Here is a 44,131-nt window from a genome sequence, read left to right as displayed (position 1 = left end):
ACCACAGTCAGCCATGCGCGGATCGGATGCCGAAAGGTCAGGCCTTACGCTCGATCGGTGCGGAAAACGGGGCTAGGCGGGCAACACGGCCCAGGGCTACGCTTTCACGCGTGGCCAAGGAGTTCTCCCACCTGGACGGGTCGCTCCGGGACTTCATCGCCCGGCAGGCCATGTTCTTCGTCGCCACCGCGCCCTCCGCGGGGGGCCGAATCAATCTGTCCCCCAAGGGTTATCACGACACCTTCGCCGTGCTCGACGACCACACCGTCGCCTACCTCGACCTGTTCGGCAGCGGCGCGGAGACCATCGCACACCTGCGGGACAACGGCCGGATCACGATCATGTTCTGCTCGTTCACCCGCACGCCGCGGATCCTGCGGCTGTTCGGGACCGGGCGGGTGGTACGCCCCGACGACGCCGAGTTCGACGGCCTGAGCGCGCATTTCGGCGATCGGCACGCCGGCGTCCGGGCCGCGGTCGTCATCGACGTCGAGCAGATCGCCGACGCGTGCGGATTCGCGGTGCCCTATTACGAACTCGTCGACGAACGGCCCGTGCTGGACGCGCATCACGCCAAGGCTACCGACGCGAAGTTCGCGAGTCTGCTGGACCGCAACCGGCACAGCATCGACGGCCTGCCCGCGCTGGACCCCGACCACCCGCTGCCGCCCCGCCGGTAGCGCGAGCAGACGCAAAATCCCCCGCACGCGCGGCGTGTCGGGGGATTTTGCGTCTGCTCGCGGAAAAGGTTAGATGGCGGCCTTGAGCTCGTCGACCTTGTTGAGCTGCTCCCAGGGCAGTTCGATGTCGGTGCGACCGAAGTGGCCGTACGCGGCGGTCTGCGCGTAGATCGGGCGCAGCAGGTCCAGGTCGCGGACGATCGCACCCGGCCGCAGGTCGAACACCTCGCCGATGGCCTTCTCGATCTTGACGGGGTCGACGGTCTCGGAGCCGAAGGTCTCGACGAACAGGCCCACCGGCGCGGCCTTGCCGATGGCGTAGGCCACCTGCACCTCGACCCGCTCCGCCAGGCCGGCGCCCACGATGTTCTTGGCGACCCAGCGCATCGCGTACGCCGCCGACCGGTCCACCTTGGACGGGTCCTTGCCCGAGAAGGCGCCGCCGCCGTGGCGGGCCCAGCCGCCGTAGGTGTCGACGATGATCTTGCGGCCGGTGAGCCCCGCGTCGCCCATCGGGCCGCCGAGCACGAACTTGCCGGTCGGGTTGATCAGCAGCCGCGTCGACGACGTGTCCAGCGTGTCGTGCGCCAGGTCGTTGAGCACGGTGTTGAGCACCTTCTCCCGCAGGTCGGGAGTGAGGGTGTTCTCCAGGTCGACGTCGGCGGCGTGCTGCGTGGACATGACCACGGTGTCCAGGCGGACCGGGACGTTGCCCTCGTAGCCGATGGTGACCTGCGTCTTGCCGTCGGGCCGCAGGTAGGGCAGCACACCGCTCTTGCGGACCTCGGTCAGCCGCCGCGACAGCCGGTGCGCCAGCGCGATGGGCAGCGGCATCATCTCCGGGGTCTCGTTGATCGCGTAGCCGAACATCAGGCCCTGGTCGCCGGCGCCCTGGGCGTCCAGCGGGTCCGCCGCACCCTCCACCCGCGCCTCGTGGGCGGTGTCGACCCCCTGGGCGATGTCGGGCGACTGCGCGCCGATCGCGATGTTGACCCCGCAGGTGAGCCCGTCGAAGCCCTTGTCCGACGAGTCGTAGCCGATCTCCAGGATCCGCTCGCGCACGGTGTTGGCGATGCCGGCGAACGCCTCCTTGGCCGTCGTCGTCACCTCGCCCACCACGTGCACCTGCCCGGTGGTGACCAGCGTCTCGACGGCCACCCGCGAGCGGGGGTCCGCGGCCAGCAGCGAGTCGAGGACCGAGTCGCTGATCGCGTCGCAGATCTTGTCCGGATGTCCCTCGGTCACCGACTCACTGGTGAACAGCCGACCCTTTTCGCTCACTATGCTCAATCCCTTCCCATTAATTAGTTAACCAAGTTATATCGTCCGGCCCGTGCCGCGGTCCGGGTGGGCGTTGCCCATCGCGGCCCACCCAACCGAAGCCCGGGGCCCGGCGCCGTTATCCGGCCTCGCCGCGCAGGAACGTGACAATCCCGTCAACGATACGACTCGCCATCAACGTCTTGGAGCCGTGTTCCAGCGCCGACTCGGTCCCGTCGGAGGCCAGCAACCAGCCGTCGTTGCTGTCCACCTCGAACGCCCTGCCCTCGCCGACGGCGTTGACGACCAACAGGTCACACCCCTTGCGCCGGAGCTTCGCCCGCGCGTGGAACAGCACGTCGCCGTTGGCGTCCCCGGTCTCGGCGGCAAACCCGACGATGGCCCGCATGTTGGGCAGCTCGCCGTGGGCGCGCGCCCGCACCGCGGCGGCCAGCACGTCGTCGTTGCGCACCAGCTCGATCGCCGGCGGCTCCTCGGCGCCCTTCTTGATCTTGGCCGCGGCGACCCGCGCGGGCCGGAAGTCGGCGACGGCCGCCGCCATCACCAGGACATCGGCCGCCGGGGCGTGCTTGGACACCGCGTTGCCGAGTTGCTCCGCCGAGCTGACGCGCACGACCTCGACGCCGGCGGGGTCGATGAGGCCCGCGGTGTGCCCGGCGACCAGGGTGACCTCGGCGCCGCGCTGCGCGGCGACCCGCGCGACGGCATAACCCTGTTTGCCGGAGCTGCGGTTGCCGATGAAACGCACGGGATCGATCGGTTCCCGGGTGCCGCCGGCCGTCACCAGCACCTTGTGGCCGGCCAGGTCGTAGGTCAGCGCGTCGTGCCGCTCCAGCAGCAACCGGGCCAAGGTGGTGATCTCCTCGGCCTCGGGCAGCCGGCCCGTGCCGCTGTCGGCGCCGGTGAGGCGTCCGGCCGCGGGTTCCAGCACGACGGCGCCGCGGCGGCGCAGGGTTGCCACGTTGTCGACGGTGGCCGGGTGCAGCCACATCTCGGTGTGCATCGCCGGGGCGAACAGCACCGGGCAGCGCGCGGTGAGCAGGGTCGCGGTCAGCAGGTCGTCGGCACGCCCGGCCGCCGCCCGCGCGAGCAGGTCCGCGGTCGCCGGCGCCACCACGACCAGGTCGGCCTGCTGCCCGATCTGGACGTGCGGCACGTCGGGGACGTCGGAGAAGACGCCGGTGTGCACGGGCTGGCCGGACAGGGCCTCGAAGGTCGCGGCGCCGACAAAGCGCAACGCGGCCTCGGTGGGGACGACCCGCACCGAGTGACCGGCTTCGGAGAGCTGACGAACGACGGTGCACGCCTTGTAGGCGGCGATGCCACCGGAGACGCCGACGACGACTCTTTTCGCGACCCGATCACGGTCGTCCACAGCGCGCCCGGCCCTGCCCTGTTACTCGCCCTCGGTGTGCTCGAGCAGGTCGGCGTGGATCTCGCGCAGCGCGATGGACAGCGGCTTCTCCTGCAGGCCGGGCTCGACGAGCGGGCCGACGTATTCGAGGATGCCCTCACCGAGTTGGTTGTAGTAGTCGTTGATCTGCCGGGCCCGCTTGGCCGCGTAGATGACCAGGGCGTACTTGCTCGAGACGCGGTCCAGCAACTCGTCGATGGGCGGGTTGGTGATGCCCAGCGGGGTGTCGTAGACGCGCTTACCACCTGCGGAGGGATCGAACTGGTCGCCGGCGGGGACGGCGGTCGGCGACGCGTCGGACTGCGGAATACTCACGTAAGAAAATCTCCTGGCGGCCTGGAGCGGTGCGAAAGCTCGATGTTGTGCGGCCAGGCGGCTCATGCCGGGCCCGGGGCGGTTCCCACCAGCAAGGATACCAATTCCGCACACGCAGATTCCAATTGGCTGTTCACCACCACCATGTCGAAGTCGTTTTGGGCCGCCAGTTCGACGCGCGCGGTGTCGAGACGGCGCCGCATCGCCTCGGGCGTCTCGGTGCCGCGGCCGGCCAGCCGGGCCCGCAGATCCTCCCAGCTCGGCGGCGCGAGAAACACGGTGGTGGCCTCGGGCATCGCCTTCTTGACCGCCCTGGCGCCGGCGAGGTCGACCTCGATGAGCACCGGGACACCGGCGGCGGCGGCCGCCCGCACCGGCCCCGCCGGGGTGCCCGACCGGTGCAGCCCGCCGTGGATCTCGGCCCATTCGAGCAGGTCCCCGTCATCGATCAGGCGCTGGAAGCGTTCCGGGCTGACGAAGCGGTAGTCGACGCCGTCGACCTCGCCCGGCCGCGGCGCCCGCGTCGTCGCCGAGACGCTGAAATACAGGTCCGGTATCCGCTCGCGCAGGCACCGGACCACAGTCGACTTACCGACCGCTGAGGGACCGGACAGCACGACCACGCGGCCCGCCGGCTTGCGGCGTCCCCCGTGCCCGGCGTCCGGCCCCTCGCCGGCGCCCACAGGCCCTCCGGCCTGCATCGTCGGCGCGGGCTAGGCGGAGCCGAACTTTTCCAGCAGGGCCTTGCGCTGCCGATCGCCGAGCCCACGCAGGCGGCGGGTCGGCGCGATCTCGAGCTCGGTCATGATTTCCTGCGCCTTGACCTTGCCCACCTTCGGCAGGGCCTCCAGCAACGCAGACACCTTCATCTTGCCCAGAACTTCATCGGTCTCGGCGTCCTTGAGCACCTGGGTCAGGTTGGTGCCGCCACGCTTGAGCCGATCCTTGAGTTCTGCGCGCGCTCGACGTGCGGCAGCCGCCTTCTCCAACGCGGCCGCGCGCTGCTCGTCGGTCAACTGGGGAAGGGCCACGATTCCTCCGTATCTGATCAATCAATCGCAATCGATCTGGTTTGTCTCTGCCGGTTACAACCAGCGCAGACGACCGTACTCAGGCTTCCTGACGAAATCTAACCCGCCCCCTCCCTTGAGGGGGTAAATGCCCAGCGTAAACCTGGCGCGGCAACCGTCGGGCGGGGTACCGAACGGGGTCGGCGGCAACGCGGGCACCGCGCCGGGCCGCCCCGGCGCGGGAGCCCCTTTCAGGCCATCTAGCAGGTCTTTTACCCGCTGCCGACGGGGCTCGCGCGGTGCGGTGGCCGGCCTCGCCGCCCGGCCGCGACCACCCGCGGCGGGCGGGCGCTCGAGCGCTGCGGCCAATGACGCATTCGGGCGGCGCGTCGCGCGTGTCGCGGGTGGGCCCCGCGCCGCCCGATCCGACGACGCGCTGCGGCTGAGGCGGCGCCGCGATCGGCTACCATCGAGCGGTGCCGAACCTGCGGATCCGCCAGGCGGCTGAGTTGCTGGGAGTCAGTGACGACACCGTGCGGCGCTGGATCAACCAGGGCGCGCTGACGGTCAGCCACGACGCGGCCGGCCGCAAGGTCATCGCCAGCGAGGACCTCGCCGAGTTCTCCCGCACCAACGCGCCGGCGCCGCCCCCGGACCCGCTCAGCATCGGCAGTTCGGCTCGCAACCGGTTCGTCGGGCTGGTCACCCGGGTCGTCAGCGACCGGGTGATGACGCAGGTGGACATGCAGTGCGGCCCGTTCACCGTGGTGTCGCTGATGAGCACCGAGGCCGCCCGGGAGCTGGCGCTGCGGCCCGGCACCGTCACCGTGGCCGTCGTCAAGGCCACCAACGTGATCGTCGAGACCGCCGACCCCGGCGCGGCGATCGCCTCCGACTGACGCGGCTACGGCGCCGACAGGTACGCGACGGCGTCCAGCATTCTGCGGGCGGCCGCCCGCAGGTCCGACACGCCCGGTCCGGCCCGCAGCACCTCCCGCGACACCGCGGGCAACAGCTGGCCGGGTGCGGCGCCGCCCAGCCCGGCGAGCGCCTCCGGGCGCCCGCCCTGCACCCCGACACCGGGCACCAGCACCGGGCCGCCCAGCGCGCTGACGTCGGGCGCCTCGAACACCGTCGCCCCCACCACCACGCCGACGGAGCCGGGCCCGTAGGACGCGCCGGCCCGGTTCAGCACCGCCGCCTGGTCGACGACCAGCTGGGCCACGGTGCGGCCGTCGAAGGTTGCGCGCTGCACCGTGGCGCCCTCCGGGTTCGACGTCGCCGCCAGGACGAACACGCCCCGGTCGTTGGCGGCGGCGGCCTCCAGCAGCGGCCGCAGCGAGCCGAACCCCAGATAGGGCGAGGCCGTCACCGCGTCGGCGGCCAACGGCGAATCCCCCGCCCAGGCGGCGGCGTAGGCCGCCATCGTCGTCCCGATGTCCCCGCGCTTGGCGTCGGCCAGCACCAGCACCCCGGCCGACCGCAACGCGGCGATGGTGCGCTCGAGCACCGCGTAGCCGGCCGCGCCGTAGGCCTCGAAGAACGCCACCTGCGGTTTGACGACGGCGAACCCGGCGAACGCCTCGACGCAGGTGTCACAGAACGCGGCCAGCCCGTCGGGGGTCGTCGGCAGGTCCCACGCCCGCAGCAGTTCCGGGTGCGGATCGATGCCCAGGCACAGCGGCCCGCGCTGTGCCTTCGCATCGGTGAGCCGAACGCCGAACCCGGTCACTGGTCGCTGCCCGGCCCGATCATGCTGTGCAGTTCCTGCAGGCAGCGCACCCCGATGTCGCCGCGGATGCCCGCTTCGATGCCCTGCACCGCCGCCGACGCCCCCTGCACCGTGGTGACGCAGGGGATGTTGACCCCGACCGCAACGGACCGGATCTCGTAGCCGTCGATGCGCGGGCCGGAGTTGCCGTAGGGCGTGTTGATCACCATGTCGACCTCGCCGGCCTTGATGGCGTCCACCGCCGAGACCTCCGGGCGGCCCGGTTGCGGCGGCTCGAAGTGCTTGCGCACCTCGTCGCAGGGAATGCCGTTGCGGCGCAACATCTCCGCGGTCCCCTCGGTGGCCAGGACACGGAATCCGAGGTCGGCCAGCCGCTTGACGGGGAACACCAGTGAGCGCTTGTCGCGGTTGGCGACCGAGACGAACACGGTGCCGCGGTCCGGCAGCGAACCGTAGGCGGCGGTCTGGCTCTTGGCGAAGGCGCTGCCGAAGTCGCGGTCGATGCCCATGACCTCGCCGGTCGACTTCATCTCCGGGCCCAGCAGCGAGTCGATCGCCGCTCCGTCGGCGCTGTGGAACCGGTGGAACGGCAGCACCGCCTCCTTGACCGCGATCGGGGCCGTCGGGGCCGCATGGCCGCCGTCCCCGGAAGCGGCCAGGATGCCCTCGCCGCGAAGCTGGGAGATCTTGGCGCCCAGCATGATCCGCGCGCAGGCCTTGGCGAGCGGGATCGCCGTGGCCTTGGACACGAAAGGAACGGTACGGCTCGCTCTCGGGTTGGCCTCCAGGACGTAGAGCACGTCGTCCTTGAGGGCGTACTGCACGTTGAGCAGACCGATCACGCCGACGCCGTGGGCGATGGCCTCGGTCGCGTGACGGACCTTCTCGATGTCGCTGCGGCCCAACGTGACCGGCGGCAGCGCGCACGCCGAGTCGCCGGAGTGGATGCCGGCCTCCTCGATGTGCTCCATGATGCCGCCGATGTAGACCTCGGTGCCGTCGCACAACGCGTCGACGTCGATCTCCACCGCGTCCTCGAGGAAGCGGTCGACGAGCACGGGATGCTCGGGCGAGAGCTCGGTGGCGCGGCCGATGTAGCTCTTGAGCGTCTCCTCGTCGTAGACGATCTCCATGCCGCGGCCGCCCAGCACATACGAGGGCCGCACCAGCACCGGATAGCCGATGTCCTCGGCGATCCGGCGCGCCTGCGCGAAGGTCGTGGCCATGCCGTAGCGGGGCGCGGGCAGGCCCGCGGTGGCCAGCAGGTCGCCGAACGCGCCGCGGTCCTCGGCCAGGTCGATGGCCCCCGGCGGGGTGCCGACGATGGGAACCCCGGCGTCGGCGAGGCGTTGCGCAAGCCCGAGGGGCGTCTGGCCGCCGAGCTGCACGATGACGCCCGCGACCCCGGGACCGTCGCCGGCCGAATCGGTTTCGGCGCGGAAGACCTCGAGGACGTCCTCGAACGTCAGGGGCTCGAAGTAGAGCCGGTCGGCGGTGTCGTAGTCGGTGGACACCGTCTCCGGGTTGCAGTTGACCATCACGGTCTCGAAACCCGCCTGGCTCAACGTGGTTGCCGCATGCACACAGCTGTAGTCGAATTCGATGCCCTGCCCGATCCGGTTCGGGCCGGAGCCCAGGATCAGCACCTTGGGCTTCTCCGTCTGCGGGGCCACCTCCGTCTCGGCGGCGGGGTCGAGCTCGTAGCTGCTGTAGTGGTAGGGCGTCTTGGCCTCGAACTCCGCGGCGCAGGTGTCGACCGTCTTGTACACCGGGTGGATGCCGAGGCGCTCGCGCAGCGAGCGCACCCCGTTCTCGCCGGCCAGTTCCGGTCGCAGCGCAGCGATCTGGCCGTCCGAGAGCCCGTTGTGCTTGCCGCGGCGCAGCAGCTCCGCGTCGAGCACCGGGGCCGCGGCCAGCTCGGCGCGCAGCTTGACCAGCTCGCCGATCTGCGCGACGAACCACGGGTCCACGCCGCTGGCCTCGGCGACCCGCTCCACCGAAGCGCCCAGCCGCAGCGCCCGTTCCAGGTCGTAGAGCCGCCCTTCGGTCGGGGTGCGCAGCCGGGTCAGCACCTCCTCGGCGTCGCCGTCGGGGTCCGGCTTGGTCCAGAACCCGGCACGGTCGGTCTCCAGCGACCGCATCACCTTACCCAGCGCCTCGACGAAGTTGCGTCCCAACGACATCGCCTCGCCGACGGATTGCATCGTGGTGGTCAGGGTGGGGTCGGCGCCGGGGAACTTCTCGAACGCGAACCGCGGGGCCTTGACCACGACGTAGTCCAGCGTGGGCTCGAAGGCGGCCGGGGTCTCCTTGGTGATGTCGTTGACGATCTCGTCGAGGGTGTAGCCGATGGCCAGCTTCGCGGCGATCTTGGCGATCGGGAAGCCGGTGGCCTTGGACGCCAGCGCACTCGACCGGGACACCCGGGGGTTCATCTCGACAACGATCAGCCGGCCGTCGGCCGGGTCGACCGCGAACTGGATGTTGCAGCCGCCGGTGTCGACGCCGACCTCGCGCAGGATCGCGATGGCCAGGTCACGCATGCGCTGGTATTCCCGGTCGGTCAGCGTCATGGCCGGCGCGACGGTGACCGAGTCGCCGGTGTGCACGCCCATCGGGTCGACGTTCTCGATGGAGCACACCACGACCACGTTGTCGTGGCCGTCGCGCATCAGCTCGAGCTCGAATTCCTTCCAGCCGTAGATGGATTCCTCGATCAGCACGTTGGCGCTGGGCGAGGCCGCCAGCCCGGCGCCCGCCATCCGCTCGATCTCCTCGGGGGAGTGCGCCATCCCCGACCCCAGCCCGCCCATGGTGAAGCTGGGCCGCACCACCACCGGAAGGCCCAGCTCGGCGACCGTCTCGTGGACCTCCTCAATTGTGAAACACACTCGGCTGCGGGCAGATTCACCGCCGACCTTGCCGACGATGTCCTTGAACATCTGCCGGTCCTCGCCGCGCTGGATCGCGTCGAAGTCGGCCCCGATGAGTTCGATGCCGTACCGCTCCAGCACCCCGTTCTCATGCAGGGCGACCGCGGTGTTGAGCGCGGTCTGCCCGCCCAGGGTGGCCAGCAGCGCGTCGATCCGGTTGCCGCGCTCGGCCTGCTGGGCGATCACCCGCTCGACGAAGGCCGGCGTGATGGGCTCGATATAGGTGAAGTCGGCGTATTCGGGGTCGGTCATGATGGTGGCCGGGTTGGAGTTGACCAGGCTCACCTGCAGGCCCTCGGCCCGCAGCACCCGGCAGGCCTGCGTGCCGGAGTAGTCGAACTCGCAGGCCTGTCCGATCACGATCGGCCCCGAGCCGATCACCAGCACGTGGTTGAGGTCGGTGCGACGCGGCACTAGAGCTTCCTTCCGGTCTCGGCGCGAGCGTGCGTACATGCACGCCAGATACGGCGTGTCGCCGTACCGACACGCGCGCTCGTGGTCATTGCCGGCCCTCCATCATGTCGATGAATTGGTCGAACAGGTACTCCGCGTCGTGGGGACCGGCGGCGGCCTCGGGGTGGTACTGCACCGAGAACGCCCGCCCACTGGCGAGTTTGACGCCCTCGACCACGCCGTCGTTGGCGCAGGTGTGGCTGACCGCCGCCGGGCCGAACGGCGTGTCGAAGGACTGGCCCGCCTCCCCTTCCAGCGCGAAGCCGTGGTTCTGGGCGGTGATCGCGACCCGGCCGGTGGCGTGGTCGATGACCGGGATGTTGATGCCCCGGTGACCGAACACCATCTTGTAGGTGGACAGTCCCAGCGCCCGCCCCAGGATCTGGTTGCCGAAACAGATGCCGAACAACGGGATTCCGGCGCCCAGCACCTCGCGGGTGAGCCCGACGACGTGGTCGGCGGTGGCCGGGTCACCGGGGCCGTTGGACAGGAAGACACCGTCGGGCGCGAGCTCGCGGATCTGCTCGAAGGTGACCGACGACGGCAGCACGTGGCTGCGGATGCCGCGGCGGGCGAAGTTGCGCGGCGTGTTGGTCTTGATCCCCAGGTCCAGCGCGGCCACCGTGAACCGGCGGGTCCCCTCCGCCTCCACCACATAGGCCTGCGGCGTGCTGACCTCGCCCGCCAGGTCGGCGCCCAGCATGGAGCGCTGGCCGACGACCCGCTCGAGCAGCTCGGCGGGTTCGGCCAGGGCGTCACCGGAGAACACCCCCGCCTTCATCGATCCGCGGCTGCGCAGCTGCCGCACCACCGCCCGGGTGTCGATGCCGGCGATCCCGACGACGTGCTGGCGGGCCAGCTCGTCCTCCAGGGTGCCGGTGGCCCGCCAGTTGGACGCGCGCGGCGACGGGTCGCGCACCGCGTACCCGGCCACCCAGATCTTGTCGCCGCGGCTCTCGGCGTCCTCGGTGTTCCAGCCGGTGTTGCCGATCTGCGGCGCGGTGGCCACCACGATCTGCCGGTGGTAGCTCGGATCGGTCAGTGTCTCCTGATAGCCGGACATGCCGGTGCAAAACACTGCCTCCCCCAGCGTTTGGCCGACCTCGCCGTACGGCGTCCCGGTGAAGACGCGGCCGTCCTCGAGTACCAGCAGGGCTTCAGTGGTCATCGGCGCCGCTCCTCCTCATTGCTCTCATTGCTGGATTGCTCTCATTGCTGGGTCTCCCGCAGCACGTCGTCGTATTCGTCACGATTGTCGGCGCGGAACCCGGTGTCGATCTCGGCGCCCGACGGCAGCCGCCACCGGATCGCCAGTATCCCGTTGCGGGCGCCGACCTTACCGGCCATGCCCCGCTCGGTGCGGACGGCCACGATCGACTCCTGGGGAATCCAAAGCGGGTTGGCGTGGCTGCGTTCCAGCAGGATTCCCTCCGGATAGCGAATCAGCACCGCCCTGCTGCGGTAGCCCAGATCGCCGACGGTGACCCGGTCGTTCCAGGCGGGTGACAGCGTGCAGCCGACATAGACGCCCCGGATGGTGCTGGTCGCCCCGCCCACCTCGGCGGGCATCCCGGGCAGGCTGCCGATCAGCTCGGCCTGCCGTTGGGCGCGGCGCCGCCAGCCGCGCATCATCAGCTGGATCAGCACCGCGATCACCACCACCAGCACGGCCGCGAAGATGAGCGACCCCACCAGCGTGCCGGAGTTCATGCGCGCCGCTCCTCCACGCCTTCCCCGATCGCACTGCCCTGTTCATCGTCGCCGTCGCGGTTCATGCCGGGCTCTTCCCGTCGCGGGCGGTGATCTTGCCACGCAGCAGGGTCGCGGTCACGGTGGCGGGCAGGGTCATCGACTCATACGGCGTGTTGGCCGACCGGCTGGCCAGGCGCGGCCCGGCGACCGTCCAGGTGGCGTCGGGGTCCACCACGGTCAGGTTCGCCGGCTCCCCCACCTCCAGCGGCCGGCCGTGATCGGGCAGGCCGGCGATGCGAGCCGGGTTCTCACTCATCACCCTGGCGACACCGCGCCAGCTCAGCAGCCCGGGCGCCACCATGGTCTGCACCACCACCGACAGCGCCGTCTGCAACCCCAGCATGCCGGGGAGCGCCGCGGAGAACTCGACGCATTTCTCGTGCTCGGCGTGGGGTGCGTGATCGGTGGCCACGCAGTCGATTACCCCGTCGGCGAGCGCTTGACGCAAAGCCAGCGCGTCGGAGGCCTCCCGCAGCGGCGGATTGACCCGGTTGACGCCGTCATAACTGCCCAGTCGGCTGTCGTCGAGCAGCAGGTGGTGGGGGGTGACCTCGGCGGTGATCGAAATACCTTGCTCCTTGGCCCATTTCAGGATCTCGACGGTACCCGCGGTGGAGGCGTGGCAGATGTGCACCCGGGCGCCGGCGTCGCGGGCCAGCAGCGCGTCGCGGGCCACGATCGATTCCTCGGCGGCCCTGGGCCATCCCGCCAGCCCCAGCCGCCCGGCCGTGGGCCCCTCGTGGGCGACCGCACCCGCGGTCAGTCGCGGCTCCTCGGCGTGCTGGGCGACCAGGGCCCCCAGGCCGGTGGCGTATTCCAGGGCGCGGCGCATCACCAGCGGGTCGTGCACGCAGACGCCGTCGTCGGAGAACATGCGCACCTGCGCGGCGCCGGCGGCCATCATGCCCATCTCGGTGAGCTGGACCCCGGCCAGGCCGACGGTGACGGCGCCGACGGGGTGCACGTCGACCAGGCCGACCTGCCGGCCGCGGTACCACACGTGGTCGGTGACCACCGGGCTGTCGGCGACCGGGTTGGTGTTGGCCATCGCGAACACCGCGGTATACCCGCCCAAAGCCGCTGCGGCCGAACCTGTTTCGATGTCCTCGGCGTATTCGCGGCCGGGCTCGCGCAGATGGGTGTGCAAGTCGACGAAGCCGGGCAGCAGCACGTGGCCCGTGGCGTCGATCACGTCCGCGTATTCGGGGATAGGCAGACCCGCACCGATCGCGGCGACCTGAGAATCCTCGACCAGGACGTCGACCCGGTCGCCTTCGCCGTAGAGCCGGACCCCGCGCAGCAGCACCGTCACGCCGTACCCTCTTCCCCGGCCGCTTCGGTGCCGACCAGCACATGGAACAGCACCGCCATCCGCACATGCACACCGTTGGAAACCTGTTGCAGGACAGCCGATTGCGTGGAGTCGGCCACCGACGAGGCGATCTCCATGCCGCGCACCATCGGTCCCGGGTGCAGCACCACGGCGTGGCCGGGCAGCATCGCCTGCCGGCGGTCGGACAGGCCGTAGCGCACCGAGTACTCGCGCACCGACGGGAAGAAGCCGCCGGTCATCCGCTCGGCCTGCACCCGCAGCATCAGCACCGCGTCCGCGGCGGGCAGCTCGGCGTCGAAGTCGTAGGAGACCGTCGCCGGCCAGCCGTCGACCCCGGCCGGCAGCAGCGTGGGCGGGGCGACCAGCACCACCTCGGCGCCCAGGGTGGCCAGCAGTGTGACGTTGGAGCGGGCGACGCGGCTGTGCAGGATGTCCCCGACGATCACGATGCGCCGGCCCTCGATGCCGCCGAGGCGCTGGCGCAGGGTCAGCGCGTCCAGCAGCGCCTGGGTGGGGTGCTCGTGGGTGCCGTCGCCGGCGTTGATCACCGACGGGCCGCCCTCCCGCAGGCCCGCGGACGAACTCCACTCGGCCAGCAGCTGCGCGGCACCGGAGGCGGGATGCCGGACGATCAGCGCGTCGGCGCCGGCCGCGCGCAGCGTCAGCGCGGTGTCGCGCAGCGACTCCCCCTTGCCCACCGAGGATCCGGCCGCGCTGACGTTGATCACGTCGGCGCTCATCCATTTGCCGGCGACCTCGAACGACACCCGGGTGCGGGTCGAGTTCTCGTAGAACATCGTGATCACGGTGCGGCCGCGCAGCGTCGGCAGCTTCTTGATCTCGCGGCCCACCAGAGCCTGTGCGAAGCGGTCGGCGTCGTCGAGGATCGCGGTGGCCTCGTCGCGACTCAGGTCGTCGGCGGCCAGCAGGTGCCTGGTCATCAGATGTCGTCCCGCGAGAGCACCACGCCGTCGCGGCCGTCGTGCTCGCCGAGCAGCACGTGGACGCTCTCGCTGCGTGACGTCGGTACGTTCTTGCCGACGTAGTCGGCGCGCAGCGGGAGTTCGCGGTGACCGCGGTCCACCAGCACCGCCAGTTGCACCGCGCGGGGCCGGCCCACGTCGCGCAGCGCGTCCAGGGCGGCCGCCACCGTGCGTCCCGAGAACAGCACGTCGTCGACCAGGATCACCAGCGCGTCGTCGACGCCGCCCGCCGGGATCGAGGTGGTTTCCAGCGCCCGGGGCGGCTTGTTCCTCAGGTCGTCGCGGTAGAGGGTGATGTCCAGGGCGCCGCGCGCGACGTCGACCCCGCTGTACTCGGCGATGTTGACGGCCAGGCGTTCGGCCAGGATGACGCCGCGGGTCGGGATCCCGAGCAGCACGACCCGCGGCGCGTCCGCGCCGTCGAGCGCCGTCTTTTCGATGATCTGATGTGCGATGCGGGAAATGGTTCGGCCCACGTCGGCCGCCGACATCAACTCGCGGCCGGTGGCGGCTTCATCCGCGGCACCCATGCGTGGCTTGACCTCCTTCTCCGCCTCGCGGGACGGATCGTTAAAGGATGTCGACTGTCCGGCAGCGTAGCATGGCCACGCCCTGCGCCGGATCAGGGCGATCCACGACGGACGGGGCAGATGGTGCGGCGGGTGTTGGGCTCGGAGCAGGCACCCGGGGTCGCGCTGTTGGTGGCGACGGTGGCCGCGCTCGTCTGGGCCAACTGCGCCGACCACAGCTACGGCAGCTGGTGGAGGATCGAATTCGGTTGGCCGCGTGCGGGTCTGCGCATGGATGCGCGGCACTGGGCCGACGACGCGTTGATGACGATCTTTTTCTTCGTCATCGGCCTTGAACTCAAGTACGAACTGGCTCGCGGATCCCTGGCGCGCCCGCGCCGCGCACTGGTGCCGGTGTTCGCGGCGATCGGCGGGGCGGTGGTGCCGGCCGTCACGTTTCTGGCGATCACCTGGGGCACCGACGCGGCGTCGGGCTGGGGTATCCCGATGGCCACCGACCCCGCGTTCGCGGTCGGCGTGCTGGCGCTGGTCGCCCGCCACGCCCCGGCCGGGGTGCGGGCCATGCTGCTGGCGCTCGCTACCGTCGACGACGCGCTGGCGGTGCTCGTGATCGCGTTCGGCTACGCGCGCGGCGTCGCCTGGGGCTGGCTGGCGGGGGCCGCGGCCGGCTGCTTGCTGGTGGTGCTGCTCCGCCGCATCGGCGTGACGGCGGTCTGGGCGTACCTGCCCGTCGGCGTCCTGGTGTGGTTCGCGACGCTGCACAGCGGCGTCCATGCCACCCTCGCCGGCGTCGCGCTCGCCCTGCTCACCCCGGCCGGCCCGGTGGCGGGCCGCCGCGTCCTGGCCGAGCTGCTGCGGGTGGCGGGCCCGGCCAGCGCGTTCGTGGCGGTACCGATCTTCGCCCTGGCCAACGCCGGTGTGGTGGTGGACCCGTCGGCGCTGAGCCGCGCGGCGCGGGCACCGGTGACGTGGGCCGTGCTGGTGGCGCTGCTGGGCGGCAAGCTTCTCGGCGTGACGGGAGCGATCGCGATCGCGGTCGGCGGCAGGTTCGGGCAGTTACCCGCCGGGGTCCGCCCCGCGCACGTGCTCGGACTGGGCTGCATCGCCGGGCTCGGATTCACGGTGGCGTTGCTCGTCACCAATCTGGCCTACACCGACGTCGCGATGATCCAGGACGCGAAGATCGCGATCTTCACCGCGTCGCTGGTGGCGACGGTCGCCGCCGCGGCCACGTTCACCGTCACCGGGCGGCGGACCGGCCGCTGACCGACGTCGATGTCGGCGGGCTCCGGCTCGCATCACGAGTACGCGCGCCGCCAAACGCCTCGACGCGCAACCCGCTGCGTGACGCGCGTATCGCCGCGGCCATTTATCGTGCGGCAGCCCAGTCACCAGAGCCGGGACACGGCCGCGTCACCCGAGCAGTTCCCGGATATCCGACGCCGTGATCGCCGCGCCGAACAGGTCACCCTCGTCGACCACGGCGGTGAAGAGTTCCCGCTTGCGCTGCTGCAGCGCCGCCACCTTCTCTTCGATGGTCGCCCGCGACACCAGCCGGTAGACGGTGACCGGACGGGTCTGGCCGATGCGGTGGGTACGGTCGACGGCCTGGGCTTCGGCGGCCGGACTCCACCACGGGTCGCAGACGAAACAATAGTCGGCCTCGGTAAGGTTGAGCCCGAATCCACCCGCCTTCAGGCTGATCAGGAACACCGGGTTGTGCCCGTCACGGAATTGCGTGACGGTCGCGGCACGTTTCTTGGCGCTCACCGACCCGTCGAGATAGCTGTAGCTGATGCCGGCGGAGTCCAGATGCGACCGCAGGATACCCAGGAATCCGGTGAACTGGCTGAATACCAGTGCGCTGTGCCCTTCGGACACCAACTGGGTCAGTTGCTCGACGAGAAAGTCGATCTTCGCCGAGCCACTGTTGATGTGGGTTCGGTCGACCAGACCGGGATGCAGACTCAACTGGCGCAACAGGGTCAGGGACCGAAAGATCTGGAACCGGTTCTTCTCCCATTCGCCCAACAGACCCAGCACCTTTTGACGCTCTCGGGCCAGCCGGGTGTCGTAGATCTTGCGGTGCTTGGCGGCCAGATCGATGGCCAGGACTTGCTCCTGCTTTGGCGGTAGTTCGGCGATGACGTGAGTCTTGGTGCGACGCAACATCACCGGCTTGATTCGGCGCCGCAAGATCGGCAGACGATCACGGTTGGCACCGGACTCGATGGGCTTGCGGAAGTAGTCGGCGAACGCCATGGGCGACGGGAACAAACCGGGCACCGTGAGCGACAGTAGCGACCACAGCTCCATCAGGTTGTTCTCCATCGGAGTGCCGGTGATGGCCAATTTGAACCCGGCCTCAAGGCGGCGGGCGCACTGGTGCGTCTTGCTGTTGTGATTTTTGACGAACTGAGCCTCGTCGAGAATCAGCGCAGCCCAGTCGACTCCGGTGTATGCCTCGAAGTCGATGCGCAGCAGCGCATAAGACGTCACCACGATATCGGCGGTGTCCACCACCTCCGCGAGTGGGCGAGCGGACCGGGCCTCGGTGGCGGTGACGGCAACCGCGCTCAGCGTGGGCGTGAATCGCCGAACCTCGGACAGCCAGTTGTCGACCACACTGGTGGGCGCGACCACAAGAAATTTACCGGCACCCGCGGCCGCGGCGCGGGCGATCACGGCCAGTGTCTGCACCGTCTTGCCCAGACCCATGTCGTCGGCCAACACCCCGCCGAGGCCGTTGTCCCACAGGAACGACAGCCAATCCAGGCCGTCGCGCTGATAGTCGCGCAGGTTCGCTTTCAGCGCGCGGGGCACATCGATCCGCGCCGGTGGTCGCGCCGCGGCCAACCGGGCCAGGGAACTCCGCCAGGCAGCCAACTGCTGGTCGACGACCCCCAAAGCGAGAAGCTCTTCCCACAAGGTGGCGTTGAGCGATTTCGCGTTCACCTTGCCGGCGTCGATCTCGCCGAGCGCGCGGGCCTCGTCGAGCAACTGGCGCAACCGCAGCAGCTCCGGTGTGTCGAGCCGGAAATAGACTCCGGTCGGTAGCAGCATATGCGTTGCACCCGAAGCTATTTCGCTGATGACATCCGGCAGCGCAACGCTGTGTCCGTCCACCAGCACACTGATGTTCAGATCGAACCAATCGTTGCGTATCGGCTCGCCGTCGGCGCTGCCGAACTCCAGACTCGGCCCGGAGGATGACGCGCGGAAGTCCGGTGCACCGTCATCGATCTCGATTGTCAGGGCGTCGTGAGCGTCCAGTTCGGCCAACACCTCGCCGCACAGCACCGCCGCCTCCGCGGCGGTCAGGTCGACTGCTGAGCGCAATGTCGTCAGTGATGCCGCGCCGGTTGCGGCGTCGGCGTCCTCGGCGTTGCGGATGGCGTTCAACTCGGCGATGACCGCGGAGTCCAGAATCCGCTCCATTCGCCGACGGATCTGGCGCTCAGCCTGATGTTTCCAGGTACGCGACGCCGCAGCGACGGCGCGCAGCGTCGGCGCGATGCGTTGCCAGGCGACCTCTTCGGCCGCAGCGTCGCGGTAGACGCTGAGCTCCGGTGGCGAGTCGGGGGCGAAGTCGTGGTGTTTGTCGTCGACTTCGTAGCGGGTGCTCCAGTACGCGCAGGCGCCGGTGCCGGCCATCGTGACGGTCAGAACCGGCATCGGCCCGACGATGACGGGCGGGGCGAACAGTCCCTCTTCGACCTCGACCGGCATGCTGGCGGTCAGCTGCGGCAGGATCGTCAGCGAGAACTCGTCGACGTCCGCGGCGGGGATGTGCAACCGCTCGTCGCGGCCGACGAGTTCGAGCAGCGCGCGGCCGGGAACCGGGTCGAAGGCGCCCAGCCGCAACACCCCCTCGCTGACCGTGTACACACCGTGCGGCGTGGTCCGCCCGATCAGACCAGCGCCGGCCGGCCCGTACTTCTCACCGTCGAGGATCAGTGCGACGGATGCGGTTGCGCCCCCTGCAGAGCTCGCGGTGAAATCGAGTCGCAGCTGGGCGTTCTTGATGAATTCGACAGCGGTCAAGCCACTGGATTTGTCAGCGACCATCGCCACCCCGGCGTCCTCGGCGTCTATGAGCTTCGGCCACAACGCCGCGGAAGTGCCGTTGAGCAGCCAGCCGTCGCCGGCATACATCAGGCCGGACCGCTGCGCCTCTACCGCAAGCCCCCGAATGGCGTCGTACTGGCGACGGTTGAACTGCCCCGATGCGCTGTCGTACATCAACCGCTGCCAGCTCAGCCCGCGCTTGATCCAGGTTCCGCGTTTGCCGATCGTCACCGGGCGCAGTGCGACAGCCTCACCGGGCCGGTACCGGGTGGGCGGCATGAGCGCGAACTGCAACCCGATCGGTGACCCGCCGGTGCTCGCCACCGGGGCCGACATTTCGCCGAGCAGCTCGGAGAGCACCGCCCGCCAACGCCCCGGCTCGGGGTCGGGACGGGTCGCGACGCCGGCGGCGGTCAACAGCAGCGCGACGGCGTGCTTGCAGAAGGCGCCGACCGGGCACGAGCAGTCCGCCCAGGCGATCCCGAAGCCGTCGTCGAATTCCTCAAGGCCCACCTCGACCCAGTAGTCGCGGTCGCCAGAGCCCGCGCAGGAGCCGCTCAACGTCGCGGCCTCACCGTCCCAGACCACATCCCGGACGTGGCCTTGACGGGCGTAGCGCACGCCGCGGGCGACAGTGGTGGCACCGAAGTCCGGGTCGAGATCACCGGGATCGATAACGAAACACGCGGCCATGGTGCAGACGATAGCGGCGGGCCCCGACAGTGCCCGCAGGATATCGGGGCGCGTCGCGTTGCGTCTGCGAAAATCAATTCTCACCAGCAACAGGCACCTCAGCGGTCAGTGTCGTATCGTCCGGCCGGCCGTGCTCGCATATTTTTTGATCGGCCGGGAACCGCCCCGGACGCATCGACGACGGCCGGGATGGCGCGCGGATCGAAACATGCAACCGGGCAGTGGCAAGCTGTTTCGGCCACCGGTGCGGCCTTGCCGCACCTGGGCGCGGTACGGCACCGCCCGCGGCGACATCACCACCTCAGCGCGCGTGCTCCGCGCAGACCACAGCGGCCGAACTATAGGGTGGCACAAATGACGGACTCGAATTCATCGCCGGGTTTCTCGGGGTTGCAGCGCATGGACTTCGACGCGCTCTACCGCGGCGAGAGCCCCGGCGAGGGCATCCCGCCGATGCCCACCCCGCCGTGGGACACCAAGGCGCCCAAGGACAACGTCATCGCCTGGCACGACCGCGGCTGGGTGCACGGCGACGTCGTCGACATCGGCTGCGGGCTCGGCGACAACGCCGTCTATCTGGCCAAGAACGGCCACCGGGTGACCGGGCTGGACATCTCCCCGACCGCGCTGATCACCGCCGAGCGGCGGGCCGCCGACGCAGGAGTCGACGTGCGGTTCGCGGTGGCCGACGCCACCCGGCTCGACGGCTACACCGGCGCCTTCGACACCGTCGTCGACAGCGGCATGTTCCACTGCCTCGACGACGACGGCAAACGCCGCTACGCCGCCGCGGTGCACCGCGCGACCCGGCCCGGGGCCACGCTGCTGATCAGTTGCTTCTCCGACGCCAACCCCGTCGACGACCAATGGCCGCGCCCGATGGTCTCCGAGCAGACGCTGCGCGACGTCCTCGGCGGCGGGGGCTGGGACATCCAGTCCCTGGAACCCGCCACGATGCGCCGCGAACACGACGGCGCGCGGGTCGAGATGTCGTACTGGTACGTGCGCGCGCAGCGGCGCTCGTGAACCTGCTGGGCAACGCGGCCTCCATCCGCGAGGTGTGCGACGCAGGGCTGCTCTCCGGCGCGGTGACGCTGGTCTGGCAGCGCGGAAAAGTGCTGCAGATCAACGAGATCGGCTACCGTGACGTCGACGCGGGGCTGCCGATGCGGCAGGACACCCTGTTCCGCATCGCGTCGATGACCAAACCCGTCACCGTCGCCGCGGTGATGAGCCTGGTCGACGAGGGCAGGCTGACGCTCAAAGACCCGATCGCGCGCTGGGCGCCGGAGCTGGCCGACGTGCGGGTGCTCGACGACCCGCGCGGCCCGCTGGACCGCACGCATCCGGCGCAGCGCGCCATCCTGATCGAGGACCTGCTCACCCACACCAGCGGCCTGGCCTACGGCTTCTCGGTGTCCGGGCCGATCTCGCGGGCCTACGTGCGGCTGCCGTTCAACCAGGGGCCCGACGCGTGGCTGACCGAGCTGGCCAAACTGCCGCTGGTGCACCAACCCGGAGAGCGGGTCACCTACAGCCACTCCATCGACCTGCTGGGGGTCATCGCCTCCCGCGTCGAGGGCAAACCGTTCCACCAGGTGCTCGACGAACGGGTGCTGGGGCCGGCGGGCATGACCGACACGGGGTTCTTCGTCACCGAGGAAGCGCGGCGGCGCGCCGCGACGATGTACCGGATCGACGAGCGGGGCGCGCTGCGCCACGACGTGATGGGGACCCCGCACATCAAACCGCCGTCGTTCTGCAATGCCGGCGGCGGGTTGTGGTCAACCGCCGGCGACTACCTGCGGTTCGTGCGGATGCTGCTCGGCGACGGGACCGTCGACGGCGTGCGCGTGCTCTCCGCGGAATCGGCGCGGCTCATGCGCACCGACCGGCTCACCCCCGAGCAGAAGCGCCACAACTTCCTGGGAGCGCCGTACTGGGTCGGCCGCGGATTCGGGCTGAACCTGTCGGTGGTGACCGATCCGGCACGCTCCGCCCCGCTGTTCGGGCCGGGCGGGCTGGGCACGTTCAGCTGGCCCGGCGCCTACGGCACCTGGTGGCAGGCCGACCCGGCGGCCGACGACCTGGTCCTGCTGTACCTGATCCAGAACATGCCCGACCTGACCGCCGACGCCGCCACCGCCGTCGCGGGCAACACGTCGCTGGCCCAACTGCGCACGGCGCAGCCTAAATTCGTCCGTCGCACCTATCGAGCGCTCGGCCTGTGAGCGATGCCCGGCTACCCACCTGACCGCATCGCCGGGCCCCGCCTGGTGCTGCGGCTGCCCGTCCTCGACGACGCGGGCGCCCTCTTCCAGCGGGTCGCCCGCGATCCCGAGGTCACCCGGTATCTGCTGTGGGCGCCCCACCCCGACGTGGCGGCGACCCGGCGGGTGATCACCGAGAAGCTCAACGTCGGCGACGACGAGCGGACCTGGGTCATCGAGCTGCGGCACAGCGGCGAGGTCGTCGGGATGCTCAGCTGCCGGCGGAGCGCCCCGCACTCGGTGGAGATCGGTTACTGCCTCGGCAAACGGTGGTGGGGCAAGGGTTTGCTGTCCGAGGCGCTCGACATGATGCTGCACGCGCTGGAATCCGACCGGCAGCTCTATCGGGTGTGGGCCACCTGCAGTCCCGACAACCGGCGGTCCACCCGCCTGCTCGAGCGCGCCGGTTTCTTCCTGGAGGGCCGGCTCGCCCGTCACGTCGTCTACCCCACCATGGGTCCCGAGCCGCAGGACAGCCTGCTCTACGCCAAGATCCTGCGATAGCCGCCGCCGGCGTCGGCGGGCAGCGCGAAGACGGGCAACGCGGAACCCACCGCGGCCGTCGCCGCGTTGCGCTGGGCCTCCATCCGCGCCAACGCCGCCTCGGTGAACACCGACAGACCGAGGTCGGGGTCGTATCCGTGAATCTCCTTGACGTCGAGCTGGGCGAGGAAGTAGATGATCTCCTTGGACACCACCTGGCCGGGCACCAGCACCGGGAAGCCCGGCGGGTAGGGCACCACGAATGTCGTCGAGACCAGCTTCTTGCCCTCGGCGAGCCGCCGCCCGGCCATGCCGATCAGCACGTGCTCGCGGTCGGACTCCTCGTAGCCGGCGTAGAAGGCCGACCGCATGTCGCCGAACGAGCACGCGTCGACGGGGCGGAAGGCGATGTCGAACTCGCTGAAGTCGGGCAGGTGCGGCAGGTCCTCGGTGATCTCCTCGACGCGGCGGGCCGCCAGGGCGCGGTCGTCCTTGCCCCGCTCGAGCTGCCGGCGATCGAGGTCCGAGGCGATCCGGCGCAGCACGTCGAGCAGGTAGTGCACGCTCGACCAGGTGACCCCGATGGTGAAGATCAGCAGCACGCTGTTGATCGAGGTCTTGTTGATCTGGATACCGAACCGCTTCATCAGGATGTTCTCGCGGAAGTCGTAGCCGTTCATCCCGGTCCGCCCGATGAACAGCGTGACGCGCGTCGGGTCCAGCACGAACTGATCCGAGCGCCACGCCTCGTTCCACTCGGCCAGCGCGCCCTGCCGCACCTGCCGGTAGGAGCTGACCGTCGAGGCGCGGAACTCGTCGGGCACCAGGTCGGACTCGTCCAGAATGCGCAACCAGCGGCTGATCAGCGCATCCTTGCGGACCCGGTGGCGGAAGACCAGCGCCATGTTGTAGACGTGCCGGACCAGTTCGAACCCCTCGATGTCGACCTGCCGACGCGCGAGGTCCAGCGACGCCAGCAGCTGCTGGTTCGGCGACGTCGAGGTGTGGGTCAAAAACGCCTCGTCGAACGCGTCGCGGGTCAGCGCCTTGAAGTCCTGGTCGCGCACGTGGATCATCGACGACTGCCGGAACGCCGACAGCGACTTGTGCGTGGAATGCGTCGCGTACACCCGGACCCGGGCGCGGGCGGGATCGGGCAGCAGCCGGCGGGTCACCCACTCCGAGCGGTCCACCCCGTCCATCTCGGCGCTCCACCGCCGGTACTCGCCCGCGTATTCCGGTGATGCCAGCATCTGTTCGAGGCGCTCGGCCGCGATCATCGCGGTGCGCTGCCGCGCCCACGGCACCGCGGTGGCGAACGCGTACCACGCCTCGTCCCACAGGAAGCAGATGTCGGGCTTGATCGCCAGCACCTCCTCCATCACCCGCCGGGGGTTGTAGACGACGCCGTCGAAGGTGCAGTTGGTCAGCAGCAGCATGCGCACCCGGTGCAGCTGCCCGGCGGCCTCGAGGTCCAGCAGCGTCTTCTTGATCGTGTGCAGTGACACCGCCCCGTAGATCGCGTACTGCGGCAACGGATAGGCGTCCAGGTACAGCGGGTAGGCCCCGGCCAGCACCAGGCCGTAGTGGTGGGACTTGTGGCAGTTGCGGTCGATGAGCACGATGTCGCCCGGCCGGGTCAGGGCCTGCACGACGATCTTGTTGGCCGTCGACGTCCCGTTGGTGCTGAAGTAGGTCCAGTTGGAGTTCCAGGTGACGGCGGCCTTGTCCATCGCCGCTTTGATGTTGCCGTGCGGGTCCAGCAGCGAGTCCAAACCGCCCGAGGTCGAGGACGTCTCGGCCATAAAGATGTTGCGGCCGTAGAACTCGCCCATGTCCTGCAGCGACCTGGAATTGAAGATGCTGGCCCCCCGCGCGACCGGCAGCGCGTGGAACTGGCCGACCGGCGCCGCGGCGTACGCCCGCAGCGCGTCGAAAAACGGTGTGGCGAAACGGTTCCGCAAACCCGCGAGCACCGTGCTGTGCAGGTCGGTGACGTCGTTGAGCCGGTAGAACGTGCGGTCATAGATGTCGGGGTCGTCGGTCTCCGCGGCGATCGACTCGTCGGTGAGCAGATACAGGTCGATGTGCGGCCGCAGCTCCCGGATCCATTCGGCGCATTCGATCCAGTCGTGGGTTTGGCTGGTCGTCGGGTTGTCCCCGTCGCCACCGAGCAGCGTGGTCATCAGCGGCACCCGGTCGCGGGACCGCAGCGGCAGGTCGTCGCGGATGATCGCCACCTGGATCTCGCCGTTGAGCGCGACCGCGGTGATGGCGTCCTCGATGCTGCCGACCACCAGCAGCTCGTACTGGATCTCTTCGGAGGGGCGGCGCAGCGCCCGCAGGCACTCGACCAGGCTGTCGGGCGCCGTCATCGGGGCATCGTCGGCGAGCAGCACGGTGTAGAACTGTTGCTGTTTGGCCTGGGCGACCAGCTCCTGCTCGGCCAGCGACGCCGCGGTGTCGAAAAGCCCTGCGCGGTCGCCGTATTCGGACAGTAGCCGCACCGCCAGCGACACCTCCTCGGCGAGCCGCACCGTCGACAGCGCCTCCAGGTGGGCCCGGAAGGTCGCCAGGTTCGCCGCACCCGGGTACAGCCAGTACCGCTCGTAGGCGGCCAGCCGGTCCATCAGCCGCCGCACCTTGGCCACCTCGTGGTGGATGTCCTGCTTGCTCAGGTCGACCTCGGCCAGGTGGCGGCACGCGTCGTCGAGCAGGTTCCAGGTGTCCAGCCGCGTGTACGACGGGTTGGCCACCGCCGCCAGCGCGGACACGTGCAGTCGTCGCGGCCGGCCCCAGTGTCCACTCATAACCTCACCTGTCCTTTGGTGCCCCATGATCACGACGGCGACTTCGGCCACAACGGCAACTCCGGCCGGCTCACGAGTCGGGCGCCCGGCTGCGGACGGCCTGGGCCGCAGCCCGGATCTGCGGCGTCACCAGCATCACGTGACCCAGCACGCCGTTGAGGAAGCCCGGCGACTCGTCGGTGGACAGCTCCTTGGCCAGCTGTACGGCCTCGTCGACGGCGACCGGCTCGGGCACGTCGTCGGCGTAGAGCAGCTCCCACACCGCAACCCGCAGGATCGCCCGGTCCACCGCCGGCAACCGGTCCAGCGTCCAGCCCTGCAGGTGCGAACTGATCAGGTCGTCGATGTGCGCGCTGTTCTCGCCGACCCCGCGCGCCACCGTCACCGTGTAGGGGTGCAGCGGCGCGACATCGGGCTGCGCCTCGGCCAGCGCGGTGCGCACCTCGACGGCCTCCCCGGGGCTCAGCCCGCGGGCCTCGGCCTCGAACAGCAGGTCGACGGCGCGTTTGCGGGCATGGTGGCGTCCTTTGACGGGGCGCGCGGGTTTGCTCACGCGTTGACGCGCCCCAGGTAGCTGCCGTCGCGGGAATCGACCTTCAGCTTGTCGCCGGTGTTGATGAACAGCGGCACCTGGATCTCGGCCCCGGTTTCCAGCGTGGCCGGCTTGGTGCCGGCGCTGGAGCGGTCGCCCTGCAGGCCCGGCTCGGTGTGGGTGACCTCGAGCTCGACGGTCACCGGCAGCTCGAGGTAGAGCGCGGCGCCGTTGTGGAACGCGATCTGCACCGGCATGCCCTCGAGCAGGAAATTCGCGGCACCGCCGACCAGCGACTCGGGCAGCGGGTGCTGCTCGTAGTCCTGGCTGTCCATGAACACGAAGTCCGAGCCGTCGCGGTACAGATAGGTGGTGTCGCGCCGGTCGACGGTCGCGGTCTCCACCTTCACGCCGGCGTTGTAGGTCTTGTCGACGACCTTGCCCGAGACCACGTTCTTCAGCTTGGTGCGCACGAAGGCCGGCCCCTTGCCGGGTTTGACGTGCTGGAACTCGACGATCTGCCACAGCTGGCCGTCGATCGCCAGCACCAGTCCGTTCTTGAAGTCGGCGGTCGATGCCACGGTCGGGTTATCTCCTAAAGAATGGTCAGTTCCTTGGGGAACTAGTTCTCGCCGGTAAGCGGTTCTAGCTGCGGTTTTGACAGGAATCCCCAAGATATCACGTTTGCACAGCGTTGTGTCCTAAGATAATGGTCATGCCTGGCCCTTTGCCGCCACCCGACCTGCCCGCACTCATGAAGTCGTGGGAGCTCGCGCTGCTGGCCGCGAACAAATCCCCGACCACCATCACGTCCTACCTGCAGGGCGTGCGGCTGTTCCTGGTGTGGTGCGAAGCCAACGGACACCCGGTCGAGATTACCCGCGCGCGGGTCCAGCACTACAGCGCCGCCCTGGTCGCCGACGGCAAGCAGGCCAACACGGTGCGGCTGCGCCAGGCCGCGCTGCGCCAGTTTGTGCGCTGGCTCGTCGAGGAAGGCGAGCTGTCCGAGGACCCGCTACTCGGCCTCAGAGCGCCGAAGCTGCCCACCAAAGTCGTCGAAGCGCTCACCGACGACCAGCTGCGGGCCTTGCTCAAGGCGTGTAAAGGCAGCAGCTTCCGCGACCGCCGCGACGAGGCGCTGCTGCGACTCCTGATCGAGACGGGCCTGCGTGCGTCCGAGGCGATCTCCCTCAACGTCGCTGACGTCGAGCCGCTGCGGAACGGCATCGTCGTGGTCCGCCGCGGCAAAGGCGCCAAGGGCCGCACCGCCCCGTTTAGTCCGCAGACCGCCGCCGCGCTCGATCGGTACCTGCGCGCGCGCCGGTCACACAAGCTCGCCGCGACCCCCCAACTGTGGCTCGGCGTCGGCGGCAAAAGCTTTGCCTACTTCGGTCTTAACGACACGCTGCGCGACCGGGCCCAGAAAGCTGGCATCGACGGGTTTCACCTTCATCTCCTGCGCCACACCGCGGCCACACGCTGGCTACGCGCCGGGGGCACCGAGCAGGGGCTGATGAGCATCGCCGGCTGGTCCACCCGCTCGATGATGGACCGCTACACCGGGGCTTCCGCGGCCGAGCGCGCCGCCGCCGAAGCTCGCGAACTCGGCCTCGGTGACCTGTGAGCCGGCGACCGAAACCCGCTGCGCTGCACGGCGAGCTGGTGATCCACTGTCCCCGCAGGCACGTCCTGGCCGCGTTCGTGCTGCAACCGAACGGGCGCGACATCTACCGGCTGGGCGCGCCGCTGGCCGACGGCCCCTCACCGCGGGTGCCAATGAACGTCGGCGGCAAACAGACCTTCAAGTGCCCGGCGTGTCGGCACGCCGGACGCTCCCCGGATTACCAATTGTCGTGGGACACGCTGACTAGCGCGCTGGCGGCCGCGGCCGCCGACACCCGGCGACAGTCACACGTCCTCACCATCGGCGGCACGCTGTGCTAACATCGGTCTTCAATAGCCTCAGAGGCCGCTAGACCGCGCTTGGCGTTTATCGCGGAGCACGCCGTCTCCCAGCGGAACGGCACCCCTTCACTCACGGGATGCCTTATGCCGCAAACTCATTCCCTCACCGCTACCGAACGCCGGTTGCGCGCGCAACTCGCCGCCCACGAATCCTGGGCGGCCACTGAAAGCCGCTCCACACGAACCGCCAACGCGCGCAGGGCCTTCGAGGACAAGTTTCTCGCCGAAGCCGACGGTGACCCGCAGCGCGCAGAGTCGCTCCGCAAGGCCTACTTCGCCAGGATGGCGCTGAAGTCGGCCCAGGCCCGGCGCCGGCGCACGGGCGGTGGTGCAGCATGAGCCAGATACGAGGTGGCCCGGGCGCTCCGGCCCGGGCCACCTCGACGACGACGATCGCTGACACCGAGTTTACCAGGCAAAACACCGAGCCACTGCGCGACCTGCGCAAGTACCTCGACGCGTGCCTCGCCGACACGGCCGGGATGCTCCACATCGCGGTCGGCTGCGGCGGGCACTACGACGACAACGGCAAATACCGGCACACGCAGTGGACCGAAAGCCATTTCGCGTGGCCCGGCGAGGCGGAACTGGCCGAGCGCGAAATCCTGCGCGCGGCACCGGAGGCCGACGTTTACCTATGCCCAAACCTGATGGTCGCCGACAAGCGCGCCAAGGGCGCCGCGGCCGCGCGCAGGCACGTCAAGGCCGACATCGACGGGCCGTTCGACCTGGACAAGGTGCGCCAGCTCGGCGGGTTCGCGGTCGCCTCGGGCACGCCCGGGCACGCCCACGTCTATGTCGCGCTGGCCCAAAGCGTCCCGGGCCACCACTACACCGCGCTGTGCCGCGGGCTCGGGGCCTACCTCGGCAACGCCGACAGCAAGGTCAGTGACAATGATGTTTTGCGGGCGCCGGGGACCCTCAACCACAAGCCCGCCGCCCGCGGGCTCAAGCCCGCGGCCACCCACTTCCTCATCGACCCCCCCGCCGCGCGGGTGGACCCGCAAACGCTGGCGCAGATGCTCGGCGTGACCCTGCCGGCGACCGCTGCCCCACCTGCGTCCAGCGCGCCCGGGGGCGTTGAAGTCGTCGACCTCGCCCCCTACCCGGGCGTGCAGACCGCCCTCGACACCAACACCGGCGACCGCTCCCAGGACACCTACCGCATCGTCGGGGCGTGCCACGACGCCGGCCTCACGCTCGCACAGACGCGATGGGCGGTGGGCACGCGGGCCGACCTGACCGAGCGCCTCGACAACCGACACGACGACGACATCCAGATATGCTGGCTGAAGCTCGTCGACGCGGGGCGACGCCAGGTCGAGCATTCGCCGCGCCCTGCCGCAGCGCCCACCATCTCGCTCGAAGACTCGCACGCGGTGCTCCGGCGCTGGTTGGGCGAAAACTACGACACCGACGCCCTCGATGCCATGCTCGCGGTCGCCGCGATCGAGAAATTCACAGACGCCGGCGACCTGGTGTGGTTGCTGCTGGTGAGCGGGCCTGGAAACGCCAAGACCGAAACCGTGCAGGCACTGGACGGCGTCGGCGCCGTCGTCACCAGTTCCATTGCGTCGGAAGGGGCGCTGCTCTCGGCGACACCCAAGCGTGAACGCGCCAAGACCGCAACCGGGGGGTTGCTCCGCAAGCTCGGCGACCGCGGCGTCCTGGTGATCAAAGACGTGACCTCTATTTTGTCGATGAACCGAGACATCCGCGCACGCGTCCTCGCCGCGCTACGCGAGGTCTACGACGGTCGCTGGTACCGCGAAGTCGGCACCGACGGAGGCCAGACGATCCCGTGGCAGGGCCGCGTCGCCGTGATCGGGGCCGTCACAACCGCGTGGGACACCGCGCACGCCGTCGTGTCCACCATGGGAGACCGGTTCGTCCTCGTGCGCCTCGACTCGACCACGAACCGCCAGGAGGCGGGCCGCAGCGCGATCCGCCACACCGGCAACGAACAACAGATGCGCGCCGAGTTGGCCCGCGCGGTCGCCGGCGTGCTGGCGGGCATCTCCAAGCCCACCGAGATCACCCCAGAGGAAACCGACGCGCTGCTCGCCGCGGCCGACCTGGTGACGCTGGCGCGCACCGGGGTGGAGTACGACTACCGCGGCGACGTGATCGACGCCCGCGCCCCCGAAATGCCCACACGCTTCGCTAAACAACTGGCGCAAATCCTGCGTGGCGCCGTCGCGCTCGGCATGGACCGAGCCGGTGCGCTGCGCCTGGCGATCCGCTGCGCGCGCGATTCCATGCCTCCGCTGCGGCTGGCGATCATCGACGACCTCGCCGCAAACCCGCAAAGCTCAACCAGCGACGTACGTAAACGCGTCGACAAACCCCGCAACACCGTGGACCGCCAACTTCAGGCGCTGCACCTACTCGGCGTGCTCACGGTGGACGAGGTGGCGGAGGGGCAGGCTTTCGACAAGCGCACACGGTGGCTGTACTCCTTGGCCGCCGAGATCGACTCCAGCTCGATCAACCCCCAAAAAGTGTGTCCAGAAATGTCACCACACCTCTCTAGACTCTCTGAAAAGAGAATAGGGCCGTCACGCCCATGTACTGACTTTTCTGGACCTAACTCCGAGTTGTCGCCCCCCGCCGCCGCGTATCCGCTGTGCACCGACTGCGGGGAGCCGCTCCTGGCGCCGGCCTCCATCGCGCGCGGCCGCTGCGAGCGATGCCACCTCAAGTCGAGGCGCGCCTGACGGCCATCACGTGGGTGGTAGACGCGGCCTACGCCGCGGACCTGGCCAGCGCCTTGCGGGCGCAAGGTTTCCCCGTGGTCGGGATCGCCGAACCCGCCCCGGCCACGACGACCCGCGCCGACTGGGCACGCTCCAGCAAAACACACCCCCACCAGCAAACACCGATTCCTCATTAGACACGAACCCCAGGGGGCCTTTGGATCACGAATAGGAATTGCTAGACGCGCGACCCCGCCGCCTCTTTTCTGCTGTCAACTTTTCGCTCAAATTTGCCATGTCAGCAAATGTGCAGGTCAGATGGCACTTTTTTCGCGTTCAGCTGCTCGATACGCTTTGCTAGGAGGGCCGGAGAAGCTGAAAACTGTCCGATGATTAGACAATCTTTGTTAGCTGAGCGGTTTTCGTTATAGACACGGTTGGCCGGTCGTCGAAGTCCCCGAACTTACCGGGTCGCTCGATCCGCAGCTTCTGGCGATTGCTCTGTTGCCTTAATTCGCCGCCTCCTGCGGCTCTGGGAGCCAACGATTTTGACCGTTGCCACCGTCTTGGCAGGCCAAGTTGTCGCCCGCCGACGAAACCGCCCTGTCTCCCAGGCTGGCCGACGAGCAGAGCACACCTTCGCGAAGAGGCAGCCAACGATTCCTACCGTTGCCATCGTCTTGGCAGACCAAGTTGTCACCCGCCGATGAAACCCCCCTGGTTCCCAGGCCGGCCGACGAGCAGAACGCACCTTTGCGAACGACTTTGGCCGAAGAATTATCCGGATCGGCGTTAGCCGCACCTGCCAGTAGTGCGCCTGTGGCGAGAAAGCCGACCATCAGCGTGGCGAGTCTGTGCATCATTCGCTGGTTTTCCTTCCGCCTGTTTCAGGGCTAACGGCACTCCCTATAGGCGTTGCATGTCAACACCTGTGACCCGATTCGAGGTCACATTAACCCCCTCGTCAGCGTATTCGCATTGCCGTATGCGCATTGCCGTGCACAATTCCGCGGAAAACGCGCCTGGCGGTGGCGGGGGCCAGGTGTGCAGTGAGGCGAACGGGCGGGGGTGAGGCCAGGGCTGGGGGGTGTGGCCATGGGAATTGCTCTCCTCCGCGGCTTTCCGGAAGTTCGCTGGTCCCCAAGATAATCACGCCTACAGCGCTGGCGTATTCACGCATTTCAGCAGTTCAGAGCATAGCGCTGGCTAGGTTAGGATGGTCAGTTCCTTGGGGAACTGAGTCAGCAATTGCGGGCCGTGCCCGGCGGTCGCCGATGTCTCAGTGGGCACGACCAGCGTGTCCTCGATGCGGACACCGCCGCGGCCGGGTAGATAGACACCGGGCTCCACGGTCACCACGGAGCCCGCCCGTAGTGTACCGGCGGAGTTGGCGCCGATCCCCGGCGCTTCGTGGATCTGCAGGCCCACCCCGTGGCCCAGGCCGTGGCCGAACTGCTCGCCGTAGCCGGCGTCGGCGATCAGCTTGCGGGCCGCGCCGTCCACGTCGCGAAGCGCGGCACCGGGCACCAGCGCCTCCCGGCCGGCGCGCTGCGCCTCGGCGACCAGCCGGTAGATCTCCATTTGCCAATCGGCGGCCTTCCCCAGCACGAAGGTGCGCGTCATGTCGGAGTGGTATCCGGCGACCAGGGCGCCGAAGTCGATCTTGACGAAATCGCCGGCGGCAAGCACCGCATCGGTCGGCCGGTGGTGCGGGATCGCCGAATTGGCGCCGGCCGCCACGATCGTCTCGAAGGAGATCGCGTCGGCGCCGTGGTCGAGCATCAACGCCTCCAGCTCGCGGCTCACCTCGCGCTCGGTTCGGCCGGGCCGCAGGCCGCCGCGCCGCACCAGGTCGGTCAGCGCGGCGTCGGCCGCCTCGCAGGCCAGCCGCAGCAACGCCACCTCGCCCTCGTCCTTGATCTCGCGCAGCGCCTCCACCGTGCCGGCGGCCCGCACCAACTCGGTGGCCGCCTGGCGTTCCCGCAGCTCGGCGGTCAGGGCGTCGAAGCCGTCGACGGTGACGACGTTGCTTTCGAAACCCAACTTGCCCACCCCGGCGTCGGCGGCCCGCCCGACCAGGTGCCGGCCGACGGCCCGGTCGATCGCGATCTCGACGTCGGGCGCCTGCTCGGCGGCCTGGGTGCGGTACCGGCCGTCGGTGGCCAGCACCGGGCTCCGCCCGTCCGAGTCGTCGGCGAACACCAGCAACGCGCCGTTGGATCCGGTGAATCCGGACAGATAGCGGACGTTGATCAGGTCCGTGACCAGCATGGCTTCCAGCCCGGCGGCGGCGATCTGCGCCTTCACGTTGTCTCGACGCTGCGAATGTGTCACGCCCCTTGACGGTACTCGCTACGCTGAGGGCCCATGACTAACTGGATGCTGCGCGGACTGGTATTCGCCGGGGTGATGGTCGTCGTCCGCTTGATTCAGGGGACGATCATCAACGCCTGGCCGACGCAGGCCGGGCTGGTCAGCATCGTGCTGCTGCTCCTGTTCACCGCCGCCGCGTTCGTGTGGGGGGTGTTCGACGGCCGCGCCGACGCGACCGCCAACCCGGACCCCGACCGGCGCCGGGACCTGGCGATGGCCTGGCTGCTGGCCGGCCTGGTGGCGGGCGTCCTCAGCGGCGCGGTGTCCTGGGTCATCGCGCTGTTCTACAAGGGTCTCTACACCGGGGGCCTGATCAACGAGCTGACGACGTTCGCGGCGTTCACCGCGCTCATCGTGTTCCTGGCCGCGATCGTCGGAGTGACCCTCGGCCGCTGGCGGGTGGACCGCAATCCGCCGTCGCCCCGCGAGGGCGCGGACCAGGAGCGGGCCGACACCGACGTGTTCTCCGCGGTTCGCGCCGATGACACCCCCACCGGCGAGCTGGCCGTGCCGGCGGGCGCGTCCGCGGCCGGCGCGCCGTCGGCGGTGGCCACCGCGGAGCGCGAGGCACCCACCGAGGCGATCCCGGCGGGCACCTGGGGCGGCAGCACCGAGGACATGCCCGCGGCCGCGGCCACCGACGAGGCCCAGACCGAGGTGATCGAGCCGGTCCCCGCCACGGCGACGAGCCAGACGGGCGAGGCCACCGAGGCCACCGAGGCCACCGAAGCGGTCACCGGGCAGCCCTCCGAGGAGCCGGAGCGCGGCTGAACCGAGCCGGCTGACGCAAGGCTGACTAGGAAGCTGACTGGAAGCTGACTCAAAGGCCCCGCGTGCTGACCAGGTAGCGCAGGGCCAGCAGGTAGCCCTGCACGCCCAGGCCCACGATCACCCCGGTCGCGACCGGGCTGATGTAGGAGTGGCGCCGGAACTCCTCGCGCGCATGCACGTTGGAGATGTGCACCTCGATCAGCGGCGCGCGCAACTCGGCGCACGCGTCGCGCAGCGCGACCGATGTGTGGGTGAGGCCGCCGGCGTTGAGGATCACCGGCTCCCCCGCATCGGCGGCCGCGTGGATCCACTCGAGCAGTTGGGCTTCGCTGTCGCTTTGCCGCACCACGGCGGTGAGCCCCAGCCCGGCGGCCTCGCGCTCGACCAGCGCGGCCAGTTCGTCGTGCGTGGTGTGCCCGTACACGCCGGGCTCGCGCCGGCCCAGCCGGCCCAGGTTCGGGCCGTTGAGGACGTTGACGATCACGGGGCGCACACTCCCGCGTACGCGGCCGCCAGCAGCGACGGGTCCGGCCCGGCCAGCCGGCCCGGCTTGGCCAGCCCGTCGAGCACCACGAACCGCAGCACGCCCGCCCGGGATTTCTTATCGCCGGCCATGTATTCCACCAGCTGCGGCAGCGCGTCGGCGTCGTAGCCCACCGGCAGGCCCAGGGACGTCAGGATGGCGCGGTGCCGCTGCGCGGTGGCGTCGTCCAGCCGCCCGGCCAGCCGGGCCAGCTCGGCGGCGAACACCAGGCCCACCGACACCGCGGCGCCGTGCCGCCACCGGTAGCGTTCGCGGCGCTCGATGGCGTGGCCCAGGGTGTGGCCGTAGTTCAGGATTTCGCGCAGCCCCGACTCCTTCTCGTCGGCGGCCACGACCTGCGCCTTCACGACGATCGCGCGGCGCACCAGCTCCGGCAGCACGGCACCGGCCGGATCCAGGGCCCCCTGCGGGTCGGCCTCGATGAGGTCGAGGATCACCGGGTCGGCGATGAACCCCGCCTTGACGACTTCGGCCATCCCGGAGACCAGCTCGTTGCGCGGCAGCGTCCCCAGGGTCGCCAGGTCGACCAGCACGGCCAGCGGCTGGTGGAACGCGCCGACCAGGTTCTTGCCCGCGTCGGTGTTGATGCCGGTCTTGCCGCCGACGGCGGCGTCCACCATGCCCAGCAGGCTGGTGGGCATGTGCACGATCGAGACCCCGCGCAGCCAGGTGGCCGCCGCGAAACCGGCGACGTCGGTGGCCGCGCCGCCGCCCAGGCTGACCAGGGCGTCCTTGCGGTCGATGCCGATGCGGCCCAGCACTTCCCAGATGAACCCCACGACCGGCAGGTCCTTGCCGGCTTCGGCGTCGGGGATCTCGATGCGGTGCGCGTCGACGCCCTGTTCGGCCAGCCGCGCGCGGATCTGCTCGGCGCCGGCCGCCAGCACCGGCTGGTGCAGGATCGCGACGCGGTGCCGGCCGGACAGCAGCCGGTCCAGCTCGGCGCCCAGGTCGGTGCCGATGATCACCGGGTACGGCGGTTCGACGGCCACCTCGACGGTGACCGGCGCGGTGGTGCCGGTCACGTGGCCGCCCCGCTGGGCTGGGTCTGCGGCAGCCGCGCCACGATGTGGCGCACCACCGCCCCGGGGTTGCGCCGGTTGGTGTCCACCCGGATCGTGGCGACGCGCCGGTACAGCGGGACGCGCTGGGCCACCAGCTCGCGGTACCTCTCGGCGCGGTCCGGGCCGGCCAGCAGCGGCCGCGCGGTGGAGCCGGCGGTGCGCCGCACCCCTTCGGCGGCGCTGATCTCCAGGTAGACGACGGGGTGGCCGGCCAGCGCCGCGCGCACTGCCGGGCTGGTGACGGCGCCACCGCCCAGGGAGACGACCCCGTCGTGGTCGGCCAGCGCCGCGCGCACCACGTCCTGTTCGATGCGGCGGAACTCCTGCTCGCCGTCGGTGGCGAAGATCTCGGCGATGCTGCGGCCCGCCCGCTGCTCGATCGCCGCGTCGGTGTCCAGCAGTTCCACGCCGAGCGCCCTGGCCAGCCGCCGCCCGATCGTGGATTTGCCGGAGCCGGGCAGCCCCACCAGCACCGCCCTGGGCGCCATCACGCGGTCCCCCGGGCCGCCGGTGCCTCCCGCTCGGCGACCGCGCGCCGGTAGGAGTCGATGTTGCGGCGGGTCTCGGTCAGCGAGTCGCCGCCGAACTTGTGCAGCGCCGCGCGGGCCAGCACCAGCGCCACCATGGTCTCGGCCACCACGCCGGCGGCCGGCACCGCGCACACGTCCGAACGCTGGTGGATGGCGACGGCCTCGTCGCCGGTGGCCATGTCGACCGTCGCCAGGGCCCGCGGCACCGTGGAGATGGGTTTCATCGCGGCGCGCACCCGCAGCGGCTGGCCGTTGGTCATGCCGCCCTCGAGCCCGCCGGCCCGGTTCGTCGACCGGACGACGCCGTCGGGCCCGGGGTACATCTCGTCGTGGGCGCGGCTGCCGCGGCGGCGCGCGGTCGCAAAGCCGTCGCCGATCTCGACGCCCTTGATCGCCTGGATGCCCATGACGGCGGCGGCCAGCTGGCCGTCGAGCCGGGTGTCGCCGCTGGTGAACGATCCCAGCCCGATCGGCAGGCCCAGCGCCACGACCTCGACCACACCGCCGAGCGTGTCGCCGTCCTTTTTGGCCGCCTCGATCTCGGCGATCATCGACTCCTCGGCGGCCTTGTCGTAGGCGCGGACCGGGCTGGCGTCGATCGCGGGCAGGTCTTCGGCGCGTGGCGGCGGGCCGTCGTAGGGCTCCGACGGCCCGATCGCGATCACGTGGGAGAGCACCTCGACGCCCAGCGCCTGGCGCAGGAACGAGCGCGCGATCGTCCCGGCCGCGACGCGGGCGGCGGTCTCGCGGGCGCTGGCCCGCTCCAGCACCGGCCGGGCGTCGTCGAATCCGTACTTGAGCATGCCCGCGTAGTCGGCGTGGCCGGGCCGCGGCCGGGTGAGCGGCGCGTTGCGGGCCGAGTTTTTCAGGTCGTCCGCTCCCTCGGCGTCCACCGGGTCGGCCGCCATCACGGTCTCCCATTTCGGCCATTCGGTGTTGCCGATCTCGACGGCGATCGGCCCGCCCAGGGTGATGCCGTGGCGCACCCCCGACAGCACGGTCACCGCGTCGCGCTCGAAGGACATGCGGGCACCGCGGCCGTAGCCGAGCCGGCGGCGGGCGAGTTGATCGGCGATCTCGGTGGAGGTGACCTGCACGCCGGCGACCATGCCTTCGAGCACGGCCACCAGCGCACGACCGTGCGACTCCCCGGCGGTGATCCAGCGCAACACCGGACCATTGTCCCATGTGGCCCCGGGTGCTCTAACCCGAAGTTACGGCTAACCCAGCAGAGCCAACCCCGCCGCGACGGCGGTCGCCGCGCACATCGACGGGCCGTGCGGCACGGTGCGCGCGCCCCGGGCCGTCGCGACCGCACCGCACAGCGCGGTCAGCACCGGCGCGGCCAGCGCCGCCAGCAACCACGCCCCGGCGCCGAAACACCCGGCCAGACCGCCCAGACCGGCGGCCAGCTTGACGTCCCCGGCCCCCATACCCGCCGGGGCCGCCAGGTGCACCAGCAGATAGATCCCGGTCAGCGCCGCCGCGCCCGCCAGGGCGGCCGGCCCGCGGCCGGTCAGTGCCGCGGCCGTCAGGATCGTCGCCGCCCCGGGCAGCGTCAGCGGGTTCGGCAACCGGCGCTCCCGCACGTCGTAGCAGCTCAGCGCGGCAAGCCAGGCCAGCACCAGCACGGCCGCCGCGATCCGCATGAGGCACGCTAACCCAGCGCAGCGGCCATGGCCTCTCGCGGGGCGGGCAGCCCTGTGAATTGTTCGACCTGCGCGAACGCCTGATGCAGCAGCATCTGCACGCCGCTGATCACCCGGCCGCCCGCGGCCGCGACCGCGGCGGCCAGCGGCGTGGGCCACGGGTCGTAGACGGCGTCCAGCAGCACCGGGATCGCGGCGAAGGCGTCGGCGTAGCGCGACGCCGCGTCCGCCGGGATGGTGCTGACCAGCACCTCCGCGGCCGCCACCCGGCCGGCCAGCTCGGCGCCGTCCAGGCCGCAGAATCGCGTCGTGACGCCGGCGCGCGCACCCAGGTCCACCAGCCGGGTTGCCTTGGCGGCGTCGCGCGCCACGACGGTGATGTCGGTGACGCCGAGCAGCGCCAGTCCCACCACGGCCGCCGGTGCGGTGCCGCCGGACCCGCACACCAGCGCCGGGCCCGCGGCGGCCCCCAGCGCCCCCGCCACGCCGTCGACGTCGGTGTTGTCGGCGCGCCAGCCCGTCGGGGTGCGCACCAGGGTGTTGGCCGACCCCACCAGGACCGCGCGTTCGGTGTGCGCGTCGGCGAACCGCAGGGCGGCGAACTTGCCGGGCATGGTCACCGACACGCCGACCCACTCGGGCCCGAAGCCGCCGACCACGCCCGCCAGCTCGTCGGCGCCGCACTCGATGCGCTCGTAGGTCCAGCCGTCCAGGCCCAGCGCGCGGTAGGCGGCCAGGTGCAGCTGCGGGGACTTCGAGTGGGCGATCGGCCTGCCCAGCACCCCGGCTTTCCTGGGCGCTGTTCTAACGGGCGCTGTCGAGGACACCGTTGCGCTCAGCCAGCTTGATGTTGGCCAGATGCTGTTGGTAGTCGCGGGTGAACAGGGTCGTCCCCTGCGCGTCGATGGTGACGAAGTACAACCAGTCCCCCGGCGCGGGGTGTTCGGCGGCCCGCAACGCGTCGACGCCGGGCGAACAGACCGCGGTGGCGGGCAGCCCCGGCGACACGTAGGTGTTCCACGGGGTCCGCTGGGCACGGTCGGCGTCGCTGGTGGCGACCTCGCGGCGGTCCAGCGGATAGTTCACGGTGGAGTCGAACTCGAGCGTGCGGTGCTCGTGCAGGCGGTTGTAGATCACCCGCGCCACCTTCGGGAAGTCCTGCGTGTTGCTTTCCTGCTGGACCAGCGAGGCCACCACCAGGATGTCGTAGGGCGACAGGTGCAGGGACGCGGCGGTGTCGACCAGGCCGGACTTCATGTACTCCACGGCTCCGGCGCTGATCAGGCTTGCCAGGATGTTCGGCGGCGAGGCCGCGGGGTCGACGTTGAAGGTTCCCGGCGCGATGAGGCCCTCGATGCGGCGATGGTTGTTGCCCAGCTCGGTCACCGGTTCCATGGCCCACGACGGCACCGCGAGCACCGCCGGCGAGCTGTCGGCCGCCGCCGCCCGCAGGTCGCCCACCGCGACGCAGTGCCGGTTGCCGTCGAGGTCCACACAGGTGGCCTGCGAGATCAGACTGAAGATGCCGGGGTTCACCTTGTTGGTCTTCATGTCGGTGGTGTCGTCGAGCTGACGGCCCTCCGGGACGACCAGGCGGCCCACCCGGTTCTTCGGGTCGGTCAGCCGCGTGACGGCGTCGGCCGCCGGGATCTCGGTGCGCACCTGGTAGTAGCCCGGCTGGATCGCGGTGATCGCGGCGTTGCCGTGCGCGGCGTTGACGAAGGCCCGGACCGTCTTGACGACGTGCTGGTTCTGCAGCGTCTCCCCGACCATCGTGGTCGAGTCGCCGGCCTGGACGTGGATGACGATGTCGCGGGTGCCGTCCCCGGTGTAGTCGTCGCCGGACCCGAACATGGTGTGCCAGAGTTTGGTGCCGGCCAGCACCGCCACCACCACCACCACGCCGATTCCGGCGAGCACGAACCTGCCGACCGTGCGGCGCCGGCGACGGCCGCGTTCGGTGCGCTTGCGGGCCGAACGGCTCATCCGGTGCCGGGGCGGCCCGATCGTTTCGGGCTCGGCCCGTCGGCTGTCAACCATCGGTGTCCTCGCCGGCCGCGGCGGCCTGCCCGGTGCGGGCGGCGCGGCGCTGGTCGAGCCAGCTCTGCAGGATGGCGACCGCCGCCGCCTGGTCGATCACCGCCCGCTGCTCGCGGGCGCGCACCCCGGCCGCGTGCAGCGACCGCTGGGCGCTGACCGTGGTCAGGCGTTCGTCGGCGAGGCGCACCGGCGTGGGGGCGATCCGGCCGGCCAGCGTGTCGGCCAGTTCGATCGCGTCCCGCGCGGACGGGCCGGTGCGGTCGGCGAGGGTCCGCGGCAACCCGACGACCACCTCCACCGCCCCGAGTTCGGCGACGAGCCGGGCGAGCCGGCGCACGTGCCTGTCCGAGCGGTCCCGGCGCACCGTCTCCACCGGGGTCGCCAGGATGCCGTCGGGGTCGCTGGCGGCCACACCGATGCGCACGCTGCCCACGTCGACGCCGAGCCTTGGGCCCCGGCCCGGATCCTGGTCGGGATCCCCGGGCCGGTCCGGCAGGCGGTGCTGGGTGGGGACCACTCAACCGACCCGCGCGATCTCGACTATCTCCGCGCGCACCGCGTCGAGCGCCGCATCGATGCCGTCGGGATTCTTGCCCGAGCCCTGCGCCAGATCCGGCTTGCCGCCGCCGCGGCCGTCGACCGCCACGGCGAGGCGCTTCACCAGGTCGTTGGCGCGCACCCCCAGGTCCTGGGCGGCGGGATTGGCGGCGACCGCGTACGGCACGGTCCCGCCGTCGCCCTCCGCGACGAGCGCCACGACCGCCGGGTCGCTGCCCAGCGTGCCGCGGATGTCGCCGGCCAGGGAGCGCAGGTCGGCCGCCGTCGTCCCGGCCGACATCCGTTGCGCCACCAACCGGACGTTACCGATGCGCTCCGCACCGGCCGCGGCGTTGGCCGCGGCGGCCCGCGTGCCCGCCAGCCGGGCCCGTTCGAGTTCCTTCTCGGCGGCTTTGAGCCGGTCCACCAGGTTGGCCACCCGGGCGGGCACCTCGTCGGACGGCACCTTCAGCGACGACGCCAGCCCGGCCATCAGCGCCCGCTCCCTGGCCAGGTGGCGGAACGACTCGAGACCGACGTAGGCCTCCACCCGGCGCACCCCGGAGCCGACCGAGGACTCGCCCAGGATGGTCACCGGCCCGATCTGGGCCGAGTTGTGCACGTGGGTTCCACCGCACAGCTCCAGCGAGAACGGTCCGCCGATCTCGACGACCCGGACCTCGTCGGGGTAGCTCTCGCCGAACAGCGCCAGCGCGCCCATCGCCTTGGCCTTGTCGATCCGCTCGGTGAACGTGTGCACCGCGAAGTCGGCCTGCACCGCCTCGTTGGCCACCTCTTGGATTTGTGAGCTCTGGGTGTCCGACAGCGGCCCCTGCCAGTTGAAGTCGAACCGCAGGTACCCCGGCCGGTTCAGCGACCCGGCCTGGACGGCGTTGGGCCCCAGCACTTGCCGCAGGGCGGCATGCACCATGTGGGTGCCCGAATGGCCCTGGGTGGCACCCCGGCGCCAACCCGGGTCCACGGCCGCGACGACGGTGTCGCCCTCGACGAACTCCCCGGATTCCACGTTGACCCGATGCACCCAGAGGGTTTTCGCGATCTTCTGGACGTCGGTGACCGCCGCCCGGGCGCTCTGCCCGGCCCCGGTGCCGCTGATGGTGCCCTCGTCGGCGATCTGCCCGCCCGACTCGGCGTAGAGCGGGGTGCGGTCCAGCACGAGTTCGACCTGGTGCGCCGCGCCGCCGTCGCCCGGGCCGTGGGCGACCACCGGCACCCGCCTGCCGTCGACGAAGATGCCCAGAATCCTTGCCTCGGAAGTCAGCTCGGTGAAGCCGGTGAACTCGGTGGGCCCGGCGTCGACCAGTTCCCGGTAGGCCGTCAGGTCGGCGTGGGCGTGTTTGCGCGCGGCGGCGTCGGCCTTGGCGCGGCGGCGCTGCTGGGCCATCAGTTCGCGGAAGCCGATCTCGTCGACCTGCAGGCCGGCCTCGGCGGCCATCTCCAGCGTCAGCTCGATCGGGAAGCCGTAGGTGTCGTGCAGGGTGAAGGCGTCCGAACCGGAAACCATCTCGGCGCCCTTTGCTTTGGTGGCCCCGACCACCTCCTCGAACAGCCGGGAGCCCGACGTCAGGGTGCGGTTGAACGCGGTCTCCTCGGCGACGGCGATGCGCCTGATGCGGTCGAAATCGGCGACCAGTTCCGGGTAGGAGGGGCCCATCGCGTCGCGCACGGTGGCCATCAGGTCACCGACGATCGGCCCCCCGATGTCGAGCAGCCTGGCCGAGCGGATGACCCGGCGCAGCAGCCGGCGCAACACGTAGCCGCGTCCGTCGTTGCCCGGGGTCACCCCGTCCCCGATCAGGATCGCCGCGGTGCGGCTGTGGTCGGCGATCACCCGGTAGCGCACGTCGTCCTCGGGTGTGCCGTGGTCGCCGTACGGGCGCGCGGCCGCGGTCGCCACGGTGTCGATGACCGGCCGCAGCAGGTCGGTCTCGTAGACGTTGTGCACGCCCTGCAGGATGAACGCGACCCGCTCCACGCCCATGCCGGTGTCGATGTTCTTGCGGGGCAACGGCCCGAGGATCTCGAAGTCGGTCTTGCCGGTGCCCTCGCCGCGCTCGTTCTGCATGAACACGAGGTTCCAGATCTCGATGTAGCGGTCCTCGTTGGCGATCGGGCCGCCGCCCACGCCGAACTCCGGGCCGCGGTCGTAGTAGATCTCCGACGACGGCCCGCACGGCCCGGGGATGCCCATCGACCAGTAGTTGTCCTCCATGCCGCGGCGCTGGATGCGCTCGACCGGCAGCCCGGCAATCTCCTGCCACAGCCGCACGGCCTCGTCGTCATCGAAAAAGACTGTGGTCCAAATTCTTTCGGGGTCCATGCCGTAGCCGCCCGCGTCGACACCGGTGGTCAGCAGGCTCCACGCCAGTTCGATGGCCTCGCGCTTGAAGTAGTCGCCGAACGAGAAGTTGCCCGCCATCTGGAAGAACGTGTTGTGCCGGGTGGTGATCCCGACCTCGTCGATATCGGGTGTGCGGATGCACTTCTGGATGCTGGTGGCCTTCGAGTAGGGCGGTGTGCGCTGCCCCAGGAAGAACGGCACGAACTGGACCATGCCGGCGTTGACGAACAGCAGGTTGGGGTCCTCGAGGATCACCGACGCGCTCGGCACCTCGGTGTGACCCGCCTTCACGAAATGATCGAGGAACCGCTTCCTGATCTCGTGTGTCTGCACTCTTGTCCGCTCTTCCTGTTTTCCTCATGATTGCCGCGGCCCGGACGGGCCGGGCGCGCGGCTGACCTCGCGTCGTTACCCAGCCTATTCGCCGGGTTTGGGGAGACTGTCTAACGACCGGCTCGACCGCCCAAACAGTACCGCGTCGCCGGTTGGGCTACCGGCCCGCTGACCCGCCGGAAAGCTCTAACCCTCCAGAAAAGTCAGGCGCACCGACCGCCGCGGGTTGTCGCGGTTGAGGTCGACCAGCACGATGCTCTGCCAGGTGCCCAGCTGCAACTCGCCGCCGGTGACCGGCACCGTCACCGACGGAGCCACGATCGCGGGCAGCACATGGTCGGCGCCGTGACCCGGGGAGCCGTGCGAATGCCGGTACCGGTCGTCGCGCGGCAGCAGCCGCTCCAGCGTGTCGACCAGGTCGTCGTCGGAGCCGGCACCGGTCTCGATGATCGCCACCCCGGCCGTCGCGTGGGGGACGAACACGTTGCACAGGCCGTCGCCGCAGCTGAAGCAGAACCTGCGGACGGCATCGGTCAGATCGACGGTGCGACGCCGGGAGGTGTCCACGTCCAGCACATCGGTGAGCACCCGGTCCAGCCTACGGCGGGACCGCAGGTCGCGGCCAACTTCCCTGTGACGGTTGCCACACCCTCGTATGCAGGAGGAGGGTGACTGATGGGACCGGTGGCGCCACCGGGGGCGCTGCCCCGACACGAGAGGGGTCGATCGTGTACGCACGCTCCACCACCATTCAGGCGCAACCCCTGTCCATCGACATCGGCGGGTTCTGCAGCACCAGCCTGCTCGTCGCGCACCCCGCGTGCCGGCGGGCGGTGTCGTCCTCGACGTTCGACAGCATGGACGCGATGGCGCGCAACCGCGACCGGGCGACCGAGCTGCGCAGCAGGCGGGCGCGCGACCTGGGAGCCGAGGTCGTCGACGTGGCCGAGTTCGAGCTGGCGCTCGCCCACCTGAGGGTGCCCGAGCTGGTCTGAGGCGCCTACGGACGGTCGCCGTTCGCCGAGATCGACGTTTTGCCGGGGTCTACTCGCGCTTTCTCTGCCAAACGTCGATCTCGGCGTCGAAGCCGAAGGACGCCGCTTGGGGATCCGTCAGCCCCGCCGGCGGCGGATGATCGCGCGCAGCCGCTCGAGACGGCCCGCCATGTCGCGCTCGGACCCGCGACCGGTGGGCCGGTAGTAGTCCACCCCCACCAGCTCGTCGGGCGGATATTGTTGGGCCACAACACCGTCCGGGGCGTCGTGCGAGTATCTGTAGCCCTGGGCGTTGCCCAGGGCCGCCGCGCCGGCATAGTGCCCGTCGCGCAGGTGCGCCGGGACCGGGCCGGCCTTGCCGGCCCGGACGTCGCCCATCGCCGCCGCCAGCGCGGTGGTGACCGCGTTCGACTTGGGCGCGGTGGCCAGGTGCACGGTGGCCTGCGCCAGCGTCAGCTGCGCCTCGGGCAGGCCGATCAACGCGACGGTCTGCGCGGCGGCCACCGCGGTCTGCAGCGCGGTCGGGTCGGCCATGCCGACGTCCTCGCTGGCCAGGATCATCAGCCGGCGCGCGACGAAGCGCGGGTCCTCCCCGGCGACGAGCATGCGGGCCAGGTAGTGCAGCGCGGCGTCGACGTCGGAGCCGCGTACCGACTTGATGAAGGCGCTGACGACGTCGTAGTGCTGGTCGCCGTCGCGGTCGTAGCGCACCGCGGCCTTGTCCAGGGATTGCTCGATCGTCTCGACGGTGACCTCGTCGCCGGCTGCGGCGGCACCTTCGGCGGCCACCTCGAGCGCGGTCAGGGCGCGGCGGGCGTCGCCGGCCGCCAGTTGCACCAGCAGGTCGACGGCATCGGGGCGCACGGGGACCCGCCCGCCCAGCCCGCGGGGATAGTCGATGGCGCGCCGCCCCACCCCGCCGATTTAGTAGGCGCGAAGCGGACGCAACAGCACGATAAGCGACCGCGCCCGCAAACGCGCCACCACCGAGAAAGACGGG

At 70.4% G+C, this 44,131-nt stretch carries 38 protein-coding genes and 2 pseudogenes; 12 read left to right on the top strand and 28 right to left on the bottom strand.

Annotated features, from left to right (window positions below; all coding sequences use genetic code 11):
- Positions 1-110 precede the first annotated feature (110 nt).
- The gene (locus FPZ47_RS11035; RefSeq protein WP_144953158.1) at positions 111-680 is read left to right on the top strand and encodes a pyridoxamine 5'-phosphate oxidase family protein; all 570 of its coding nucleotides are present in this window, start codon (positions 111-113) and stop codon (positions 678-680) included.
- A 69-nt stretch (positions 681-749) separates the two neighbouring features.
- Here the strand turns inward: FPZ47_RS11035 and metK are convergent, their stop codons facing one another.
- The 5 genes from metK to mihF form a co-directional block, all read right to left on the bottom strand.
- On the bottom strand, positions 750-1,961 hold the full coding sequence (gene metK / locus FPZ47_RS11030) for a methionine adenosyltransferase (protein WP_144953155.1): 1,212 nt from the start codon (positions 1,959-1,961) through the stop codon (positions 750-752).
- A 118-nt stretch (positions 1,962-2,079) separates the two neighbouring features.
- Positions 2,080-3,336, bottom strand: a complete 1,257-nt coding sequence (gene coaBC, locus FPZ47_RS11025; RefSeq protein ID WP_144953152.1) for a bifunctional phosphopantothenoylcysteine decarboxylase/phosphopantothenate--cysteine ligase CoaBC — start codon at positions 3,334-3,336, stop codon at positions 2,080-2,082.
- A 21-nt stretch (positions 3,337-3,357) separates the two neighbouring features.
- The gene (gene rpoZ, locus FPZ47_RS11020; RefSeq protein ID WP_144953150.1) at positions 3,358-3,690 is read right to left on the bottom strand and encodes a DNA-directed RNA polymerase subunit omega; all 333 of its coding nucleotides are present in this window, start codon (positions 3,688-3,690) and stop codon (positions 3,358-3,360) included.
- 62 nt (positions 3,691-3,752) lie between these two features.
- The gene (gene gmk / locus FPZ47_RS11015) at positions 3,753-4,373 is read right to left on the bottom strand and encodes a guanylate kinase (protein ID WP_425461807.1); all 621 of its coding nucleotides are present in this window, start codon (positions 4,371-4,373) and stop codon (positions 3,753-3,755) included.
- 30 nt (positions 4,374-4,403) lie between these two features.
- Positions 4,404-4,721 carry an integration host factor, actinobacterial type gene (gene mihF / locus FPZ47_RS11010; RefSeq protein WP_015355818.1) on the bottom strand — a complete coding sequence of 106 codons (318 nt, stop codon included), beginning with the start codon at positions 4,719-4,721 and terminating at the stop codon, positions 4,404-4,406.
- 455 nt (positions 4,722-5,176) lie between these two features.
- On the opposite strand from mihF, the gene FPZ47_RS11005 reads away from it, so the two are divergent.
- Positions 5,177-5,599, top strand: a complete 423-nt coding sequence (locus FPZ47_RS11005; protein WP_144953144.1) for a TOBE domain-containing protein — start codon at positions 5,177-5,179, stop codon at positions 5,597-5,599.
- A gap of 5 nt (positions 5,600-5,604) precedes the next feature.
- Here the strand turns inward: FPZ47_RS11005 and pyrF are convergent, their stop codons facing one another.
- The 7 genes from pyrF to pyrR all read right to left on the bottom strand — a co-directional run bounded on the left by pyrF (position 5,605) and on the right by pyrR (position 14,416).
- Positions 5,605-6,432, bottom strand: a complete 828-nt coding sequence (gene pyrF / locus FPZ47_RS11000; RefSeq protein ID WP_144953141.1) for an orotidine-5'-phosphate decarboxylase — start codon at positions 6,430-6,432, stop codon at positions 5,605-5,607.
- Positions 6,429-9,779, bottom strand: coding sequence for a carbamoyl-phosphate synthase large subunit (carB, locus tag FPZ47_RS10995; protein WP_144953139.1), 3,351 nt, complete (start codon positions 9,777-9,779; stop codon positions 6,429-6,431). The genes pyrF and carB overlap by 4 nt, the downstream gene beginning before the upstream one ends.
- A gap of 85 nt (positions 9,780-9,864) precedes the next feature.
- Entirely contained in the window at positions 9,865-10,986 is a 1,122-nt protein-coding gene (gene carA, locus FPZ47_RS10990) for a glutamine-hydrolyzing carbamoyl-phosphate synthase small subunit (RefSeq protein ID WP_144953136.1), read from the bottom strand.
- A gap of 41 nt (positions 10,987-11,027) precedes the next feature.
- The gene (locus tag FPZ47_RS10985; RefSeq protein ID WP_144953133.1) at positions 11,028-11,528 is read right to left on the bottom strand and encodes a PH-like domain-containing protein; all 501 of its coding nucleotides are present in this window, start codon (positions 11,526-11,528) and stop codon (positions 11,028-11,030) included.
- A 61-nt stretch (positions 11,529-11,589) separates the two neighbouring features.
- On the bottom strand, positions 11,590-12,882 hold the full coding sequence (locus FPZ47_RS10980) for a dihydroorotase (RefSeq protein ID WP_144953131.1): 1,293 nt from the start codon (positions 12,880-12,882) through the stop codon (positions 11,590-11,592).
- Positions 12,879-13,847 carry an aspartate carbamoyltransferase catalytic subunit gene (locus tag FPZ47_RS10975; RefSeq protein WP_144953128.1) on the bottom strand — a complete coding sequence of 323 codons (969 nt, stop codon included), beginning with the start codon at positions 13,845-13,847 and terminating at the stop codon, positions 12,879-12,881. Before FPZ47_RS10975 ends, FPZ47_RS10980 begins: the two co-directional genes overlap by 4 nt.
- On the bottom strand, positions 13,844-14,416 hold the full coding sequence (gene pyrR, locus FPZ47_RS10970; protein WP_144953125.1) for a bifunctional pyr operon transcriptional regulator/uracil phosphoribosyltransferase PyrR: 573 nt from the start codon (positions 14,414-14,416) through the stop codon (positions 13,844-13,846). The genes FPZ47_RS10975 and pyrR overlap by 4 nt, the downstream gene beginning before the upstream one ends.
- A 132-nt stretch (positions 14,417-14,548) precedes the next feature.
- Between pyrR and nhaA the strand changes: the two genes are divergently transcribed.
- Positions 14,549-15,682, top strand: a complete 1,134-nt coding sequence (gene nhaA / locus FPZ47_RS10965; protein ID WP_168209417.1) for a Na+/H+ antiporter NhaA — start codon at positions 14,549-14,551, stop codon at positions 15,680-15,682.
- 147 nt (positions 15,683-15,829) lie between these two features.
- On the opposite strand, the gene FPZ47_RS10960 is transcribed toward nhaA, so the two are convergent.
- A complete protein-coding gene (locus FPZ47_RS10960) occupies positions 15,830-19,177 on the bottom strand; it encodes a DEAD/DEAH box helicase (protein ID WP_144953120.1) in 3,348 nt (1,115 codons plus the stop codon).
- 390 nt (positions 19,178-19,567) lie between these two features.
- Between FPZ47_RS10960 and FPZ47_RS10955 the strand changes: the two genes are divergently transcribed.
- The 3 genes from FPZ47_RS10955 to FPZ47_RS10945 are packed head-to-tail and all read left to right on the top strand — an operon-like array spanning position 19,568 to position 21,951.
- Positions 19,568-20,203, top strand: coding sequence for a class I SAM-dependent methyltransferase (locus tag FPZ47_RS10955; protein ID WP_144953167.1), 636 nt, complete (start codon positions 19,568-19,570; stop codon positions 20,201-20,203).
- Positions 20,200-21,408, top strand: coding sequence for a serine hydrolase domain-containing protein (locus FPZ47_RS10950; RefSeq protein WP_144953117.1), 1,209 nt, complete (start codon positions 20,200-20,202; stop codon positions 21,406-21,408). The genes FPZ47_RS10955 and FPZ47_RS10950 overlap by 4 nt, the downstream gene beginning before the upstream one ends.
- 3 nt (positions 21,409-21,411) lie before the next feature.
- Entirely contained in the window at positions 21,412-21,951 is a 540-nt protein-coding gene (locus tag FPZ47_RS10945; RefSeq protein ID WP_144953114.1) for a GNAT family N-acetyltransferase, read from the top strand.
- Here FPZ47_RS10945 and FPZ47_RS10940 read toward each other — a convergent pair.
- The 3 genes from FPZ47_RS10940 to efp all read right to left on the bottom strand — a co-directional run bounded on the left by FPZ47_RS10940 (position 21,930) and on the right by efp (position 25,853).
- Positions 21,930-24,740 carry an aminotransferase class I/II-fold pyridoxal phosphate-dependent enzyme gene (locus FPZ47_RS10940; RefSeq protein ID WP_144953111.1) on the bottom strand — a complete coding sequence of 937 codons (2,811 nt, stop codon included), beginning with the start codon at positions 24,738-24,740 and terminating at the stop codon, positions 21,930-21,932. The two genes, FPZ47_RS10945 and FPZ47_RS10940, sit on opposite strands and share 22 nt — an antisense overlap.
- Before the next feature lie 70 nt (positions 24,741-24,810).
- Complete coding sequence (gene nusB / locus FPZ47_RS10935; RefSeq protein ID WP_144953108.1) at positions 24,811-25,293, bottom strand: transcription antitermination factor NusB; 483 nt, start codon at positions 25,291-25,293, stop codon at positions 24,811-24,813.
- On the bottom strand, positions 25,290-25,853 hold the full coding sequence (gene efp, locus FPZ47_RS10930; RefSeq protein ID WP_144953105.1) for an elongation factor P: 564 nt from the start codon (positions 25,851-25,853) through the stop codon (positions 25,290-25,292). The genes nusB and efp overlap by 4 nt, the downstream gene beginning before the upstream one ends.
- Positions 25,854-25,987: 134 nt before the next feature.
- Between efp and FPZ47_RS10925 the strand changes: the two genes are divergently transcribed.
- From FPZ47_RS10925 to FPZ47_RS29370, 4 genes are all read left to right on the top strand, one after another.
- Positions 25,988-26,896, top strand: a complete 909-nt coding sequence (locus FPZ47_RS10925; protein WP_144953102.1) for a tyrosine-type recombinase/integrase — start codon at positions 25,988-25,990, stop codon at positions 26,894-26,896.
- Positions 26,893-27,216, top strand: coding sequence for a hypothetical protein (locus FPZ47_RS10920; RefSeq protein WP_144953099.1), 324 nt, complete (start codon positions 26,893-26,895; stop codon positions 27,214-27,216). The genes FPZ47_RS10925 and FPZ47_RS10920 overlap by 4 nt, the downstream gene beginning before the upstream one ends.
- Positions 27,217-27,321: 105 nt before the next feature.
- A complete protein-coding gene (locus FPZ47_RS10915; RefSeq protein WP_246133458.1) occupies positions 27,322-27,576 on the top strand; it encodes a hypothetical protein in 255 nt (84 codons plus the stop codon).
- Positions 27,573-29,954 carry a helix-turn-helix domain-containing protein gene (locus FPZ47_RS29370; protein ID WP_246859842.1) on the top strand — a complete coding sequence of 794 codons (2,382 nt, stop codon included), beginning with the start codon at positions 27,573-27,575 and terminating at the stop codon, positions 29,952-29,954. The genes FPZ47_RS10915 and FPZ47_RS29370 overlap by 4 nt, the downstream gene beginning before the upstream one ends.
- 1,185 nt (positions 29,955-31,139) lie before the next feature.
- Here FPZ47_RS29370 and FPZ47_RS10900 read toward each other — a convergent pair.
- Entirely contained in the window at positions 31,140-32,267 is a 1,128-nt protein-coding gene (locus tag FPZ47_RS10900) for a M24 family metallopeptidase (RefSeq protein ID WP_144955102.1), read from the bottom strand.
- A 33-nt stretch (positions 32,268-32,300) separates the two neighbouring features.
- Between FPZ47_RS10900 and FPZ47_RS10895 the strand changes: the two genes are divergently transcribed.
- On the top strand, positions 32,301-33,077 hold the full coding sequence (locus FPZ47_RS10895) for a B-4DMT family transporter (protein WP_210419879.1): 777 nt from the start codon (positions 32,301-32,303) through the stop codon (positions 33,075-33,077).
- Between the two features lie 49 nt (positions 33,078-33,126).
- On the opposite strand, the gene aroQ is transcribed toward FPZ47_RS10895, so the two are convergent.
- From aroQ to FPZ47_RS10845, 10 genes are all read right to left on the bottom strand, one after another.
- Positions 33,127-33,570, bottom strand: a complete 444-nt coding sequence (gene aroQ / locus FPZ47_RS10890; protein ID WP_144955099.1) for a type II 3-dehydroquinate dehydratase — start codon at positions 33,568-33,570, stop codon at positions 33,127-33,129.
- Positions 33,558-34,646, bottom strand: a complete 1,089-nt coding sequence (gene aroB / locus FPZ47_RS10885) for a 3-dehydroquinate synthase (protein ID WP_144955096.1) — start codon at positions 34,644-34,646, stop codon at positions 33,558-33,560. Before aroB ends, aroQ begins: the two co-directional genes overlap by 13 nt.
- The gene (locus FPZ47_RS10880) at positions 34,643-35,173 is read right to left on the bottom strand and encodes a shikimate kinase (protein ID WP_144955093.1); all 531 of its coding nucleotides are present in this window, start codon (positions 35,171-35,173) and stop codon (positions 34,643-34,645) included. Before FPZ47_RS10880 ends, aroB begins: the two co-directional genes overlap by 4 nt.
- A complete protein-coding gene (gene aroC / locus FPZ47_RS10875) occupies positions 35,173-36,387 on the bottom strand; it encodes a chorismate synthase (RefSeq protein WP_144955090.1) in 1,215 nt (404 codons plus the stop codon). Before aroC ends, FPZ47_RS10880 begins: the two co-directional genes overlap by 1 nt.
- A gap of 48 nt (positions 36,388-36,435) precedes the next feature.
- A complete protein-coding gene (locus FPZ47_RS10870; protein WP_144955087.1) occupies positions 36,436-36,864 on the bottom strand; it encodes an A24 family peptidase in 429 nt (142 codons plus the stop codon).
- Positions 36,865-36,872: 8 nt separating this feature from the next.
- A complete protein-coding gene (locus FPZ47_RS10865) occupies positions 36,873-37,691 on the bottom strand; it encodes a shikimate dehydrogenase (RefSeq protein WP_144955084.1) in 819 nt (272 codons plus the stop codon).
- Positions 37,669-38,904 carry an endolytic transglycosylase MltG gene (locus tag FPZ47_RS10860; protein ID WP_144955081.1) on the bottom strand — a complete coding sequence of 412 codons (1,236 nt, stop codon included), beginning with the start codon at positions 38,902-38,904 and terminating at the stop codon, positions 37,669-37,671. Before FPZ47_RS10860 ends, FPZ47_RS10865 begins: the two co-directional genes overlap by 23 nt.
- Positions 38,897-39,421 carry a Holliday junction resolvase RuvX gene (gene ruvX / locus FPZ47_RS10855; protein WP_144955078.1) on the bottom strand — a complete coding sequence of 175 codons (525 nt, stop codon included), beginning with the start codon at positions 39,419-39,421 and terminating at the stop codon, positions 38,897-38,899. The genes FPZ47_RS10860 and ruvX overlap by 8 nt, the downstream gene beginning before the upstream one ends.
- Positions 39,422-42,136, bottom strand: coding sequence for an alanine--tRNA ligase (gene alaS, locus FPZ47_RS10850; RefSeq protein WP_144955075.1), 2,715 nt, complete (start codon positions 42,134-42,136; stop codon positions 39,422-39,424).
- 186 nt (positions 42,137-42,322) lie between these two features.
- Positions 42,323-42,712, bottom strand: a complete 390-nt coding sequence (locus FPZ47_RS10845) for a secondary thiamine-phosphate synthase enzyme YjbQ (protein ID WP_210419880.1) — start codon at positions 42,710-42,712, stop codon at positions 42,323-42,325.
- 200 nt (positions 42,713-42,912) lie between these two features.
- Here FPZ47_RS10845 and FPZ47_RS10840 point away from each other — a divergent pair.
- Positions 42,913-43,131: pseudogene (locus FPZ47_RS10840) on the top strand (hypothetical protein); the annotation flags it as partial.
- A 117-nt stretch (positions 43,132-43,248) separates the two neighbouring features.
- Here the strand turns inward: FPZ47_RS10840 and FPZ47_RS10835 are convergent.
- Positions 43,249-44,131 (bottom strand): annotated as a pseudogene (locus FPZ47_RS10835) (AAA family ATPase); the annotation flags it as partial.

Source organism: Mycobacterium helveticum (assembly GCF_007714205.1).
Lineage (GTDB): Bacteria > Actinomycetota > Actinomycetes > Mycobacteriales > Mycobacteriaceae > Mycobacterium > Mycobacterium helveticum.
Note: the sequence above shows the minus strand (reverse complement) of the source record. Positions and strands in the feature narration are given on the sequence as shown.

Excerpts from the sequence above, each read along its gene's own strand:
- carA (WP_144953136.1), bottom strand. The coding sequence starts at position 10,986 with ATGACCACTGAAGCCCTGCTGGTACTCGAGGACGGCCGCGTCTTCACC.
- FPZ47_RS10985 (WP_144953133.1), bottom strand. The coding sequence starts at position 11,528 with ATGAACTCCGGCACGCTGGTGGGGTCGCTCATCTTCGCGGCCGTGCTG.
- pyrR (WP_144953125.1), bottom strand. The coding sequence starts at position 14,416 with ATGGGTGCCGCGGATGAAGCCGCCACCGGCCGCGAGTTGATGTCGGCG.
- FPZ47_RS10960 (WP_144953120.1), bottom strand. The coding sequence starts at position 19,177 with ATGGCCGCGTGTTTCGTTATCGATCCCGGTGATCTCGACCCGGACTTC.
- FPZ47_RS10945 (WP_144953114.1), top strand. The coding sequence starts at position 21,412 with ATGCCCGGCTACCCACCTGACCGCATCGCCGGGCCCCGCCTGGTGCTG.
- FPZ47_RS10940 (WP_144953111.1), bottom strand. The coding sequence starts at position 24,740 with ATGAGTGGACACTGGGGCCGGCCGCGACGACTGCACGTGTCCGCGCTG.
- FPZ47_RS10925 (WP_144953102.1), top strand. The coding sequence starts at position 25,988 with ATGCCTGGCCCTTTGCCGCCACCCGACCTGCCCGCACTCATGAAGTCG.
- FPZ47_RS10915 (WP_246133458.1), top strand. The coding sequence starts at position 27,322 with ATGCCGCAAACTCATTCCCTCACCGCTACCGAACGCCGGTTGCGCGCG.
- FPZ47_RS29370 (WP_246859842.1), top strand. The coding sequence starts at position 27,573 with ATGAGCCAGATACGAGGTGGCCCGGGCGCTCCGGCCCGGGCCACCTCG.
- FPZ47_RS10895 (WP_210419879.1), top strand. The coding sequence starts at position 32,301 with ATGACTAACTGGATGCTGCGCGGACTGGTATTCGCCGGGGTGATGGTC.
- FPZ47_RS10880 (WP_144955093.1), bottom strand. The coding sequence starts at position 35,173 with ATGGCGCCCAGGGCGGTGCTGGTGGGGCTGCCCGGCTCCGGCAAATCC.
- FPZ47_RS10870 (WP_144955087.1), bottom strand. The coding sequence starts at position 36,864 with ATGCGGATCGCGGCGGCCGTGCTGGTGCTGGCCTGGCTTGCCGCGCTG.
- FPZ47_RS10860 (WP_144955081.1), bottom strand. The coding sequence starts at position 38,904 with ATGGTTGACAGCCGACGGGCCGAGCCCGAAACGATCGGGCCGCCCCGG.